This is a genomic window from Paenibacillus sp. JZ16, assembly GCF_015326965.1.
Taxonomy (GTDB): domain Bacteria; phylum Bacillota; class Bacilli; order Paenibacillales; family Paenibacillaceae; genus Paenibacillus_AQ.
In genome coordinates this window covers 6036713-6094383 of the sequence record NZ_CP017659.1, presented here as the reverse complement: position 1 = coordinate 6094383, position 57671 = coordinate 6036713, and the positions used below count along the sequence as shown (strand labels likewise).

The following is a 57671-nucleotide window of genomic DNA, read 5'->3' as shown; positions in this document are numbered from 1 at the left end:
CCTCGGCAGCCTGGGCTGCCTGCTCCTCGCTGGCTGCTGCAATATCCATCACTTTGCCCGCCGATTCATTCACCATGCTTGTAATGTAGGCAAAAGCTTCCCCGGCTTTTTCCGTGTGGATGACGCCTTGATTCACCGCCTCCACGCTATCGGCCGTATTCTTCTGCATGCCCTTGATGATATCGGCAATCTGCTTCGTGGCCCCTCCACTGCGTTCGGCCAGCTTACGCACTTCATCCGCCACCACGGCGAAGCCTCTTCCTTGATCGCCGGCCCGAGCAGCCTCGATCGTCGCATTAAGGGCAAGCAGGTTGGTCTGCTTGGCGATATCGTCGATGACCTCGATGATCTCACCGATCCGCTGGGAGTCCGCTTCGAGTTTGGCAACCTGATCCCGTACCCGATTCATGCCTTCCACCGATTGCTGGACGATGCCGCTGCCTTCCGTTGCAATACCGGAGGTCTGATTTACAAGCTCGGATGCTGCCGAGGCGTCGCTTGCAACCGAATTGATGGCATTCGACCATTCATGGAACAACTCACTGACGGTCTGCACGGATTCAGCCTGACTGCTGCTCCCAACAGCCAGTTCCTCGGCACCAGCTGACAGCTGCTGTGAAGCGGCGGCTACCGATGATGCGTTCATGTTCACTCTGCCGATCATCTCCCGCATGCTCTCCAGCAGCTGCGCAAATACACGGGACAATGTGCCGATTTCGTCGGCTCTGCGAAGATAAGCCGCAGGAACCTCCTGCGTGAAGTCTCCCTTCGACATGAACTCGCCGATAGAAACGGAAACGCCCAACGGCTTCACGATGGATCTCGTTAACAGGACTACGACAGCTGCCATAGCTACCAAGGTGGCTGCACCAGCAACGATAATGGAGATGATCAGTGCATCCGACTTCGCCGTAATCTCATCCATCGGGATAATGATAGCGGCAGACCATGGCGTTTCCGTCAATCCGGTCTTAATGGGCGTATACAGCTTGTACAGCTCGGCATCTTCTTCGGTATAGACATCCCCTTCCCGAATCGCATCCAGTATAAGAGGAACCGTCTTGCCAGGATATGCCTTCTCAAGCGTCTGCCCCATCAATCCGTCCTCCGGGGACGTTACGATCACGCCGGTATTCGAATAGATATGAGCATAACCCGTATCGAACAATCGGAACTGCTCCATTATGCTTTGCAAATGCGCCAGGGAAATATCGACGCCAACCACGCCGACGGTCTTGCCGTTATCGATAATCGGAACAACGAGCGATGTCATCATGACATCTTCGTTGCCTACTTTGAAGACGTACGGATCCATAATGATTTCCTTGCCGCTGTTCTTCGCCAGGAGATAGAAGTCACCTTCCCCTTCGTGCTCGTAATCCTCGATGACGGAACGTTCCAGGCCGGATTCCGTTCTTGCCCAGTAAGACATCATTCGCCCCGTATGGTCACTGCCCTGTTTGTTTCTGTATTCGTTATCCTGGCCATCAAAGGCATCCGGCTCCCATAAGGTCCAGATCCCTTTCCAGGAAGGATTGTCTTCCAGATTTCGTCTCAATATTTCATTAACGGCTGAGCGATTCGTGGTGTCGCTCTCCTTCATTCCAACAAAGCTTACAGCCAATGTACGTGCGGAGTTCATCACATCGTCGAGCTCTGCTTGTACCAGAGCGCCAATCTTCTCACTCGTTGTCACCGCGAGCGTCTTGGCCGAATCCAGAGCCTCCTCCGTTGTAGTCATGCTGATATAAGTCATCATGACAGCTAGAAAAATCGTGATCGACCCCAAAATGACAAGCAGCATACGACTCTGGAGTTTCATTGCAAACAGAGATTTCAAAGACTTCAATCGTTTCATTATGAGTCACCCTCGCTTCTTCCGGCTGTTAAATTCATTCCATTCTTCTTCAAGCTGCGCCAAAACCTCTTCAATCTCTTCCGGTGACAAGAGGTCATCGACACCATATTCAAATAGGTCCTTTGTCATGCCGCAAGTAACCACCCTTCCTACTAACAGACTATATCCATCCAGTAACATAAGCATATACACTTACATACCGTTCGTAACCGAAATTCTCTTGCGTGAGCACGCAAGAATTTTGCGGGCCGCCCTGCGATTGTTGTCGAATGATTGCGAATTCACCTAAAATCATATCGAAGGATGCATTGCTTCATGATCTGAAACGAAAAAAAGAGTAAACCTTCTATCAGCTTATCTGGACAAAATCCGAATCCGAGAGGATTCCCATTTGCTTTGCCTTCAGGGCAGCTTCTATACGTGACTTCACATTCAACTTTTGAAAGAGATTGGTTAAGCAGTACTCGAGTGAACGCTGGCTCATGATCACCGTCCCCGCAATCTCTTTGTTGCTCTTTCCGCGAGCGATTTCCTTGAGAATACTATATTCTTTATCGGTTATAGACTGGGCTGCCGGCGCGCCTGCTGTCCGTTCCGGACCATTTGCGGTAACGCGGCGGAGCTGCTTCACGAGTGTCAACGGCAGAACGACCTCTCCTCGCAGCGCACACCGAACAGCCGTTACCAGCTGCTCTTTGCCCGACGTTTTCGAGACAAATCCAGCCAGTCCGGCCTCCATAATCAAATTAAAATGATTGCTGACTTCAAAGCCCGTATAAATCAGCATTACCGCGTCCGGAGCAATCCGGAGGATCTGCTTGGCCAAATCAATTCCGTTCATGCCCGGCATATGCATATCAATCAGCATCACGTCAAAATGCAGCGCGCTCACCAGCTCCAGTGCCCGCTCCGGCGTATTGGCAAGCTTCACGAACATATCCTTTTCCTGCTCAAGCAGAACCTTGGTTCCCTCCATCACCGAGGGATGGTCATCCACCAATAAAATTTCGATCATCGTCACTCATGACTCCTTCAGCCTGGTATCTTGCTTGCTTCACTGACGGCGAATTACCTTGCCGTAATGGATATATAGACAGCCAACCCGCCGCTATCCGACGAGTCGAACTGGATTTTGCCGTTCATGCTCCTGACTCGCTCTTTCATGCCGCCAATCCCCATGCTGTTGAATTGGTCCGATTGCTGACTGGGGTCGATCCCAATCCCGTTGTCTTCATAACTCAGGTTGACTTCATCCGACTGGGTGGACAAACGGAGCCTTACCTCCGTTGCGTTGGAATGCTTCGTTGCATTGGCCAGCAGCTCCTGGACAATCCTGTACAGTCCGATCAAATGGTCGTCACTGATATCATCATCGAAGTTTGAGCAGTCGAATTGTATGGAATAATTGGTGCGGAGCTGAGTAAATTCAAACAATGCCTCAAGCGAGCGTTCCAACCCCTCCTCCTTCAGCAGCGGGGGACGAAGCTCGTTGCACGTAATTCGAATCTGATAAATGACATCCAGAAGCCCCTGCTCAATCTCCTCCAGCTGCGGGCGCAGATCCTCAGGCAGCTCATGATCCGAAGTAATCTGATTCAATTTCCTGTACCATATAATCTGTTCCTGAAGCGCGGCATCGTGAAGGTCCTGGGACAATCGCTTCCGCTCATTTTCGGATAAATGAAGCATGAGTCGCAGCAGCCATAGGGGCATGATCTGCTGGGATGAACCCAGCTTCTCCAGTTCCCTCGTCAAATCCTCAATGACGCGGAAGTTATCGTACAGAACACTTGCATAACGCGTAATGGTCTCCAGCCATATTTTTTGGGCCTGAATCAGGAGCAAGGGAACCTCGCCGCCAATACAGACAATGCTGCTATCCCCGTTCATTTCTCCAATCTTGACAAAATATCCGTCACACATCTCAAACAGTTTACAGAACGGAATATGCTCTGGACCGCATGTATGGATCGCACGAATCACCCCTTGTGGCGGCTCTTTATGGCCCCCTTGGATTTTGATATGCAGACTGTTGTGGTTTATCTGGATGAGGCTCACCCGATCCGTCCCCAGCACCTTCTTGATTTCCCGTACGATCCGGGCATTCAATTCACTGATCTTCACCATCCCGAAAAGATCGGAGGAGAATTGATCCAGGCTCATCTGCAGCCTGAAATACAGATCCTCGCTCTCCCGGACAAGCCTTTCTGCCGCAATCCGCTCCCGTTCGGCCTGCTTCTGCTGCGTAACATCCCGAATAATGGTAAGCGCCGTATGATGGCCTATATAAGGGATAGGCGTCGTTATGGCCTCTATATCAATGATCGTCCCATCCAGCCGAATTAGTTTGTTGCCGGCGAGCTCCGAGGTATTTCCGCTTGCGTACACATGTTCAACCTCAGACGTCACAAACTCGAGCTGGTCGGAAGGAATCACGTCCTGGAAGGAGGTGCCGTCCAATTGCGCGATGTCCGTAATTCCCAATAAGGATAAGCCCGCAGGATTCGCATAAATATAAGAAAAATCGGAATGCAGGAACATCGCAACCGGAGCGATATCCAGAATATGGCGGTTGATCCGGTCACTCTCCATAAGGGCCCTTTCCGCTGATTTACGGGCGGTTATATCCTCGAAAAAAACTTCAATCGTGTCCGATTGCGCATCATAAAGGGCCGTCGCCACGACATCGACCCGCTCTCCGTCAACCCGCCTTATGGATAGTTCTTCGGCAACAACTTCCCCTGTCCGAATCAGCTGCGCGAACCGTTTGCGGGCCCACTCCTCATAGGGATCAAGCGCCCAGTCCCAAGGATCGGTACCGAGGATGTTCTCGGGACCCGCCGCCCCAAGGATCCGAAGTCCGGCGGGATTCACGTACATGAGCTTGCGGTCCTTGCAGACTGCAATGGCAATCGGCGATAACTCCACCAGCCTGCGATACCGGTTCATGCTTTCCTTGAGCGCCTGTTCCATCTTCTTGCATTCTGTAATATCATACAGCGCCTCTTCCATGCGGAAGCGGGTGGTAATATCAACGGCTATGCCATCCGTGCGGATCATTTGACCGGCGTCATTCAACGTCGGAATCATCTTTACCTGAACCCAGCGAACATCACCATCCGCATGGATGATTCGGTATTCGGTATGAACGGCGTCGCCTTGTCGAAGTTTGTCAACCAAGGATCGGAACAGCGCCATATCCTCCGGATGGATCAGCGTTTCCCAGGAAAGGCCGCCTGCGAAATCATGATGTGAATAACCTGTGATTTTATAAAAAGCCAAAGAAGTATTTTGGATACTCCTTGTGCCGAAATCGTATGACCAAATACCCACATCAAGCGTAAGCAGCATATCATCAAGCAAGCGGAATCTGCCTTCGGCCATGTCCAAAGCCTGATGGCTTAACTTCCGCTGATATGCGCTTTTGAACATTAAAATCCAGAATGTAATGGTGAGGACGACTAATACCAGGATGGTTGCCCCCAAGAAGTAAGTACACATGATGTTTGATGATCTCCTTATGAAGCATACACGCAGTCATGTCAGATGCCTTGCGGTATACCGAATGCGAGCTGCGGAATGAATCAAATGGCAGCCATATCATTTATCGGCAAATCCTTCACAAATGCGAAGATCAAGAATAGAGAAATTTTACGTAACGATTCAAAGTGTCATATCCGCGCAATAAACGGAAAGTAAAATAAAGCCCGAAGCGGCGTTTACGCTTCGAGCTTTTCTCATGAGATTTGTCCACGCCGCTCATGCCAAATCCCACTCGGAGTGAATCTTGGGCACATCGGAAATCAACTGCTGGGTATAAGGATGCTGCGGATTCAAGATAACCTCTTCCGCTGGTCCCCGCTCCACGACTTTCCCTTGTTCCATAATATACAGCGTATCGCTTACATAATAAGCAAGCCCTACGTCATGGGTAATGAAAATAATCGTCATGTTATTCTCATCTCGCAGCTTCAAGAGCATATCCAGTATCGTGGACCGCGAGCATGCATCGACCATGGAGGTCGGTTCATCCGCAATCAGCAGCTTCGGATGGAGCATGAAAATCCGGGCGATCATCAGGCGCTGCATTTGTCCGCCGGACAGTTCGAACGGGTATTTATTGTGCAGCTCCTCGAATTTCAGATTGACGAAGGAGCACGCTTCCTTCATTTTGCGGAATTGCTCCTCCTTCGTCAGTTTATCCCCCTGCAGCTTGATGCAATCGAGCAGCAGCTTCTCGACTTTATAGAAGAGATTGAACGAAGAGAACGGGTCCTGAAAGATCGCCTGGATATTTTTCCAATAGCGCTTGCGATCTCTGTGCCGCTTCAGCTGCCTTGGCTTGCCCATATACTCTATCGTACCGCTGCTCTCCTTCAGCAGGCCCATGATCATTTTCGCCAGTGTCGTTTTGCCGCTTCCGCTCTCGCCGACAATCGATATGATTTCGCCTTCATGAAAGGTAAAGCTGACATCCTCCACGGCGGTGGTCTTCTGCTTACCGTAACCGAACACCTTGGTGAGATGCTCTCCCCGAATCAGGACATCATTCCTCTTCATTTGCATACCACTCCTTAAGCACACCCGGTTCCACGATGCAGCGATACATGCGATCCTCCACGGTCCGGCTCGTTATCTTTCCCTTACGGCAGGCATCTTGCACATAGGAACAGCGATCTGCAAACCGGCAGCCCTCCGGTACGTTTTTCAGATTAGGCGGGGTGCCCGGGATAGCGGCCAGTTTGTGGCCTTTCATGCCTTCCTCCGGCACAATGATGGAACCCATCAGCTTTTTCGTATAAGGATGGATCGGGTCAAAAATCATTTGCTCTGCGGTTCCGCGCTCCACGATCTCCCCTGCATACATGACGATGATGTCATCCGTTACGTGATAAAGCAGCGGCAGCTCGTGGGTGATAAATACCAGAGACTGAATATAGCCCCGATCCAGCAGACTTTTCAGCAGCTTGATCACCGCTTTCTGCGAGGTTACGTCCAGCGCCGAGGTCGGTTCGTCCGCAATCAGCACTTTGGGGTTCAGAATGGTGGAAATAGCGATCACCGTCCGCTGCTTCATGCCGCCTGACAGCTCGTTCGGATAGGAGTTCAACACCTTGGTTGACAAATTCAAGGTTTCGAACCGTTCCGCCGCCATATCCCACACCTGCTTCTTGTTCAGCTCAGGGCGATGCTCCTTCATAATATCCTCGACGAAATGAATGATTTTGAGCGTAGGATTCAGGGCATTCATAGCTGCTTGCGGGATATACGATATCTCTCTTCCCGACACCTGGGAACGGAGCTGTTCCTTGCCAAGCTTCATGATATCCGTGCCGTTTACGACAATCGAGCCGCTGCCATAATGCAGCGGTGGAAAATAGAAACCCATCAGGCTGAGCGCAAGGGTCGATTTGCCGCAGCCAGATTCACCGGCAATGCCAAGCGTCTTCCCCTTTTCGAGCGAGAAGCTCACCCCGTCTACGGCATAGACATGCTCCTTCAACCGGGTACGGTAATAGGTCTTCAATTCGTTCACTTCCAGTATATTTGTGCTCACAACACCCATCAGCTCCTAATCTTCGGATTGAATATCTCATCCATGCCGGTGTTCATCATGTACAAGGAGAAGGTGATGATGGCGATGGAGATCGCCGCCGGGATGAAGGCCCACCAAGCACCGGCAACCGGTGCTTCAAATACGAGCGCCCAGTTCATGATGATGCCAAGGGAAATCGTGTTGTACGGTCCCAGCCCCAGCATCGAGATGGAAGCCTCGGACAGAATACCTGATGCCGTCTGCAGCACAAACGCCATGACAACATAGGAAGCGATGTACGGCAATATCTCCGAGATGATAATGCGCGGCGTGCTGTACCCGGATATTTTCGCGATATTTACGTGATCCCGGTTTCGCAGCGAGGATGTCTGCGCACGTACGGCCCTGGCCGTCCAGGGCCAGCTGGTAATGCCAATGATAACCGCCGTAACAAACGAGCTGCGCGAATCGATGCTGACCGAGATCAGAATGAGGATGACAAAGGAAGGTATCACGATGAAAATGTTGGTGATGGCGGTCAGCAGATTGTCAATCATGCCTCCGATATAACCTGAGGCTAAACCGATCACAAGACCAATCACTGTAGCAAATACGCCGGCAATCAGCCCAACCTGCAGGGAGGTCCGAATGCCATAGATCAATTCCAGGAATAAATCCCTGCCGAAGTTATCCGACCCCAGCAGCAGCTTCGAATCCGGCGGCTGGTACGCCAGGGCGATCATCTCCAGCGGATCGTTGCGGTTAAAGAGCGGATAGATCAGCACCATCCCGATCATAGCCAGCAGCATGCAGGCTCCGAACATAAACTTTGGCGATTTGATCAATATGCGAAAGGAACTGTTCATTTTATTGATCCTCCATCTGAGCGGCCTTGATTCTTGGATCGATCCAGCCGTAGATTAGGTCAATCGTAAAGTTGGCCAGCAGCACGGCCAGGGCGATCAAGAGGGTGCAGCCCGAAATTAACGGATAATCCAGCTGACGGATCGCCGTGAACATCCAGGTTCCGATTCCCGGATAACTGAATACGATTTCACAGATCAGCGAACCGCCCACCATCGTACCGATGGATAACGCCAATCCCGTGATCTGGGGCAGCATCGCATTTCGGAATACATACCTCGCGATCTTGGAGTCCCGTATCCCGAGAAGTTTGCTGTACAGTACATAATCCGAATTCAGCTCATAGATGGACATCTCCCGCATGCCAATGGCTTGGCCGCCAATCGTAACCAGCACGATCGATAGAAATGGAAGCGTATGATGCCGAAGTACGGAAGCGAAGAATTCAAAGCTGAGTGACGGCACCATCTGGTAATCGTAGCCCCCGTGCAGCGGAAACCAGTTCAGGGACAGGGCGAATACATACAGCATAATAATGGCTAGGGTAAAGAAAGGAATGGAATTCACAAACAAGGCCACCGGGAATATCACTTTATCGAATACACCTTTGCGGTAAGCCGCAACGGCGCCCAGCACGTTCCCGATCAGCCAGCCAACCAGAATGGCCGGAAGCTGAAGCCCGATCGTCCATGGAACCGCCGAGGCCAGAATCTCCGTTACCGGTTTTGGATATAGGCCGAATGAAGTGCCCAGATTGCCTGTCGCCAAATTTTTCAGATAGATGAAGAACTGCTCCCATAAAGGCTTGTCGATTCCAAACTCGACGAGAAACGTCTCATAGACCCGTTTGATCGTATCGCTGTCGGTCATCCCCTGCGTCATCTCAGACACAATCATGCTCACCGGATTCCCTTCAATCATCCGGGGCAGCAGGAAATTCAGCGTGACCGCAATCACCAGCGTCAGAAAGTACCAGAAGAACTTCTTGACGATATATTTTCCGTAAACGCTCAAGCAGCTCACCCCCATGGATCACACCCTGAAATTGGTGGAAAAGAGACCTGTATCAGGGGTGCAAATCCGCCAATATAGGTCTTGGTTCAATGAGTTATATCCATCAGTTATGAATCTGATACAGCGATTTGATACCGGCTCCATCCATCGAAATTTGAGGCGGTATGTTGCTGCCGTCCCCTTCCGTCGGGAAGCCCTTCCATACGGATTCATTGACCGTATCGAATACCCAAGGACGATACATGAGCGGAATCGATGGGATATCCTTTAACCAGATTTGGGTCAATTCAGTGTAGAGCGCTTTCAATTCAGCTTCGTCCGTAATGGTTGGAATCTTCTCGATGATGGTATCGGCTTGCTCGTTCTTATACCGGCCCCAGTTGTAGAATGCCATCTCGCCCATTGGCGCAACGCCCTTGGAGTACATGATGGTCATGGCGCGGTTCCACGGCTGGCTTGGGCTGACCCCGCCGGCAGGCGTATTCATGATGATATCGAACTTGCCTGTCTGTAGATCATTGGTCCATACCGGCGCTTCCGGGAATTTGGTGCGAATCTCGATACCGATTGCCTTCGCATTCTGGGCAACAATCTCAAGCGCCGCATTCCAATCCGACCAGCCGTATGGACACTCGATTTCAAACGGGCCGAGGCGGGTTCCGTTCAGGACGCGGATGCCGTCTTTCCCCTTCGCGGCGCCGATGGAATCGAGCAGCGCATTGGCCGCATCCACATCCGTTGTCCATTGGAGCGGTTTGATAGCCGCCTGGTCTACATATTTTGCTTCGGCCTCCGTATTCAGCGTCAACGACGGCTCCATTGGGGCCGAGTAGCCGCTGATGGCCAGCTCCGAAATTTTGCCGTAATCAATCGCCATTGCGATCGCTTTTCTGACATCCGCATTGTTGAGTCCTTCCTTCGTCATGTTGAAGAAGATCGATGGCATGGAGCCGGGCACATAATAGGGAGCGTCTTTGATATAGGTTTTAACCGGAGCCCCGCCCTCCCACATTTTCCATACCTGCGGAATAAACTGCTGCGATACGTCTACTTGACCGCTTTTGAATGCCAGGTCACCCGCTGCATTGTCTTTATAGATGACATGGGTGATATATTTGGGAGCCGGCAGCTTGCCAAAGAGTGCCTGCCCCCAATAGTTATCGTCCCGTACGATCGTGATCTTCTGATCATTATAAAAATACATTTTGTAAGGTCCCGTTCCGATCGGGTCCTCGTTGACTTCTTTACGAATGGTGGCAAGGTCGTTATTGGCTTTCTTCTCGACCTCTTCCCATACATGTTTAGGCAGCATCGGCATGATCTCGATGCTGTCGAGCACCGTCAATTTGTTCGGATTGTCTTTATTCAGCTTGATGTTCACCGTTTGCGGCCCGTCTGCCGTTACGTCCTCGATGTAGGTCCAGAAGCTGCTCCAGTTAATGTCATATTTTTTGCCGAGCTGGTAAGTATAGACGACATCATCGGAGGTGAACGGCTTGCCGTCGCTCCATTTGGCATCCTTGTTCAATTCGATCTTCAGGGTCAGATCGTCGGTCCATTCATATTTGGTACCCAGCAGCGGCTCCAGCTCGCCTGTCAGCTGATTGACCATGAACAAGGTTTCATAGACGAGTTCTCTGGAGTTTCCGTAGTTAATCGGAAACGCCGGGTTTCCGCTGAGCAAGTTAAAATTCGTAGGTGCCCCCCATTGCAAACCATTCACGTATAACGTTTCATTTCTCGGCGTCGCTTTCGCATCGCCCTGCGGTGCCGGCTCATCGCTGCCTCCGGGTGTGTTTACCTCTTCTTTGGGCGGCGGCGGATCTGATGCGGTCGGCGGCGTTACACTCTGGCATCCGGCAGCAAAAAAAGACGCGGCCAACAAAAGAATGAACATGGGTCTCAGAACGGTCTTCAGCTTCACTTGTGAACCCTCCATTCATGGAAATGTGTTCTCACTTAAGTGCTGAGTTTCCGGGACAAACATATGTTATCTGCAAGCGCTTTCTTGATGGATTTATATGTTCCTTCACTCCATCTGAGTACGAATAAATTTTGTTATTTTTATTCAAGCCTCAAGGATTTTTCCAATTGACGTCGAACTTGAATGGACAAGGTAATCTAGCGGACGATTCGATACTTTTCAAAGGGGTGGGCCTACTGCCTGTGATTAAAGATGTTTTGCTGCAGTTGTTGTTTGCATTGATGCCTTTTGTCGCATACAACATCTATTACAGAAAACTGACAGTCAACTATTCCCGTAATTTCATCATTGTCATTTGTTCGCTGTGCATGCTGCTGTCCATGACCTTTGCTTCGTCCGTTCAAAGCGGGCTGATCTTTGACGTGCGGTATGTCATTATGTTTTTCGGCATGCTGTTCGGAGGGTTCCTAACTGGGGCAATCCTGCTCGTGGAATTTCTAATCTACAGGTTGTACATTGGCGGATCCGGCATGATCGATGCCATTATTATCTTGATCTTTACGTTCCCGCTGTCCGTTCTATTGTCGTTCATGTACCATCGAACCAAACACAAATTTTGGATCGTTTTTATAGCGGGCATCAGCTTCTCTGTCCTCCCGCTGCTGCTACTCTATATAACCAAACCCGACTACATCATGAATTACTTTCTTTTTAATATTTTAGCCATGCCTGTACATAATTCGCTCGGAATATGGCTTCTCGTAACCCTGTTTAACAAATCCGTATCCGACAAAGAGCTTTATCTGCGGTATATCCAGAATGAGAAAGCCGAAGCCGTCAATCATGTCGCCGCATCCCTTGCCCATGAGGTCCGCAATCCGCTGACCACCGTGCTTGGGTTCCTGCAGTTGATTAAGAGCGGTACGTTCCCTCAGGAAAAAACCGAACGTTTTCTGGAAATCAGCATGGAGGAAATTCGCCGGACCGAGCAAATCTTGTCCGAATATCTCTCGATCAGCAAACCACACTTGCCGTATCAGCAAAGAATCGAGCTCTCGGCCCAGATCAAGTCTGTCGTCGAGCTCATGATTTCATACGCTAATATGAGCAACGTGACCCTCAGCGCTGATTACCCTCAGCTCCCCATTTACATTTTAGGCAGTCCGGCGGAGCTCAAGCAGCTGTTGGTCAACTTTATTAAGAATGCGATTGAGGCCAGCAAAGACGTTGACAGAGGCACGGTCCACATCACCATCTATGAAGAAGCAGAGCAGGTGTCCATCGAAATCAAGGATAACGGGATCGGCATGACGCCCGAGCAATTGAGCCGTCTCGGTTCAATCTACTATTCCACTAAAATGAGCGGCACCGGACTTGGACTCACCTTCTCCTATCAAGCCATCCGTGCCATGAATGGAAGTGTCTCGGTTCGGAGCTCGCCACGATCAGGAACGGTGTTTCTTATCACGCTCCCGCACGCCAATATAAATCCATAGCATAGGTAATTTCCGCACACAACCCGTTAACGATAAAGAGAGACGCCGCTGTAGTTACTAGAGCGTCTCTCTTTTATGGATCCAGTAATAATATTTCTTTTGCTGCAAAATTTCTGTTGTTTTTGCTTAAAGTGGTATCAGCCTTATTGGTATTTAGGGAGCCAGTCTCCATGCGCCTCAATCAGGTCGTCGCAAAGGCTCTTGATATTATCGATGGACAGCTCGGCAGCCGTATGCGGGTCGAGCATCGCCGCATGATAGATATGCTCCTTCTTGCCGGTTGCGGCCGCTTCCAGCGTCAGCAGCTGGGTATTGATATTGGTGCGGTTCAGCGCGGCACATTGCGGAGGCAGATCGCCGACATAGGTCGGGGTTACGCCGCTGGCATCGACCAGACACGGAACCTCAACGCAAGCTTCCTTCGGAAGGTTCGTGATCAGTCCCGTGTTCATCACATTACCGCCGATTTTGAACGGAACATTAGTCTCGACTGCTTCCAAAATGTAAGAAGCATATTCATGGGAGCGGTTGTGCTTCAGATCCTGGTTGTTGACCAAATCCTCGCGCATCGCCTTCCATCCCTCGATTTGGTTCACACAGCGACGTGGATATTCATCCAGCGGGATATTGAAGCGCTCAATTAGCTCCGGATAGTTACGCTTAATGAAATATGGATGGTACTCGGCGTTATGCTCGGACGACTCCGTAATGTAGTAACCGAAGTTCAGCATCATCTCGAGACGAACCATATCATGATGCTTCTCCTTCTGCTTCTCGGCCGCGCGCTTCTTAATTTCCGGATACAGGTCCACGCCATCCTTCGTTACCTCAAGCAGCCATGCCATATGGTTAATGCCGGCGATTTTGGCCTGCACGCCTTCCTTGTCCATCCCCAGATTATCGAACAGATGCGGAATGCAAGCCTGTACGCTGTGGCACAGACCTACCGTTTGCACGCCGCCCAGCGTGTTCATCGCATTGGTCAGCACCGCCATCGGGTTCGTATAGTTCAAGAACAGCGCCTGTGGACAAACTTCCCGCATATCGGCCGCAAAATCCAGCATGACCGGGATGGTGCGGAGATTACGGAAAATCCCGCCGATTCCCACAGTATCCGCAATCGTCTGTCTGAGTCCATACTTCTTCGGAATTTCAAAGTCCGTAATCGTACACGGATCGTATCCTCCGACCTGGATAGCATTGATGACATATTTTGCTCCGCGAAGAGCTTCCTTGCGGTCACTGTATGATTTGACGACACAGGTGCTGCCGCTGGTCTTCTTTATATTATTCAGCATGTTCTCCGAATCTTTCAAACGGATCGGGTCAATATCATACAAAGCTAGTTCAAATCCCTGCAAGGCCGGGGTCTGCATGCAATCCCCCAGGACATTCTTGGCAAATACGGTACTTCCTGCTCCGATAAATGTAATCTTAGACATCAATTAATTCCCTCCCTAAACTCCATGAATTAATACGCTTTCACAAGACTAACTATATGATAATCGGTCTTTTTTGAATATGGAGCAAAACAAGAGCGATATGGACATTTGTTGTTTCATTAGGTAAGCTAACCCTAACTCAACATCCACGATATCGATTGATCTCGCACACGTTTAAGGGGGATAGCGCATGTCTATTTTGCCAGACCATACGCTCTACACGATTGGTATGAATCCTTCACCAGGCGGTCACGACCTGAACATTCTGTTCAGCGGTGAGGGAACTCCCATACCACGCCACAAAATCGGTCCGATCATTCATGATTACTGCCTCATTCATACCGTCTTGACAGGCCAAGGCATCTTCGAGTGTGCGGGCATCGTACATCATTGCCAGGCAGGCGATACCTTTGTGATCCTTCCCGGCGTTCTGTTCAGTTATGAAGCCGATGATCGGAACCCTTGGCACTATAACTGGGTTGCATTACAAGAAAAAGGCACCAAAATGCTGCTGGCCGACATGGGTGTTACGCCGGTTAAACCGATTATCCACTGCACCGATGAAGCTGAGCTAAGGTCGCTGATCGACATGTACCGTCATCTCCGTCTGGGCTTTAACCAATCGGATCACCCCTGGCTTGAGGATCTCCAGGCTTCCGGGTGGCTCCGATTGCTGCTCCATAAGCTGGCGATGTTAAACCGTGAGCATCTTCCGTCAAACTCCAATGACGTGCCGGATATCGAGCGAGGCGTAAGGCAGACCGAGAGATGGATCTCGACCCAGTATCATCAACAGCTCTCCATTGATCAAATGGCCAAAACGCTTGGCTATCATCGGGCACATCTGTCCAAAATGTTCAAACAGCATACAGGCATGTCCCCCATGCAATATCTCATGAAGGTACGTATTGAGAAAGCCAAGTCGCTCATGAAATCGTCCTTCTCCATTCATGAGATTGCTTCCTCTGTCGGTTTCAATGATGCACTCTATTTCTCCAAGCAGTTTCGCAAATGGACAGGCATGACCCCAAGCGAGTATAAATACAGCCTGGAGAAAGGCTCTAATAAAGCATGATCTATAGACAGGCAAGATATCTAATGCGGGCCCAAACAAGAGGAAACGAAAAAGCCGCCGGCATTCCTGCCGGCAGCTCCTTTTTGAAAAGATTTAACTTAAGCCCGCTCCTCATACAACTGCACGATTTCAATAATCGTTTGAACGGCCAATACCATATTGTCGGCGGATACATACTCATACCGCCCGTGGTAGTTCTCCCCGCCCGTAAAAATATTGGGTGTTGGCAGGCCCATGTACGACAGTTGAGAACCGTCGGTGCCACCGCGGATCGGTTCGATGATCGGCTTGATTCCCAGCTTCTCCATGGCTGTCTGGGCGATGTCGACCACTACTTTGACCGGCTCGATTTTTTCACGCATATTGTAATACTGATCTTTCATCTGAAGGATGATCCGCTCGGCTCCATACTTGTTTTGAAGCTCCTCTACGATGGAGGCCAGCTTGGCCTTTCTTCCTTCGAAAAGCTCCCGGTCATGATCGCGGATAATATAACGAAGCTCGGTCAGCTCCACGTCACCCTCGATGGAAGTAAGATGATAGAAGCCTTCATAACCTTCGGTATGTTCAGGCGCTTCTTCCGCGGGGAGCATGCTATTCAGCTCCATGGCGATTTTCGCCGCGTTGACCATTTTGTTTTTGGCCGTTCCGGGATGGACATTCTTCCCTTTGCAAGTGACCAGCGCCGCTGCCGCATTAAAACTTTCGTATTGAAGCTCCCCGAGCGGTCCGCCATCCATCGTATATGCGTATTTAGCCCCAAAGGCTTCCACATCGAACTTGTGCGGTCCTCTCCCGATTTCCTCGTCCGGCGTAAAAGCAACCCGGATTTTACCGTGCTTCAGTTCCGGATGTTGGATCAAATAAGCCATCGCCGTCATAATCTCGGCAATTCCCGCTTTATCATCAGCTCCAAGCAAGGTGGTGCCATCCGTTGTAACGAGGGTATGTCCCTTGTAGCCATTCAGCTCCGGAAAATCCCGCGGGGAGAGCACCACATTCTGCGCTCTGTTCAGAATGATGTCTTGTCCGTCATATTGTTCGACGATCTGCGGCTTGACACCGGCGCCCGTAAAATCGGTAGCCGTATCGATATGTGCCAAAAAGCCGATGGTCGGGATCTGTTTATCCGAGTTTGCCGGAAGCGTGGCCATCACATAGCCATTCTCATCCATCGTTACGTCCTGCATGCCGATTTCCTTCAGCTCGTCCACCAGCAGCTGACCCAGCGTCAGCTGTCCCGGTGTCGAAGGGCAGGTATTACTGTTCTCGTCTGACTGCGTATCCACTTGTGCATAGGTAATGAGTCTGTCGATTACTTCTTTTTTCATAAATTCTCAACTCCAATACGTATGGGTATGTAAGGTGCACCTCTCAAATCCATGAAGAGTATACCATATTTGGCCGCACTCAAAAAAATAACCGTCCCCCGAAAACCTCGGAAAACGGTTATTATGAACCATAAAATACGCGCTTTATTCAAAAGCCGGCAGCGCAATCTCAGAGTAGTTATCCTCGAAGAACTTTTTCACTTCCGGGCTGGTCATCGCCTTGGCAAGCTTCTGGATCGGCTCGGAATCCACATTATCTTTACGGGCCACCAGCGTAATGGTGAAGTCAGAATCGTTGCCTTCGGTTACGAGAGCATCCTTCTTAGGGGTAAGTCCCAGCGGTTTCGCGTATGCCGGCGTCATGGCAACCATATCGACGTCGTCGAGCGTACGGGCCAGCATGAGCAGATCCACCTCGGTGAACTTGTATTTATGCGGATTCTCCACGATATCCGCCTGCGTCGCTTGAATGCCGACGCCTTCCTTCAGCTTAATCAGGCCGTTCTTCTCGAACATCACCAGGGATCGGCCGATGTTGGAAGGGTCGTTAGGAATCGCGATGCTTGCACCGTCCGGAAGCTCTTCGATGGTCTTATATTTTTTGGAGTACGCTCCAAAAACGGCATTATAGATCGGGGTGACCGGAACCAATTCCGAGCCGTTGTTCGCATTGTACTCTTCCATGTACGGCACATGCTGGAAGAAGTTCGCATCTACCTCTTTATGGGCCAGCGCATTGTTCGGCTGCACATTATCGGACAAGATCTGGATTTCAAGGTTGATGCCTTCTTCCTTCAGCATCGGCTTCACCAGATCAAGCACCTCGGTCATTGGCGGAATGAGCGTTGCGACTTTTAATGTAACTTCTTCCGCGGCATCGGGTGCAGCACTCTCCGGAGCCTTGTCCTTGGCAGGTTGCTGCCCGCAGCCTGCCAGCACCAGCAAGAGGGTCAGCATCAGCAGCATTAATTTCTTATTCATCGTTTGGTTACCTCCAGTTAAAATATAATCGGTGTACATGCGTTCAAAAAATAGAATTAAACTTTTCTCTTATCGAGCAGTCTGGATGCCAGGTTCCCTCCAAACTGGATGGACTGTACCAGAATGATCATAATGATGATTGTAAATGACATAAGCTCTCCCTCAAATCGCTGGTACCCGTAACGGATCGCGAAGTCTCCGACGCCACCCCCACCCACGATCCCCATCACCGTAGAGTACGAGATAAAACTGATCGTGGATGTTGTCAGCCCAAGTACAAGGCCCGAGCGGGCCTCTACATACAGGAATTTGTATATCATTTGGAGTGTGGATGCCCCCATGGAAGCGGCCGCCTCCATCACTTCCTTCGGCACCTCCAGCAAGGATTGCTCTACCAGCCTAGAATAGTAAGCCACCGCAACGACGGATAAAGGAACCGCAGCGGCCAGCGTCCCCAGGGAAGTACCGACGATCCATCTCGTAACCGGTATCATAATGACAACCAGAAGCAGAAACGGGAATGACCGTATGACGTTAACCAAGGCATTCAAAATGGAGAATAGAAGGCGATTCTCATACTGCTGGCCTTTTCGACACAAAAATAGCAGTGTTCCGACCGGAAGACCCAGTATTATAGCGGCAGCAATCGATATGCCCACCATGATGAACGTCTCGCCAATCGCCCGCCAGATTTCATTCTGATACTGCAGGACATAGGCAAAATAATCACTTAAATATGGAATGATGTCATTCATGGAACTAACAATCCCCCACTTTCCCTGCACCGTCCATTGAAGATCCGAAATCCCGAGGAGTCTCTCCATCGCTTAGCTGATTGCGGTACGTTCTGCTCAGACGTCCGTTCTCCATAACGGACACCTGGTCGCAAATGTCGTTCACCACGTCCATCTCGTGGGAAACGATTACGATGGTTACCCCCAGCGTTCGGTTGATATGCCGGAGCACCTCCAGAATATCCGCGGTTGTCTGGGGATCCAAGGAAGAGGTCGGCTCATCGCACAACAAGACGGTCGGCGAATTGGCTAACGCTCTGGCAATCGCTACCCGCTGCTTCTGCCCGCCGCTTAGCTGAGCCGGATACGACTTCGCTTTATCCTCAAGTCCGACAAAACGTAAAACCTCCTGGACACGATTCGCCCGTTCGATCTTCGGTACCTTTGCGAGCTCAAGCGGCATCGAAACATTGCCCCATACCGTGCGGTTGCTGACCAGCTGGAACAGCTGAAAGATCATGCCAATCGATCTTCTTGCCTCCCGAAGCTCCCTGCCGCCAAGGGAGGTCAGCTCCTGACCATTCACCACGACTCGGCCGGAATCCGGTCTCTCCAGTACATTCATGATGCGCAGCAGCGTCGATTTCCCAGCTCCGCTCGTGCCGATGATTCCGTGTATGCTTCCCTCCTCAATATGAAGAGAGACAGCGTCTATCGCCTGATAACGGCCACTGCCGCTGCCAAAGCTTTTACTGACCTCTTGCAGTGAGATCATGATAATCCCCCTCCTTGCACATGAAGAAAGCCCGCTTGGCTATGCAGCCTGCGAGCATGTTATGCTGCAACAACTATTGAATCATACCATAATTTCAGACAAAATGTGACACCACTTCTTGGCGGACTCTAACTTCTTCGTGATCAACGCATCCCTACATGAGCACCGGACTTACAGGGTGAATGCAGGATTCGATGATTTTGCTGGTTAAGAGCGGCATTCAGGACAAATAAAGCTGATGTCCATACATGCCCGTTAACCGTTCTACCGCTTTGTTCAGCAAGCTCTCTTCAAAGCCCTCCAAGCCTTCGATGGCTTGGATTTTATCCGCCGGCGGCATCTCCTTCTGAAGATGCAAGCTCCAGTTCACGATGGCCTGTATGGCATCTTCATGCTCGAACTGGCCGTAAAAAATATGTGCTTTGTACAAATAGCTGTCGGCATGCTCGGGAACCAGCCTCAGTACCTCGTCAAAAGCAGCTAATGCCGCATCCTCGTCCTGATCCTTGTAATAAATCTGTCCCAGTCTGAAATAAGCGCCCGGATGACCCGGCGAAAGCTCCAGCACTTGCAGCGTATCTTCCTTCGCCCGCACATAATCCGCCATCGAATAATAGATTCCGCTTCGCAGGCTGTAGAGGCTGCCTTGCCCCGGGTTCAAACTGAGCCCTTGAGCACAGTCCGCTAATCCCCGTTCCAGCTGTCCGGTCTCCACAAAGCAAACGGCACGAAACTCGTAAAATCTCGGGTTCGACGGATGCGCCTGGATTGCCTGGGAATAAGCATCGATGGCCAGATCCCACATGCCCATCTCCTTATAGATATGGCCGCTGGCCGCCAAATACGTCGGATGCTCGGAGAAGGACTCCTCCTGCTTAACCGCTTCCTGCAGTTCAAGCAGCGCTTCCTCATTGCGTCCCTGAAGATAGAGCACATAACTCAGCTTGTTGCGGATTTCAGTCCCGTCCTGAAGCGCGGCTGCTTCCTTCAGAGCCTGCTCCGCTGATGGCAGATCATTCATCTCCATGTAAATATCGGCGCGCTGCACATAATTCGGTGCATCATCATTCTCAAGCTTAAGCAGCTTGTCATTGATCGCCAGCGCCTCCTCCTGACGACCCAGCCGGTAATAGCAGTCGGCCATCCAATAGCAGGCCAGCGGGGAGTCCGGCTGTCTTGCATACAACTTCGAAATCAGCTCGTAGGCCTGATCCTCCAGACCATCCTCGCGATAAATCCGGGCCATGTCGAAATACGCGCGGTAATCGTCCGGCGCCGCTTCAATCGCCCATGCCAAATCCGCTTTGGCTGCATTTTTGTTACCGGAACGATTGAAGACCTCCGCTCTCTTTAAGTAAAGCTCGTATGAATCCGGATACCGCTCAATGGCCTCCGATAGAAAGTGCTCGGCCTGTCCCATGTCCCCAAGCTGCACGTACAGGTCCGCCATAGATTTCCGAAAGGAATACGCCTCCCGCACTTGCCGCTGAAACGTCTGAAATGCACCGTAGCTGTAGTTGGTGCTGCCTGCAAACAGCGCATATCCGCCATCCGCTTCCGCTTCATACCGATCGGCCAGCTGGATACCCTCCTGTAGAACTCCCACGGCTTCCTGCACATGATCCATCAGATCCAGGGATACGGACAGCATGTAATAATACATCGGGATGGCGCGTTCCGGCTCCTGGATGCTTAGTCGAAAATAGTGCGCCGCTTCCGCCGGATTGCCGCTCTCGTAAAAGGTCATGCCCAGCTCATAATAAGTTGAAATAACCGTGCTCCTGTCCTCTCTTTTAATGCTTTCCTTCAGATCGCGGATCGCCTCTTCATATTGATTCAAATCCTTGTGGGCAATCCCCCGGGTATACCAATTCATATAATTGTCGGCATTCAACCGAATCGCTTCATTTAGATCCTCAATGGCCTCGCGCTCCCGGTTCAGCTCACGCAAAATATGAGCGCGCCGCTCATAAGCGCGATGGCTTCCGCTCGTATCGATCACGCGCCCCAAATAAGTTATGGCCTCTTCCGAATGGCCGCTGTTGTGCAGCAGCTCCGCATAGTGCAGCTTATCATTGAAACTGGTAATGGCACTTTCGCCTTTTCTCATATATTTAAGGGCTTGTTCAAAATCCCGCTTCTTTCTGTAATGGTTACCGATACGGAACCAGATCCGCTTCATCAACTTCATGGTGGCTCATCCTTTATATGTAGATGTTATTCTTGGGCTCGTATGATCAGAGCAGAGGTTTCCTTCCTCTATCTCTATATTATACTTCCTCTATGTCCATTTGCACCCAAATTAAAAAGGAACCGTGCAGGCTCCTCTTTAGGTGTGTATCCTATTATATTGTACAAGGTTACCAAAAATGTCCAACGAAAGAAATACATGCGTTATTTAGTGAAACGATTTTGATTTATTCTGCTTACGAACTTTTCCCCCATAGTATGCTGCTGTACCCAGTGAAATTCCCCAGATCAGGAAGAGTGCGTACCAGAAGTATCCCCACACCGCCATGGGGCTTGCATCTTGATCGGCATACATGGGGGCCGACTGAACGCGGCCGACCGCTAACAAATACTGCATTACGAAGTAAGTAAATCCCCATAATGACAACAAAACAGAACCGATGGCAGCTGGTATAGTTAGCAACCATTTCGGTAAGCGCAGCCCCCACGGCCTGGCAAAAGCAAGCGCGAAAACGGCTGCCAATAAGGCCAGGGTACCCATTCCCCAGTAACCGATCACGTGCGTCCAAAATTCATCAGGCGCTTCCTGGAAATCCCCTGGGAATGCAAACCCGATGCCAAGTCCCCACCAGAAATGGGGGAGGGCATACATAACAGCGGCAATGCAAGCCGTATACCCGGCTTTTTTCATTCTTGAATGATTCATATCAATCACCTCAAGCTCATCATACTTAACGAAAAGAGCATTCAGATGACTTGAAGTTTAAGTTTAGTTTAAATATGCGGTGGAGCCCGCTCTTGACTCTGTTCAGTACACCTTATGAATCACATCTTCGAAATCGGGATCTTCCATATCGATATCATCCAGCTCGCCCCAGCGGCCCAGCTCTTTAAAAATATCAAGCGTATTCATCTCGCGGCGGTTCACCTCAATGGTGACGGTGTTATCCAGCGTGCTTGTCACCCGAATCGGGACGGTAAAAGCCTCTTCACCTAAAAATTCCTCGGGAATTACAAAAGGACCGCGGAAAGTGACGGTGATCACGGTAGGCAGCCCGATGGTGTCTCGTAATGACTTTACCGTCCCATCATAAGACAGCTCGCCGTTGTTAATGACCATCACGCGATTGCACAGCTGTTCGATATCATCCATGTCATGCGTCGTGAGCAGTATGGTCTTGCCGAATTGCTCGTTGATCAGCTTGAGAAAACGGCGGATGTTCCGCTTGGCGTTTACGTCCAGACCGATCGTCGGCTCATCCAGGAACAGCACGTCCGGATCATGCAGCATCGCGGCGGCGAGGTCGGCGCGCATGCGCTGGCCGAGCGACAGCTTGCGTACAGGCGTTTCCCAGAACGCCTGTAAATCCAGCAATTCGGCAAACTGTCCGAGTCTGCGCTCCTTGTCCGCCTGATCCACGCTGTACATTTTAGCCAAAATATCGTAAGAATCCTTCACCGGCAGGTCCCACCACAGCTGGCTCCGCTGACCGAATACGACGCCCAGGTTGTTCACGACGCTGCGCCGCTCCTTGTGCGGATTCAAGCCTCCGATCGATACGTGACCCGAGGTCGGGTGGAGAATGCCGGTCAGCATTTTGATGGTGGTGGATTTGCCGGCCCCGTTCGGTCCGATGTATCCGACGAATTCCCCCTGCTCCACTTGAAAGCTGATTCCCTTCACGGCTTCCTTCGTCCGGTATTCTCTCGTAAACAGGGTTCGCAGCCCGGAGAAGCGCCCCTCCTTCACAACCGGCGTTTTGAACTCCTTGCGTATGTCGTGGACTTCAATCATTGACGCGTTCCTCCTTTAGCTCCCTGTACTTTGATATTTGGTCAAACCAAACTGCCAGAATTTCAGACTTAAGAAGAGACATACCAGAGCCGCTCCAGCCAATGCGGGCAGCACCCAAACGCCGAGCTCGCCCCGCAGTATGTATAATGACGGGATGTAATTGACTAAACCGACCGGGACCACGATCAGCAGGATCGACGACATCCATTTGGGATACAGCGTGAGCGGATACTGGGCTGCCGTCCGGGCCGCGTCCTCCGTAATATTTTGAAGCTCGGTGATCCGGGTCGTCCAAAAACCGAACGTGGCGGTCGCAAGTCCGATCGAGAACAGGATGACGGCTCCCGTGACGATAATATAGAGCGATTGCGGCACCGCGCTCCATCCGACTTGCCCTGCCGCCATCATGCCATGCAGCGACCACCAGAGCAGAAAACCGCCCTGCAGCACTTCGCCCAACATAATCCGGAATTTCTGCGGCATGAGCGCCAGCAGCACCGGCATGGGACGGGTCAGCAGTTGGTCAAGCTCCCCGTTGACCAGATAGTGTTCAAGATGGTGCACTTCATCCGCAAACGTCCGGTAGAGCGTCTTCGATAAGGTCATAACGGCAAACAAATACCCGATTTCATGCATGGACCACCCCTGAATGGCCCCAAATTTGTAGAGCACGATAGCAACCATAAGAAATTCAGAAATTTGGATCAGCGCCGCCAGAAACGAAGCCAGGATAAAATTGAATTTGTATTGCATGCGGCTTTTGATGCTGGTGCGGATCAGCAGCGCGTACAGAGATAGCCAGGATCTCGTGGTCATCCTCCTTGCACCTCCACTTTCCGTCTTAGGAAGCCTGTTGCCAGCAGGCTGGCCATCGTGAGCAGCACGCACCACAAGAGCGTCCCCCATAGATAGGAAACGTCATCAAAACCCAGATAGATCCGGGTCGGCACATAGAGCAGATACGGATACGGCGACCACCAGGCCAACGTCTGAAGCCAGCCCGGCAGCCATTCAATCGGAATAAAAAAGCCTGCAAGAAGATTGATCATCGCATGGTTGCCCCAATACAACCAAGACGATTCCGTTGTCCATAATGCGGATGCGCCGATGAGATAGTTGATGCAGATCGATAAATAGGCGGCTCCTGCAAGCGCAATGGCTACATAGAGGAAGGTAGATGCTTTTCCGGGTAAATGCAGCGAGAAAGCAAAATAATACACCAGGTAGATCGGGATTGATTTGTAAACGAATTGGTAGGCGATTTGCCCCCATTCCTTGGCCATCAAATGACTGAACAAGTGAACGGGTCGCATCAAATCCAGAGAGATATGGCCGGTTCGCACGGCTTGGGGAATGCCGAGGCCATTCGTGACGAAACTGGAAACCCAGAGCGCAGCTTGCGTAAAGGCGATATAACCGACCATTCCCTGTGTTCCGTAATCTCCGAGTGCGTAGTCTGCACCGAGACCGATCCAGATACAGGCATACATGAAGCCGAACATCGCGCTGGCGATATTGTGCACCATGTGTGCGCCGCGGTACTGCAAATTGCGGGCATAGGCTTTGGAAGCCAATGTGAAATAAAGCATGAAGCACCTCCGATAAGCATTTTAGATGGCGGACCCATCCACTTCAGACAAGGCGAAAATGAGAGAAGGACAATAGCATACCAGAACGTTCCAGATCAGGCAAGGCTTTTTTCAGAAGGAAAATATACGGACGATCCGGGATACAAAAAGAAGCCTTCTTCTCCGAGGGGTGGTTTTAAAAGAAACCACCAAGGGAGTTTGAAGACTTCGGAGTCGTCATATAAATGATCAGGCGTCATCATCTTATACTGCTTGCAATAACAGACCGCAAGCATAAGGTGTCACTGGCCCTCTCGCCCATTTTCCGTATCGGGTTCAGGACCACGGCTAGAGACAGACTCTGGATCCGGACTCGTTTTGTACAGATACTGAAGCTGCTGGAAGGGCTGCGGCTGGAAAAATGGCGATTGCTGATGTGCCTGCTGCGAATAGGTTACCGGTTGTGCATAGGGTGCCGGTTGCGCATAGGGTGGCGAGAAGGAAGCTTGCGGCGGATACGATGGCGGCTGTGAATAAGGGGAATACGATGGGGAAACGCCATACTGCTGCATCCTCGCTTGTTGATAATTGTATGGATACGATGGATAGGATGGTGGCGATGGTGCATATCCATAATAGCTAGGCGGCGAAGGTTGCTGTACGTTCAACGGAAATGGCTGGTCAAACGGCTGCCGCTGAATCGATTCAACGTAGGGGGCATGGTCGTCCCGCTTGCCGCAGCCCGGCAGTGGCCCCAATATGACCGTTTCCTTCAGCGGAGCAACCGCTTTGGCGTAATCCTCCTCATTCACGCAGTATGCGATATGCAAGATCTCCTTGGGAATATGCCTGAGGAAGTCCGATCCATATACGATATCCGGCGTCGGCTTATCAAATATGGTCAGAATATGGGCTTTGTCGCTCAGCGTCAGAATCCAGTGGAACCAGCCTTTTGGTAACATCGATACCTGTCCCGGTTTTAGCTTGTAGGTCATCAGCTTCTGGGTGAAGGGATTAAATACGGAAGTCAGCACTTCGCCGCTGATGACAAACACCAGCTCATCGACATTCGTATGCCAATGGGGCTGGATGATAATTCCTTTGGTCATATGAACGTTGAAGAATCCTGTGGCAATGGCCGGCATCTGATTTTCAAACACCTGGGTTATGTAATTTCCCGCATCGCGTTTATAGTTCAAAGTGTCGTTCGAGTCCGCAAACAGCTTCAAATTCGGAGATGTCAGTACTGGATCCAGCATCGTATTCCTCCCTTGAAAGTTCTTGATCTATCTGTATGCGTAGAAGGCCCGGCCTATGTAGAAGGGGATCGCCGGGACAGGAAATAAGACGTGATCTATCAGATCACGTCCCTATGCATCATCGGCTCCTGAAACTCGCCGAAATAGTCTACCAGGAATGACTGGAATTCTCTTGCGGCCTTGGACAAATATCGCTGCTCCAGCCACGCTAGAGTGAAGGTCCTGTAGCAGGAAGGTTTCTCGATACGCACCATCTCGTACGGCGGCTCTTCATCCCCTTTGCACCCGGGTACAAATGCGGCTCCAAGCCCGGCGGCCACCAGACTTCCCAAAGCGGCAGGTTCATCCACTTCACAGACGACATCCCGGCTGATCCCGGCCAATCGGCAGAACTCCTCATTCATTTTACGGAACGGGTGGCCTTCCTTGTATTCGATGAAGGCTTCCCCCGCAACGTCCTGAAGGGAAATGCTCTTCCTGCCCGCCAATCGATGACCGTGGGGTACCGCCAAGAACACCTCGGCATGGAGCACCGGGATTTCCCGAAACTTGTCATCATCCAATGCCGCAGCCGCAAAGCATAAATCAACTTCACCATTCTCCAGCATCTGCACCATCTCCATCATCGAGTCAGGCGGAATCTGGATAATGCGGAAATTCACATCAGGATATCGCGCACGGAAAGCTCCCAATGCTTTGGACAGCCGAGGCAGTGCCGTCGTTGCAATGCGGATGCTGCCCCGCTCCATACCTGCCAAATCCGACACCTCTCTCTTCCCTTCCTCAAGCGCTGACAATGCCGTATCTACGCTTTTCAGAAAAGCCTTCCCGAATGAATTGAGCTTGATTTGCCGATTCTGCCGATCAAATAGCTGTACACCCAAATCTTCCTCTAACCTGGCAATCGTCTTGCTGAGCGCTGGCTGGGCAATTCGGAGTTCCTTCGCAGCCTTGGTCATATGCTCCATTCTGGCCACCGTCTGAAAATAATGCAGCTGAAGCAGTTCCACGATGTTCTTCCTCCTTTATTGATACCCTTGAGTATATGAATGCATGTCATAATATATATTTTTATTTATTAACTATCGATTGTAGAATAAATCGTAACCAAAGGAAAGGGGGAAATCACATGAACGAACATCAGCAACAACCACCATCTGCTGAAAAATTAATACGCATTCTGGCCTTTACGATGATTCTCTCATCAATGAGCGCAACGATGTTTAATATCGTGCTTCCGGAAATCAGCAAGCAATTCCAGCTTTCCTTTGCCCAGGTCAGCTGGGTATCGTCGATTTACATGCTGATTTATGCCATAGGCTCTGTCCTATATGGAAAATTGGCCGACACCTATAAACTCAAAAATCTGCTCACTTTCGGTTTGCTTCTCTTCCTAGTCGGTTCTATTGTAGGTTTGGCGGCACAAGCCTACTGGATGGTGCTGCTGGGGCGGATCCTCCAGGCTGCGGGGGCAGCCGTCATTCCGGCAACCGCCATGATCATTCCCGTTCGCTATTTCCCTGCGGAAAGCCGGGGCCGCGCGCTCGGCATAACCGCCACCGGACTCGCTATCGGAAGTGCGATTGGGCCGGTTGTCTCGGCTCTGATCGTCAGCGTGTTCCACTGGAGATGGCTCTTCTGCATCCCGCTGTTGATCCTTGTTACCTTGCCGCTGTACCGCAAATATTTGGGCAATGAACAAGGTCAGGGTGGACGAATCGATTGGCTCGGCGGCGGTCTTCTCGCCGGAACGGTTGCGCTGCTGCTCCTTGCGGTGACGCAGAGTGGATGGATATTCGGCGTAGGCAGCTTCATGCTGTTCCTGTTGTTCCTCCTGCGCATTCGATCGGCTAAAGAGCCTTTTGTCCAGCCCCGTTTATTCAGCAACAAAAGCTATTCGGTGGGTCTGGTCCTCGGCATATTCATCATGAGTGTCGGTTACGCCCTGCCTTTTCTTACTCCGCAGCTGCTGGCGGATATTAACGGTTTGGCTCCGGGATGGATCGGATTTGTTATGGTGCCGGGAGCCGTCGCTGCGGCCATACTCGGCGGAAGAGGCGGCAAGCTCGCGGACACCAAGGGAACGCGTTATCTGTTCTATACAGCGTCCACCCTGCTTCTGCTCTGTTTCGCCCTGTTGTCCACCTTCGCGGGCGTATCGCCATACCTCATTGCGCTGATTCTGGTCTTTGGCAATGTAGGTCAAATATTTATGCAAATCTCGCTCTCCAAGACCATCTCATTGTCGCTGCCCAAAGAGCAAGCCGGTGTCGGGATGGGATTGTTCTCGCTGCTTAACTTCCTGTCCGGCGCGATCGCCACGGGGGTGTACGGCAAAGCCGTCGATCTTGGCGCCGGCAGCTCCTGGAATCCGCTGAACCTGTTCCAGGGCGCCTCCACCTACAGCAACATCTATATCGTCCTGGTTGCCTTGCAAGCTGGAGTTCTTCTGCTATTCATGCTGCAATTTGGTAAAGCCGCGGGGCAGCGTAAACTGCAGCTTCAAACTACGAGCTCTAAATAAGACGAGGACAAGAGATATTTACCAAGCTTAAAAGGAAAAACCACCGGAGTAATCGGCTTCTTTAAGCCTCTCCGGTGGTTTTAATTCTATTTTACATAGCCGCCCGTTTCAGCTGGCCGTAATACAGGTCGCTGTAGAATCCTCCCTGCTTCAGCAGCTCATCATGGGAGCCCTGCTCTAATAAGCGTCCATCCTTGAGCACCAGGATGCGGTCCGCCGAGCGGATCGTGTTTAAACGGTGGGCAATGACAAAGCTCGTCCGCCCTTTCATCAATCGCTGCAATCCTTCCTGGATTTTGATTTCCGTTACGGTATCGATGCTGCTTGTCGCTTCATCCAGCACCAGCATGGAAGGGTTGGCCAGAATCGCCCTCGCGATGGCAAGCAGCTGCTTCTGTCCTTGACTGATGCCGCTGCCGTCAGGCTTGAGTTTCTTGTCATAACCATCCTTCATCCGCACGATAAACGAGTGGGCATTGGCCAATTTCGCGGCTTCTTCCACTTCCTCATCGCTGGCATCCAGCCGTCCGAAGCGGATGTTCTCACGGATCGTGCCCTGGAAGAGGAAGGAATCCTGCAGCACAAAAGCCATCTGCGAGCGCAGACTCTCCCTGCGGATCGAAGAAATATCCCGCCCGTCGAGGGTAATCCTTCCACTGTCCGGATCGTAAAACCGGGAGAGCAGCTGAATTAACGTCGTTTTCCCCGCACCGGTCGGACCGACCAGCGCAATCATCTCGCCGGGTTTTGCTTCAAAGCTGATTCCTTCCAGTGTGTCTCCGTCTTTCTCATAAGAAAACGAGACGTTGTCGAACTTCACCGCGCCCTCCACGCTCTTCAGCGTGACAGCAGCTCCTTCGTCCTTCGCTTCAACCTCTTCATCCAGCACCTCGAATACGCGTTCCGCCCCCGCAATGGCAGACAGCAGCGTATTCCATTGGTTTGCGAGATCGTTCAGCGGTCTCGTAAACTGCCTTGCATAACTCTCAAATATAATGATGACGCCGATCGTAATATGCCCCTGAATCGCCATGATGCCGCCGATGCCTGCTACGATCGCAAAGCTCAAGTTGTTGAGCCCGTTCATCAGCTTCGGAATGAAGCCTGATATGCTCTGCGCCCAGAAGCCCGACAGACGAATCCGTTGATTGCGCTCATCGAATTCGCGGACAACCCGTTCTTCCTGGGAAAAAGCCTTAATAATCCGCTGCCCCGACAGCGTTTCTTCAATATACCCGTTCAGATCCCCCAGGTTGCGTTGACGCTCCTTAAACAAGGGACCGGTCCGCCGGGTAATCCAGCGCATCCCCATCATCATCAGAGGCACGACCAGGAATGTCAGCAGCGTAAGGAGCGGACTAAGCCATAACATGACGGTTAATGTGCCGATTAAGGTCAACACGCTCGAGAAAATTTGAATCGCTGAGCTGTTGAGCGTTGAGCTCACGTTCTCGATATCATTCGTTAGGCGGCTCATGATCTCACCCTGCTGGCGTTTGCCGTAGAACGGGATCGGAAGCCGGTGCAGATGCGTGAACAGATCCATCCGCATCCGGTACACCGTCTCTTGGGCGATTCCGATCATCCAGACGTTGTGCAGCCAAGTGGTTAAAGCCTGAAGAACATAGACGGCGGCCAAGCCAACGAGAAAATACAACCAGGCCGCGTCGATGGAGCTGTCCGGATTACGCACATCATCCAGAAATCTATCCACGCCGACGCCAAGCAGATAGGGACCTAGCAATGCAAGGCCCGAGCTGATCAACACCATCAGCAGCACGAGTGCGAGCTTGCCTTTGCGGCGGGCGAGATAAGCCCATATTCTGGAGAGGGTGCCCGACCAGTTTTTGGCCTTGGCCTTTGGCTTGCCCCCCTGGCCGCCATCCTTATTCTTGCCAAGATCAATCTTCGGTCTCGGATGACGAAACGGTTCAGTGAATGCCTTGAGCATGCTGCTGCGCCTCCTCTCCGTATTGGGATTCATAGATGCGTCGATATAGAGAGGAACTTTCCATCAAATCTTCGTGGTTCCCTTTTCCAATCAAACGCCCATCGTCCAGCAGCAGAATCAAATCAGCCGAAGTGGTCGAGCTGATCTTCTGCGTGATCAAAAACGTCGTACAGGACAAATCCTTCAGGGCATCCAGCAGAGCACCTTCCGTTCGGACGTCAAGGGCGCTGGTGCTGTCGTCCAGAATAAGGATGGCGGGCTTTCGCACAAGCGCCCGCGCAATGGACAGGCGCTGCTTCTGTCCCCCGGACAAGTTGACCCCGCGCTGGCCCAGCATCGTGTCATAACCGTTAGGGAGACGCTCAATGGTATCGTGGATTTGCGCTCTGCGCGCCGCTTCTTTAATTTCCTCCATGGAAGCCTCCTCGCGTCCCCAGGCAATATTCTCCCGCACCGTACCGGAGAAGAGCAGCACTTCCTGCGGCACATAACCGATGCTGCTGCGCAGATTTACCTCATCGATCGATCCGGCGTCCATTCCGTCTACGCGTACTGTTCCCTTCTCTTCCTCGTAAAGCCGTGGAATCAGCTGTACTAATGAAGACTTGCCGGAACCAGTTGCTCCCATAATCGCGATCCGCTCTCCGGGCCTCGCTTCAAAGGAAATATCCGTCAGCACGTCGATGTCGCTGCCCGGATAGCTAAAACTCACTTGCTCGAACTTCACGCCGCCTTGAATTTGAACCTTTTTATTCTTATCCTTGGCCGCGCTTGCTGCATCCTCTTCCGTATTTAACACCTCTTGCGTCCGCTGTGCGGAAGCGCGTCCCCGGGAGAAGGCAACGACAACCCAGGACAGGGCGGACATGGCACCAATACAACGCAGGGAATAATTGACTACGGCAACCACTTCGCCGACGCTGGCACTGCCGGACGCGATGTCTTTGCGGCCGAACCACAGGACCGCCATAATCCCTGCATTCATTATGAGAAGAATAAACGGCATCGTTGTCTCCGTTAATCGCAAGGTCGAGACCGTGGTGCTCATCAGCTTGCCAGAGGTACGGGCAAAGCGTTCAATTTCGTGTCCCATCCTTACGAATACGCGTATCAACCGAATCCCGGTCAGATTCTCCTGAATGACGCCGTTCACCGCATCCAGTCGCTGCTGTACATGGCGGAACGCATCCGCTGCCCGCTTCATAATCCAAGCGATAAAAATAAACAATAATGGCACGGTAAGGACAAGCAGCAAGCCCAGCTTCACATTCACCACCAATGCCATGATGATGCTTCCCAGCACAACGAGCGGAACGCGCGTCATAAACCGCAAGCCCATGAACACCGTATCCTGAATCTGGGTGACGTCCCCTGTAAGTCTGGTAATCAAAGATGAGGTAGCAAACCGGTTAAATATCGAATAAGAGAAAGACTGCACCTTTTCATACAGCTGATCACGCAGATCATAGCCGAGTCCCTGACTCGTATGCGCCGCAAAAAAAGAGCTGGATATTCCCGCTATAAAGGCAATAATAGCGCTTCCAGTTAAAACGGCTCCCCACATCCAGACAACGGACAAATCCTGTTTCTGTATGCCGTCGTCAATGATTTTAGAGATGAGCAGCGGCTGAATCAGCTCAACGGTGAGCTCAATCAGCATCATGACCAGTGCCGCAATCGCTGCGACGCGGTACTTTTTCAAGATCGAGAAAACCATTCCCATAAGCATTCCTCCGAGGCTGAAGACCTTTATCATGTTCATACATCAATTACCCACTGGTCTTCATGTAGTAGCAATATTAGTTCGTACAAGAGCTCGATATGTCTATTATAATATATTTTCTCCTAGAACTTACCGACTGATTAAAAAATCACAGTAATTCACATTCCAAATCGCAACTCCTGGCTTGTGTAGGAAGCATTGCAAAGGAGATGAAAAAAAGAGCCTATTCTTCAGGATTGTCTCCTCTCGAATAGGGCTCTCTTGTTGAAACATATAGCTATTCCACCGATTTCAGCGCTTCAATCATATCAATCCGCTTTAGCTTGTAATGCATGGAGGCCATCACAATGGCCGAGAACAACAGCGTCAGCAGTGCCGCATAGCCGTAACTGATTCCATGGATCGCGGGACTGAACATCATCGCATCCACTTCTGCGGTTAGTAGCACGAACCGGTGCAGGAACACGCCACCCAGACTGCCCGCTATAATCCCCAGCGCGGTCAGAATCATATTTTCGCGATAGATGTACATGGTTACTTCCTTATCATAGAAGCCAAGCACCTTGATCGTTGACAGCTCCCGTATCCGCTCGGATACGTTAATATTCGTCAGATTGTACAGCACGACAAACGCAAGTGCCGCAGCAGATACAATCAGGACAACCACCACGACGTTCATGCTGTCCATCGTATCACTGAAAGCGTCGCTTACCCCGCTCGTGAAGCTGACCATTGCCACCCGCTGGCTTGCGGTTAACGATTCTCCAAGCTGGTCTTCCCACTCCGGATTGTGATCGTGGTTGTCATACGTCAGCAATTGACTGTTCACTTCCGGCCCTGCATCAAAAATCTCTTCGTAATACAGCGGCGTCATATAGACGTAGTGCATGGCATAGTTCTCCGTTATCCCGGCTACACGTATTTCAAAGGGATCGTTGTCGCTGTTCTGTACGGTGAAGGTACTGCCAATCTTGAGATCAAACAGTTTGGCGAGCTTCTCGGTAATGATCGCACCGTCATCCGTCAGGGACAGCGTCTGCTCCTGCCCACGGGATTTCAGGATGATAAACGAATCGATCTCATCTGGCGATTGCGGCACGAACAAACTCACATCCTGAGTATTCACCCCGGGGGCGGCCGCAGTCATCGCCTCTTGCGTCACATTTAAAATCCCCGTAATCTCCGGCGTTTCCGCAATGCGCTTGTTATAATCCTCCAGCATGCCGTTATCGCCGTTATCGTCTTGGAATACAACGGTCGCCTGATGCTGCATAATCTTTCCGTATTGCAGCGGCGCGATATCCCCGATGGAATCCTTGAGACCGAAACCGGTCAGTATCAGGGCCGTGCAGCCGGCAACGCCGCAAACGGTCATAAACATCCGCTGCTTGTAGCGGAACAAATTACGGGCGGTGACTTTTCCAATAAAGCCGAGCCGGTTCCACACCCAAGGAACTCGCTCCAGCCATATGCGGGATCCGTTCTTTGGGGCTCTGGGGCGCATCAGGACCGAAGCGTTGCTTCGAAGTTCCACCCGCGTCGCCACATAAGCGGTCATGGTCGTACAGAGCACGGCCACGATGATCGAGATGATGCTGTAGCTGAGATAAAATCGCGTTCTCACATCCGGCAGGTTGTATAAAGCGCCGTAAGCATCATAGATAATAGCGGGAAACAAGGTGAAGCCGATACCCAGTCCGGCTGCTGAGGCCGCAACACTTGCCAGCGTCGAATACACCAGGAATTTTTTCATCACATCCCGATTGCTGTATCCAAGTGCTTTCAAGGTCCCAATCTGCAGCCGCTGCTCCTCAACCATACGAGTCATCGTTGTCAGGCTGACGAGGGCGGCGATCAGGAAAAAGAATACCGGGAATGCCGTTGCAATGGAAGATAAGCGGTCCGCATTATCGCTGTACTCGGTATAGCCCGGATTGACGCTGCGGTCCATGACGTAGACTTTGGGCAGCTCAAGCTGTTCCAGCTCCTTCTGTCCCTCCGCCACTTCCTTCTCGCCATCGGCGATTTCTCGCTCAGCCTTTGCTTTTTCTTCATTAAATTTCTTTAAACCCTCCTGGTATTTCTCCTGTCCTTGGCTAAGCTCCGCTTTCGCATCTGCGAGTTTGGCTTCCCCTGCCTGCTTAGCAGCAGCAAGCTCCTCCGTTCCTTGCTTCAACGAAGCTTCACCCTGCACGAGCTGACGCTCGGCTTCCCGAAGCTTGGCCTCACCTTCTTTTAGTTGTGCCCGGCTTGCATCCAGCTTCTGCTGAGCGTGATCCATCTGTTGCGAAGCTGCGTTTAAACCGCTCTGGAACGCAGAAGCAGCCTTTTGCAAAGCAGCTCCATCCAATGCTCCCTCCATGTAACCCGCAGTGGCTGCTCCCAGCTTCGGATCTGCTGCCTGAGCCGCTGAAAGCAGCTCTTGCCTCTGTTCTTCCGGTATGTCTTTCGGATCTAAACCGGAGATTTGCTGCAGCGCCTTCGCCAATTGCTGCCCTTGTGCCAGCTTTGGCGCAAGCTCCAACTTTTGTTGATCCAGTTGACTTTGACCTGTCTTAAGCTGGGACTGTCCCTGTTCCAACTGCTGATGATTCCGCTTCAGCTCCGCTCTGCCCTGGGCAAGCTTTCTTGCCGTGGCATCCAGCTTGGCTTGTCCCTGTGCCAGCTCGGTTTGAAGTTTATTCACGCCATCGCGGTAGGATTGCTCTCCTTCATTCAGCTTGATTTTCGCTCCCTTTAACTCCTGCTCCGCATCGGTCAGCTGCTTCTTGGCATCCTTGATTTTGTCCAATGCCTCATTCAGCTTCTTCTGCCCCTCGGCACGAATCTCTGCCAGCCGCTCCCGGGGCATGGTCTTCAGTGCCAGTTCTACCGCTTCTTTGTGCCGTTTGATCTTCTCGTCATACTCAGGCGTATAGGGAGCTGATTCAGCGGTGTCCTGGAAGGTCAGGTAGGCTTCCGTATATACAGGTAGTTTAAAGTCCTGCTCCGGTATAACGGCGAACACATCCGCAGTCCCCTTGCCGATGCCGCTCGTTCCCCGGCTCATGCTGCTGATGAACAGCGGACTCTTCGCCCTTCCCACGACCGTATAAGTGAGGTGGTCAAACGTTTTCTTGAGATTGACTTCCTCATCCGGATTGGTAAAGGTAATCTGATCCCCCAGTTTAAATTCGTTCCCCCGATCTCCCGCGTCGATGACGATCTCTCCAGCGGCCTCCGGCATTCGACCTTCTGTAAGCACGTATTGATTCAGATTATTTCCTGGGTCATAGGAGAGGACCTTCGCGATCCGCCCGCTGTCACCGAGAAATACGTCTGCACTATAGCCAGGTTGAACCTCATCCACTCCGGCAATCAACTTCAGCTTCTCGATATCGCTTTGTTCGAGACCCAAGGTGGACTGAACCTTAAGATCCATCAGCTTTAAATCGCTATAGTAGTGATCCGCTGTGTCCAGCATATCCGGACCCGTGGCTTTTATCCCCGCAAAAAAACCGACGCCGAGCATAATAATGGCAAAAATGGACAGAAACCGAGCTTTTGTCCGCGTTATTTCCCGGAAAATATCAGTCCACAACGCTCTTTTCTTCATAATATATGTCTCCCTACCACTCGATGTTGTCTACAGAAACGGGGTTCGGATTCAAAACCATGTTTCGGACCTTGGCATTGTTGATCTCGATGACCCGATCCGCCATCGGCGTCAGGGCAGAATTATGCGTAATGACGATAACCGTCGTTCCGGTATGGCGGCAAGTGTCTTGGAGCAGCTTAAGCACCTGCTTCCCCGTATGATAATCAAGCGCACCAGTGGGTTCATCGCAGAGAAGCAGCTTCGGCTGCTTGGCGAGTGCCCTGGCAATCGCTACCCGCTGCTGTTCTCCGCCGGACAGCTGTGCCGGAAAATTGTTCAGACGATTACCCAGGCCGACATCCCGCAATACTTGCTCTGCGTCCAGGGCCCGAGGAGAAATCTGCGAAGCCAGCTCCACATTTTCTTTTGTCGTCAGATTGGGAACCAGGTTATAAAATTGAAACACAAATCCGACGTCATTTCGCCGATAGCCGGTCAACTCCTTGCTGTTAAACCTTGAAATATCCGTTCCATCCACGAGTACTTGTCCCTCATCCGCCGTATCCATGCCGCCCAATATATTCAGCACCGTGGATTTGCCTGCACCGCTGGGACCGACAATGATCGCAAACTCGCCTTTTTCAATCTCCAGGTTGATTCCATCATTGGCTACAATCGTGGTCTCTCCCATTCGGTAGCGCTTATATTCATCCTTCATGCTCACAAAAGCCATGTGTACCCCACTCCCAACTCATGGTTGCAATATCGGCTAAAATCGTTATGTAAACTAATGTAACCCAAAAGAGGACTTATCCGGTGCTTAAGCCAGAGCGCCGTTCACCGTGATTGGATACGAACTTCGGCATCTGTCGTGACTGTGCTAAACCTCTTGTTTGTGTCTTTACCGTTGTTAGACTCCTTGTTTTCTGACGTTCATTCAATGAAATGATCCTTTAAAATCAGTGTAGCACAAACAAATCGGCCAAAGAAAACGCAGCCACCCCCGCGGGTGGCAATGTCACAGAATGTTCCAAATTCGAAATAGCCCTAGCAGCACAAAAAAACGCTTCTTCGCCTAGGAAGAAGCGCTTCTCTGATAGATTTATTGTCAATCGATATGCCCAGTCAGTGTTGCCTCCTGAAGATCCTTGCCTTCGACCCAATCCCTGAACGAAAAATCAAGCACGCGCCCCTGAGCAAGCGATGTCATGACCCTTCCTTCTTCGAAGGCGTACGAAAAGGTATGCAGCGTTCCGAACAAATCGTCGTAATCCGTAAAAAATAACGGGGACTTTCGGTCCTTAAACAAACCGAAAACCTCGGTTTGGGTTAACTGTTCAGCATCCAAGCTATCGATATAACGTTTACGCCGAAGGGAATGCTCGATGGATGGCCTGTTTTTGCCCGTCAAAGCCTCATAATGGTTAACGCAGGCGATCACCGCCGCCTCACCCGCACGGGTAATCACTTGATCCGGACTTGCTTCCACAACGGCAATGTTCCCTCGTGCATCCCCTATTGAAAAGTTATAACACGCCGCATGGGGAATATGGCGCAGCATATAAGACGCTTCTTCTACAGTACTGCATGACTCCAAAATCATCCGAACGCCGACCCAAGGCGACACACCCGCCTGGTATCCGTCAAAGCTGACAAAATGAAGCCCGGCGGCAAGCCCTTGCTCATTCACCCCGTCATGCCTGCCTATTGCCTGCAAATTATAGCCTGCACTCGCTAAGCCTTGATCGGCTTGAGCCACTGTAAAATAACCATCGTAAAACGCAGGCGTAAAATCGTAATTTCTTACGTAATACGTAGCCGTGATCATCGCCGAGCATCCCATGGCCGCGACTTTCGGGACGTCATATCCGCCGAGAATCGCCGCGGCTTTGGAAAACGGCATTTCCAAGCCTTCCGCCAGCCCTTCAAGCTCCGACAACAGCTGCGGGGCAAATTCGTTATAAATGCTCTTCAGTTGTTCCGTGTCGATCTCCGGCTTGGTGACCGCTTCGAACGCTTTTAATATCGGTTGATTTCGCAGACTGCGACCCAGCTTAAGCCCGTTATGATAGTTATCTTCTCTAAGCTGCAAGATGTGTACCGTGTAATCCGGCATTTTAACCCCTCCACCCAAGCGGTTTCCATATGGGAATATATCCCTAACCCGATTATAGATGCAATTCATCCATCTTCCAACAAAAAAGCTCCGACCCGGATGTTTACATGCTGGGTCGGAGCAGATTGTTATGCACGCGGCAATTGTTTAAATACTTGAACGTATTGCTCGTATTTTTCGGACCAGGCGTCTTTGCGCGATTTAAGCGTCCTGCCCTCCAGCAGTGCTTCAATGACGTCCAGACATACGTCCCAACCGGCAATATCCTTCGGTGTATGATCCGTAATTTTCGTTATCGTCTCGATCAATACCAGACGACAGCCTTCGGACTCTGGATGCAGCTCAAAACGCACACGGTCCTCTCCCCACGTATACTCCAGTACCGAAAACTCCCGATAGTCCGTAATTTCAAATTCTTCGAACGTTCCATCCTGCATGTCAAATGTAATTCTTCCGCCTTGACGCAAATCTTCCACCTTCAGCTCCGAAAACCACTGTGTGAGCTTGTCATTATCCGTCAGATAGGACCACACCTTCTCAACCGAATGCTTCAGGCGGCGTTCAAATCGGACAGTCGTTCCGAACTCGTCTTGCTGTACTACTGCCAGCATTTTTCATCCTCCTCAGGAATGTTTTTATTCAAAAATGGATCTTCCAATCAAACTACATCAGGATGTTTAAGGAGATTCATCCTCATCCAGCAGCCTCTCCAGATCATTCAGCTTATTCGTCCAGAACTGACGGTAAGGCTCCAGCCAGTGGTGGATTTCCTCCAGGGGCTTGGCATTCAGACTGTACACATGCCTTTGTGCCTCTTTCCGCAGCGAGACAAGACCGGCTTCCCGCAAAATGCGCAAATGCTTGGACACGCCTGGTTGGCTGAGCTGCATGAGATCTACAATCTCGCCTACCGTGCACTCTTTCACGCGCAGATAGTCCAATATCGTCCTGCGGTTCGGTTCTGCCAATACTTCAAAAAGGTTATCGTTCAACATGTTTATTATATTACTTTATAGTTATATTTCTGTAAAGTTATATACAAATACGGACGCAATCTTTGAACAAACATAACGCCTTCCTTATAATGAATCTATTGATGTTTGAAGGAAGGACTGACGGTAATGCCCGATATCATTTTTTTGCGTGATCCTGACCTGCCGTTTCTTGAAATTAAAGAATGCGATACTATAGACAATCTTTCTTATAAGAAGCATTTTCACGAAGAAATTTCCATTGGCCTCATTGAAAAGGGAGCCACCCGCGTATGGTCGGCCGGGAAACGGTTTGAGGCTGCCCAGGGGCATATTGTGCATTTTCCGCCGCTGCTCCCTCATGCCTGTCATCCCGAGAATCCTGCAAACTGGAAGTACACGATGATTTTTGTCCATCCCCGGTGGCTCGGTCAAACCTCTTCGGACTATGATTCCAAATACCATCAACCCCATATGCCCATCCTGCATCCGAAATATCAAAACGAACGATCCCGTTATCTGATCCGTTCCTGCAGGACCCTGTTTCAGCAAAATGCCACTCCCCTCGAAGTGGAGTCCGTGCTTATGACATTAATGCGGGAGACGGGTCTCCTTCAAGAGGAAGCCGCTATGGCGTCTAGCGGCAGCGCTCATCAATCCCCGGCTATTCTGCGAGTGAAGCAGTATCTGGATCATCATTACAAAGATCGCATTACACTTGATATTCTGCAAGGCATCTCCGGAGTCAGCAAATTCCACCTGATTCGGATGTTTGCAGAATCCTATCATCTTGCTCCCCACGCTTATCAGAATTTACTGCGCATCAATTATGCGAAAGAACAGCTACTGCAAGGAAAAACCATAGCCGATGTTGCTGCGGAGACCGGGTTTTACGATCAGAGCCATTTCACGAGAGCTTTTGCCGGTTGCGTAGGGACAACGCCACTTCGGTATGCAAAAGCAGCGACATCTTAAACAAACCGCAATTTTATACAAGACCCTCTCGCCTATACGTTGATAGAATCACAGGAGATCTTAATCAAACGAGGTGTTTAACTTGAACGATTCATTAACGGAACTGGCTTTTGCCGACGCTTTGAAGTCAGTCGCCCGTAACCTGCAACTTAAACAGTACGTCCAGCAATCCGCCGAATGGTATCCGATCCTGCTGCGTGCAGCAGAGCGTTTTGTCACGGGCGATGTGCTGGAACAAGGTTTGTCATGTCGGGATGCTCTGGACGCCAAAGGTTATCGCACTTCGCTGGAGTATATCGGGGAGAATACGCTGACTGAAGCGGAATGCACGCACGCTTTCCTGGAGTTTACTAAGTTAATTGAAGCTTGTGCGGAACAGAGGACAGGAACCCGCATTTCACTCGACCTGTCCCATATCGGATTATCGGTAGGCGAGGATTTGGCATACCGGCATCTTCTCGGACTGGCTGGCCAAGCCGAGGAAGCTGGATTGGAGCTGGTCATCAGCATGGAGGAATCCGCCAAAACGGATGCCATCCTTAAACTGTACAGAAAAGCTTCGGCCCAATTCACGAATGTCGGTATTACTTTGCAAGCGCAGCTCCCGCGAAACTTGGAAGATCTCGAAAGAATTCTTGCCGACGGCTCCGGCACGATCCGTATTGTGAAAGGTGCTTATCAGGAACAAGAGGGGCACTATATTCCCCGTTCCGAGATGCTGACTTCGAGATATGTACAAATGGTGGATTTATGCATTCAAGCAGGCAGGCCCGTATCGGTCGCCACCCATGATGAAAGGATCCTGCGGCATATCACCAGCAACGAAATGTATCGCGACTCAGCCGTCGAGCTTGAAATGCTGTATGGCATACGTCCGGACCTGTCCAGACAAATGAAAGATGACGGCTTCCCTATTCGGATTTATCTGACTTACGGTGAGGAATGGTTCCTGTACCTGTGCCACCGCATCGCCGAGTACCCGCCGAATATATACGATGCAGTGACTCGGTCGATCCTGGGCGGCACCGATACAATTAAACAATATTGATCAACATCAGCAGGGAAGAAACGGCAGAAACACGCTGTTTCTTTCTTTTTTATGACCAGGTACTAAAAAATATTTTCGGATTGCCGATGTTATAGTTGAAACTTTATTCTAGGCCAATGCGTCATATTGTAGAGGAAAATAATAACAAAGCTAAATTTCAGGAGGTTGAGTGTGTGAAAAGAATATGGACTGCCTTGCTAGCAGCTATACTGTTAATCCCCATGACATTCCAATCGCAAGTACAGGCGGCAGTGAACATCAGCGTCTTGATTGACGGCGTCAAGCTGTATACGCCTCAAGCGCCTGTCATGATCCAAGGACGCGTCATGCTTCCGATGAGATCCATCTTCGAAGCCTTGGATGCATCGGTCAAATGGAATCAAAAAACGAAAACCGTCACAGCGACCAAGGATGGCACAACCGTCATTCTAAAAATCAACTCCAAGACGGCCACCATCAATAACAAGACGGTAGCGCTGGATGTTCCGGCGAAAAACTTAAAAGGCAACACCATGGTGCCGGTACGCTTCGTAAGTGAAGCCCTCGGCCAAAAAATCGGCTGGAATTCCAAAACGAAAACGGTCACCGTCAAAACAACGAACAATTCAGGCGGCGGAAATAATACCGGTATCGTGCCTGTGAATTATGTGACTCTTCGGGACATTGGTAATACCGGCGACGGCCGCGATCTGCAGGTGAGCTTCTCCAAATCATCCACCGAGTCTTTAATTTCGCATTATCGGGTGATGATTGTAAAGCAGTCCAAGACGTTAAACCAATCTGAGGCACAGCGCGTGTCCTCGGCAGCTTACACAACGGTGTACCCATCCGGCTCGGATCCGACGCTGACCCTCACGTCGGGCTCAAGGGATGTGGATAATGATCTTATCCGCGATAACCAGGCTTATAAAGCCTACGTATTGGCAGTCAGCAAAACAGGCGGCACATATGCCCTTTCCTCGGCTTCGCCGTCGTTGACGCTGACCAACACCAATTCAGTAAACGGGGCAACCAACGTGAAAGCAAGCGATGTGAGCGACTATGGCGATGGCCGTGATCTGCAGGTCAGCTTCACGCGGGCCCAGAATGAGAGCAATGTAACCAACTATCGCGTGTTTGCGGTAAAAACGAAGGATGCTGCCAAGTTTAATCTGGCGGCTGCCAAATCCGTTCAAAGCCAAAATTACACGACGGTAAGTAAAACCAGCACGACGAATACAACGCTGTCCACGACGCTGAGTTCTTCCGCTCGTGATACGTCAGGGGAGCTTATCCGCAGCGGAGTCGCTTACACCGTGTTCGTCCAGTCTGTGAGCAGCAATGAGAACGTGCTTGCAAGCAACCTGTCCTCAGGTTCGTCTTCCATCACCCTCAGCACAGGCAATGCAACGGTTCCATCCATTACGCAGGTGACGGATATCAGCGATTATGGTGATGGCCGCGATCTTCGCGTAAGCTTCAACAAGGTATCCAACGAATCCAACATTCACTCTTATCGCGTGTTTGTCGTAAAGGACAGCAATTACAACAGCTTCAACTTAAGCAAAGCCAATGGTGTATCCAGCTACAACTACACCCAAGTCAACAAAACCGGGAATAACATCAACAACTTGACGCTGGCATCGGGGGCTAGAGACGTAGACGGAGCAACGATTCGCAGCGGCGTGTACTATCGCGTATTCGTCATGGCCGTGAACAATAATAACTCCAATAATAACGTGCTGTCTGCGCCATCTAACTCCATCATCTTGAGTTCCAGCTCCAATGTGGGCGCGGTTACCAGCCTGTCTGTCACCGACGTGAACAACTACAATGACGGACGCGACCTGCAGGTATCATTCACCCAGCCGTCCGATCGTTCGAACATCAACTATTACCAGGTATTCGTTGTAAAATCATCCGATAGCTATTTCGATCTGTATAGAGCCAATAACTTAAACAACAGCTATTATTACACTCAAATCAATAAGAACAACAGCAGCAACTACATTACTCAAACCCTGAATTCCAACAGCCGTGATATCGATGGAGAGCTCATTCGCAATGGTATCAGCTATCGCGTATATGTCCTGTCCGTAGGTTATTCAAATAACAATGCACTATCCAATTACTCATCGATTACGCTTGGAAACAACAATCAGGGCAATGTAAACCCTGTTTCCACGCCAACCTTGTCCATTATCGGCAATAATGGTAACGGAAGCGATCTGAGAGTCGCCTTCAGTCCCGCTTATGGCGAAAGCTACATCGATCATTACCGGATTCTCGTTGTGAAGTCAAACCAAAGCCTGAACGTGTCGCAAGCTTATGACAACAATTATTTCACCACAGTTTACAAAACCGGCGGAACCATCACTCGGGATTTGACTAGCACGACGAAGGATTCCGACGGGGATCTCATTCAAAGAGGTTCAAGCTACCGTGTGTATGTCTTGTCGGTAGGCTACTCGAATTACGGCAGAGCACTTTCATCGGTTTCTCGTGACGTAACGATACAAGGCTTGACGGAAGTTGGTAAGGCTGCGAATATTACGGCAGCGGATGAGGGCAATGAAGGCAACGGAAGCGATCTGAAAGTAACTTTCTCCCCTGCTAATGGAGAGAACAATATCGATCATTATCGCATTTTTGTAGTCAAATCATCCAAGGATCTGTCATTATCCCAAGCACAATCAAACAGTTATCACACTAAAGTGTCAAAAGCGAACAGTTACAGTCAAAATTTAGGAGCTAATGCCCAAGACACAGACGGTGAGCTGATTCGGAATGATCAAGGCTATCGCGTGTATGTCTTATCGGTAAGCAACAATTCCTCCAGATACAGCGATGCTCTATCCGCTCCATCAGGCGAAATCAAACTGCAGGGAGTAAGTCAGGTAGGAGCAGCAATTAATGTTCGAGTGATTGATGATGGTGATAAAGGTAACGCTAGTGACCTGAAAGTATCCTTCACTAAAGCTGCAAACGAACAAAATATTAGTGAATACCGAATCATCGTTGTAAATGGATCCGATTTGAACAAATTCAATCTAGATGTTGCTAATGGACTCCCAGCAGAAAGCTATGTTACCGTCTTTCCCGGCACTAACCATAATGGCAATCTCGTAGAAGGCACCCGAGACGCATTCGGAAACGAGATTGCTAACCAACAAAAATACCGTGTGTATGTTCTATCAGTCAGCAACAGTAAGAATATTAGAAACACGCTCTCAGAAGCTTCCAATTTAGTACCATTGGAAAACCAAACAGCTCTGGAGGTTCCCTCCACTGTGAAAGCAGAAATTGCAAGTGGAAGTAGTAATGGTACTGCCAGTGATGTCACTGTCAAGTTCACGGGAACAACTAAAGGGATTACGGAATATCGAATCCTAGTTGTTTCTTCAGATAAAGACTTGAACTTAGAAAAGGCTGAAGCAATAAAGGCTAGCAATCAATACACTGTAGTTAAGCCTAAAGCAGGCGAAATAGAGCAAAAATTAACCAACTCGAACGACGTGAACGATGTTGCCATTTCGGAGGGTAAGGAGTATAAAGCTTACATTCTAGTCGTTGCGGATGGAAAAACGCAAAAATCGAACGCCTTATCTCCAGCATCTGAGAACTTCACCATACCCGCCCCATTCCAAGCTTCGGCCGTTAAAGCCAGTTTGAATAAGGACGGGAAGCTTCAAGTTGAATTCACGAAAGCGATCAATGAGGCAAGCATGGATAGTTATCGGCTGTTGTTTGTGGCAAAAACAGATATCAAAGATTTCAATCTTCAAAAAGCAACAGCAGCCGTTGCCAAAGAGGAAACAAATGTTGCAATTAAACCAAGTGGCGTTAATATTTCAAAACTAATCGATATCCCAACGGTAGATGCATTAAACCAGACTATTAAGACTGATACGGAGTACGCCGTCTATGTTTTTTCAAAGCTAAAAGATCAAATAAATGTGCAGACAGCTACTCTGCTCTCTAAACCATCTAATACCTTGAAATTGCCGACAGCTACAGCAACTCCGTAAAAATTCGGTTAGCGGTATAGAAGTTTCCCATCAAACTTCCAAACGCTTCAGTCCCAAAAGAGCTGACCCTCATGTCAAACTTGACCATGAGGGTCAGCTTTTTTTATCCCTTTCCACCCATCAAGCCCTCTCCAAAACTACCTGCATCTTATAACTAATTTTCACATGATTTTATGAGGAATTATCCGGGTACTTCCAAATGGGAAAATATGATAATTTATAAACTAGAAAGCGCTTTCAAAATACACTTGGAGGTGAATGTCTGCTCTAAATCCTTTCGTGACAACTAGAACCTCAACACCCGACAGATACCTCACACGAAGTCACTCTATTTAAAAACACCGATTTACAACTTCATTACAAAAGGAGATGCTAATGATAAACCTGAATAAGAAATCCCTATGTTCCTTAGCACTTATCGCTGTTCTAGTCCTTTCACTATTCCCATCTTTCGCATCCGCTGCGAAAAACGAACATTCAAGATCTCCAAAGAAAAATCCCCAAGCCTACGTCAACGATATGCAGCCCGGCTGGAACCTTGGCAATTCGCTGGATGCCGTGGGGGCTGACGAAACAGCATGGGGAAATCCGCGCATCACCAAAGCCTTGATCAACCAAATCGCGGCACAGGGATATAAGAGTATCCGCATTCCGGTAACCTGGAACAACCATATCGGCAGCGGGCCGAACTATACTATCGACACTGCTTACATGGACCGGGTACAGGAGGTTGTCGATTGGGCGCTTAAAGCCGATCTGTATGTCATGATCAATGTCCATCACGATTCTTGGCTATGGATCAGCCATATGGAGAACAATCGCAATGAGGTCGTTGCCAAGTACAACGCCGTGTGGACTCAAGTTGCCCATCGCTTCCGGAACCATTCCAACAAACTGATGTTTGAAAGCGTCAATGAACCTCGTTTCTCGGATGGAGGGACCACCGACGAAACGAAAGCATTTCAGATGCTGGATGAACTTCAAACGTCATTCCATCAGATCGTCCGCGGCTCTGGAGCACGCAACGCAACCCGGCCGCTTGTGCTATCTACCCTGGAGGCCTCTCCAACCCAGGAGAGAATGAGCGAACTATATAACACCATGACGAAGCTGAATGACTCCAATCTGATTGCGACGGTCCATTATTATGGATTTTGGCCGTTCAGTGTGAACATCGCGGGTTATACCCGTTTTGAGACGGATACCCGGAACGATATCGATCAAACATTCAACAATGTGTATAACACCTTTATCGCCAGAGGGATTCCCGTCATCCTGGGTGAATATGGACTGCTTGGCTTCGACCAGAGCACAGGAGTTATTGAGCAGGGGGAGAAACTGAAGTTCTTCGAGTATCTAACCTATTATCTCAAAGAGAAGAACATTACCCATATGCTATGGGACAATGGCCAGCACTTTAAGCGAACCGCTTTTACCTGGTCCGATCCGGAGCTGTACAACATCATGAAGGCGGGTTGGAGCGGTCGTTCTTCCACGGCTGACACCGATCTGGTCTTCGTAAAAAAAGGAGCGGCCATCCAGAATAAGAGCATACCTTTGAACTTAAACGGCCACACGTTAACCGAAGTCCGCACAAACGGACAACTGCTAGTTGCCGGGCAGGATTATACGCTTAATGGGAATGCGATCACGTTTACGTCCAGCCTGCTGTCCAGACTGACTTCATCCGGCCAATTCGGCGTGAATGCTGTATTGACGGCCAAATTCAACCGCGGTGCGGACTGGAATTTCAGGGTCATCTTCCATGATAAGCCCGAGCTTCGCAACACGCAGGGTACAACCGATTCGTTCAGCATTCCAACGACGTTCAACGGAGATCAGCTAGCCACGATGGAGGCGGTATACGCGACGGGAGGCAATGCAGGACCGCAGGACTGGACCTCCTTCAAAGAGTTTGAATATACGTTCTCCCCATCCTACTCGACGGATGAAATCAAGCTCAAGCCTACCTTTTTTAATGAGGTCAAAGACGGAGAAGTGATTCTTAAATTCCATTTCTGGAGCGGCGAGGTCATCACCTATAAACTTACGAAAAGCGGAAGCAGCGTAACCGGTAACGCTTCTTAGGACATCCTTTATAACTTTAACGGCCTGTCGGGATTCTTCCCGCAGGCCGTTTTTTCATTCACTATGACTGCAACTCCCATACACGCGACGGCAGATTAGCAGCTGCATACTGCATGCGAATTCGTTCCTATAATTAGAATGAATAAAAGCTCAAGCGACATCACTTGAGCTTTCATCTGTTTAGGCTTGAGACATATCTCGCTCAGCCAGAAACTTATCAATAATGCCCGAGATAACATTCATGCTGACAGGCTTGCTTACATACTCATCCATGCCCATCCCTAAATATTTCTCGCGATCGCCCTTGATCGCATGGGCCGTAACGGCCACGATAAAGGGCTGTTTTTCGGATGATACCGATTCTTTAATGAGCCGGACCGCTTCCGTTCCATCCATGAAGGGCATCGAAATGTCCATGAACACGATGTCATACGGATAACGCTCGAAGGCTTCAACCGCCTCGAGTCCATTCTGGACGGTGGTCGAATGGTATCCCAGCTTCTCAATCATTTTCTTGAGGACTAACTGATTCACCTCATTATCCTCGGCAATCAAAATTTTCAGATCGTTTCCTGAGGAGTGATTCTCGTGAACGGCCCCATTCTCCTGTTGATTGACATCATTCGGCTTAAACGAAAAATCAACCGTAAACGTAAAGACAGACCCCTGCTGGTTCTGATTCTTCTCATACCAGATATCTCCGCCCATCAACTGAACGAGTTTTTTGCAGATCGCCAGACCCAGCCCCGTTCCTTCCACCTGGCGGGTCATATAGTGGTCCACTTGATAAAAGGGTTCAAATAACTGCGCAACCTTCTCACTCGGCACGCCAATGCCCGTATCCATAACGGAGAATTGGATAAGGGCCGAGTTCCCCTGGTCCTCGACACACTGCACAGCGATGGAGACGGCGCCATTAGGCGTAAATTTAATCGCATTACTAAGCAGGTTCATTAAGATCTGCCTTAGCTTTGTCACATCCCCATACACTTGATTCGGCACGTCAGAAGCTACAGAGGTGGTCACCTCAATATTTTTCTCCAGCGCCTTCGGAAGAATCAGGTTCAATGTCTCGGACAAAGCCGTTCTTAGATTAAATGTTTCCTCCACCAGCTCCGTTCTGCCCGATTCGATTTTTGAAAAGTCCAAAATATCATTGATGATGTTCAGAAGGGTTGTCCCGCTTTTCTTAATGATCTGTACATACTCCCGCTGCTCCTCATCAAGCTCTGTTTCAAGTATCAAGTCCGTCATCCCGATCACACCATTCATCGGCGTGCGGATCTCATGGCTCATCATCGCCAGAAACTCGCTCTTGGCGTTATTTGTTTTCTCGGCTGCTTCCTTCTCGATGATGAGTCTCTTCTGCTCTGTCATATCCTTGGCAATAATGTAAAAACCCACATTCTTGTTATGAATGACAATCGGTGCAAGCGTAGCTAGCACTTCAACCGTGTGTCCGTTTTTGTGATGGATAACGTTTATAGCTTTCTCGACAGCAACATAATCCGCTAAAGGAGAAAGTATACGAGCAAGATGACGTTCACCGATCAAATTGGAAATCCGGGTTCCAATTAATTCGGGAATTTTAAAACCAGTCAGCTGCTCTGCCATCTGGTTCCCGTTAATGATCCTTCCCTCCAGATTGAAGGAAATGATCGCATCATGGTTATACTTCTTCAGCGAGGTATAGCGTTCAATGCTCTCCTGGAGCCTTTGCTCGGCAACCTTGCTGTTGGTAATATCAACAATTTGCGAAATGAAAAACAAAGGAGTTTGATCCTTTTCGTCACGAACCAGAGAAACATGCATCGATGCCCAGATGCCACGGCCGTCTCTATGTACGAATTGTTTTTCCACCGCAATGGTTGAGGACGTCTCATCCAAAGATTGAAACAGCTTATCTTTATTGTTAATGCAATCAGAATAAATATAATCGGTTGCCGGCTGTGCCATCAATTCTTCTTCCGTCAAGCCAAACATTTTGCAAGCCGCAGGATTTACGCTGATCCAATTTCCATCTATCGTAACCAGGGCAATGCCAATTGGAGCACTTTTGTAGACATGTTCAAACAAAGCCTGATGGCCAAAAATGTTGATATCACTCATACTCTGCACCTCCTGATACCGATTATTATACATCAGCATCTTCGAAATGGGTCTTTTTCAGAGTATTTTTATATTGCTAATCATTAGCAGCGTCATCCATCGGTAAACCAAACAATAGATGTCATCCCTTGCATAGCGAAAATTCCCGCCACATCACCAAGCGATTCGCTGCCGCTCACGGAAATACTCCCCGCTAGGCCCATCATCCTCCATCGTCGCCAGCCAAACAGCCGTATCAGCCCCTTCGGCAACGGTTAACGGAGCATCCGCACCGCCCATATCGGTCTGAACCCGGCCCGGGCAAACCGCGTTTACCTTTATGCCGGCACCGGCTACCTCCTGCGAGACGAGGCAGGTTAACGCATTCAGCATCGTTTTGGAGATACGGTAAGCCGAGGACGACCCTTTTAAACCGTAACCATCCTGCATGATTTCGAAAGCACCAAGACCGGAAGAGATGTTTACAATACGCCCATAATGATGCTTCTTCATCAGAGGGATCGCCGCCTGCGTCATACGAAAAGCACCAAAAAAATTCGTCTCCAGCGTTTGCCGCACGACCGACTCCTCTACATCCAGCACAGAAACCCCTCGGTCCAAAATAACCCCGGCATTGTTCACCAGCACGTCAAGACGGCCGTAGTCTGATTGTATTCGCTCCATCATCCGTGCCACATCGTTGATTTCGTGGACATCCGCCACCTGCAGCTTTACATCGAGCCGGGCCGCAAGCAATTCCTGGACAGCTAACCTCCCCTTCCCTTCGTCCCGGGACGTAATGATCACCTGAAGTCCTTTGGCAGCAAGCTGCCTTGCAATCTCTTTTCCAATTCCGCGGTTGCCCCCCGTCACGACAGCAACTCGCTTCACAACCAGCCCGTCAACCTTGTTCATTACGCCGATCCCCCTTGTCCAAAATAGCTTCCCATGCCTTAATGTTCTTCTGCAAATGAATTTCCGCCTGCTTCAGCAGCTCGATCTGCAGCTGGATATCATCCAGCTTCCGCTTACCTACCTCAATCGCATTCGGAAGACATTCGATTCTGGGCTGCTCATCAAATGCACATTGGAAAAAACTCATAATCTCCTTCACCGTCAATCCCAGGCTAAAATACATCTGGATCAGCCGAACCCGCTCGATATCCGTCTCCCTATATTCACGGTAGCCATTATTCTGACGGTCCGGAGACAATAGTTCCTTCTCCTCGTAATAACGCAAGGAACGCAAACTTACGCCCGTTTTACGTGACAACTCACTAATATGCACACGCAGCAGCTCCTTTTTCATTCGGTTAACCGCATTGTAAACCATCACATGATGTGAAGGTCAATCCGGAATTTCACAAGCATCATGCAATCCACGATCTCAAGTAGTCCATGGCATAAACATAATCTTTTGCCCATTCGGAAAAAGCAAGCTGCGGATCCCAAGTAACTGCACCAATCGCTTTGGCGCATCCCCAATCCAATATACGCTGATGGAGCATATGCACTCTAAATCGATCAACAAAGCCTTCCTTATTGGCAGAACCCTGCAAGTACATCTGTACAAAATGTCGAGCTGCTTCCTGTTCCTCGAAATCCCAATACATAATCACCATCTTGGGCAAATCCGCTGCTCCATCCCCAAAATATCCGGTCGTAAAATCAAAAATGCCGCTGATTCGCCACGCCTGACGAACCGTATCATACGCTACCAGCATATTCTCTGCCTTGAAATCCCCCATAACAAAAGTGGGGGAGCAATGCTTATCGAACTCATCCGCCGAGGCACGCAGCACCTCTTCAACCCATTCCGTATCGGCTCGGGTGATCTGGGAATATTGCTTGGCATCCTGTAACCAAAACCGAATCCGGTTGTAGAGCCACTCTTTATAAGATCCCTCAAACGGGCGGATCTTTAGTGTTTGCGGGTCGAGCTCGCCATACTGATTCACTGTCCAGCCGTGCATTTCATTTAAAATGTTGGCTGCTGAAGAGGCAATATCCATTCGATCCGCTGCGCCAAGACTTGCTCTACATTGTGGATCATACATATGTACGCCATGAAGACGGGGCATGATCGCGTAACTCCAGCCGAAAATATCGCCGGACTCATCCAGCAGATACGGAGCCGATAAAGGCAGTGATGTATATTCGTGCAAATAGTCCGTATAAAATTTCTCTTCAGCGAACTGCCCTGCATAAAGGGGATTTCCCTTCAATACATAGCTTCCTTTGCTCGAGTTAATGAACAACGTCTGATTTCCTACTCCCTTAGACGTTTTCTCAGCTGAAATGAGGTTCCCTAGATTGTGTCTGTCCAGCATGGTCTGGAGCTGCTCATTCGTTACCTGACCGATGGGGTTAGTTGAGAAAAAGATCTCTGTTGTCAGTTAAAACGCCTCCTTAAAATTCCCCCTGCCTTGGCAGGCATATATTTATCCGCACACAAATTTAATCCTTCATCAGATGATCCCAAACAGCATAAATCCGATGGTGTTAATGGCAAGATTGGCAAACATATGGACCATCCAAGATGCGTAAATATTGCCGCTACGCTCATTCAACCAGTTAAACAGTAGGCCCGCGACAACCAGACCGGCGATTAATAAGAGGAATAGCCCTACCGAGAACCAGCTGGACATCATCGCAATATGGTACACGGCAAAGGCCCCGGCACTGAATAGATAAGCAAACCGTCGTCCGACCTGCTCCTTCAGCGTAAAAAAAGCAAAACCCCGGAAAAAGAACTCCTCCAGCAGTGAATTCGCAATCGATATGTAAAGGGCTACAAACACAAAATTGCCTGCGTTTACCCCCAAGTTTTCCTGTAAGGCTCCTGTTACGTTGGTGAAATCAAATAAAGGACTCAACAAAAAATATCCGCCGAGTATGATCGTGAATACGCCGAATCCCAGCAGCAAGGACATCAGGAGGCCTTTTCTCTCGAAGGTGAACAACCTCCGAAACGATACCCCGCCGGCGATCACGGCGTAACCAATCGGTAATGTCAGAAACAGGATGATCTTGATGGCGGATTTTACGGCATAATCCGGACGGATCACCGCGTCTACCAAGCTCATGGCAAGACAGCTTAGTACGATGATAGTCAGAAGAGATATGATTTTCCTTCTTGATCTCATGAAAGTATCTCCTTCGGCAGCGAATTACGGTTGCTATATAAGAATTCGATACACGGCGTATAATGCCCTCTTCCTCAATAGAAAACGCCTCTGTGTCATCAAACAACAGAGGCGTTTTCGCTCAATCAATCTATATTCGATTCTATGAGACATAACGGCCTAGCGCCGCTTGGTACACACTCTTAGGTCGAAGTCCAATCAGTTTGTCTGCCGGTTCTCCGTTATGAAACACGATCACCGTCGGCATGGACATAATACCGAATTGAGCGGCAAGCTCCGGGGATTCGTCACAATCCACCTGATAGACATCCAGGCGACCCGCTTCTTCCTGACTCAGCTCTTCCAGAATGGGTAGCAGCACCTTGCACGGCGGGCACCATGTGGCTCCAAATTCAACCAGAGTGACTCCATTCTGTTTAATCGCGTCTTGAAAGCTGGCTGCATCTATTCGTGGTAAACTCATTTGCATTCCTCCGCTTCTTCCGATTCTCGTTCCTCCAGAATCGATTGCATGCGTTCCTCCAGATTCATCTTGATATGGTTCAGCTGGTGGATTTGCGCATCGATCTCTGCAATTTTTTGACGAAAAATCGGAAACACTTCCGCGCAAAACGCCTCTTTATTTTTCAAGACGCAATGCAGGAAACCCGCGATCTGCTCGGTGGACAATCCCAGATTCAAATATAACTGGATGGTACGCACCTGTTCTTCTGCGAGAATCGAATACTCCCGGTACCCGTTCTCGTTGCGAACCGGCATAAGCAATCCTTGCTGTTCGTAGTATCGAAGCGAACGGATGCTGACGCCTGTACGGGCTGCAAGTTCTCCGATTTTCATGCTTTTTCGCCTCCTGGATGAACGATTCGATTTCATTGTAAACCCTGACACTAGTGTCAGGGTCAAGCGAATTCTGCGAACATTTTATAAATGATCGTATTAGAAACGACGGATATCCCCGTTATTATTCTCTTTTTTTGGATTTCCCTTTAGAGCTTGCAGTTAATTTGGGCCAACGGTTCGAAGGCACATGCTGGAGCATCGTATGGAATACAGTCCCCCACTGCTCTTCGTTCAGCCTCCCGATGGGGAGCTCCCGATCCACCCCCAGCATTCGGACCAGCTTCGTAATCTGAGGAGGCGTGAACACACCCGCCAGAGACGCGAATAACGGCAGCCTCGGGTCCCGCAATCCGTAGGCTGCCAGCGCTCTAAACTTCGGTTGATGCTGCGTGGCAATGAGCGGCTTTTTCCTCCGGTTGATGGCTAGAATAGCGGAATCCACTTTGGGAGGCGGCGCAAAATGTTGAGGCGATACGGTCCGCACGAGCCGTATGTCATAATGCATCCTCCAGCTTAAGATACGCGGATCTTGAACCGGAACTGCCGTAAAACGTTTGGCTGCCCCCTTCTCCACAAGCAGCACGGCTCGCTGCAGCGGCACGCCGGGATGATCCAGCAGCTTCGCCATGATCGCTGTGGTGATCGAATACGGAATATTCGCCACGACGGCAAACGGACTTTTCGGAAGATGAACCTCCAGGAAATCAGACGGGTTAACGCGAATGTTGCTGCCATCTTTTATCTTGCTGAACAGTTTATCAATAAACGCCGGATCTGTCTCGATCGCGAGCACGTGTGCCGCCTTCTCTGCCAGCGGAAAGGTTAATGCCCCTGTGCCCGCCCCGATATCGAGAACGGTATCGGTGGATTGGATCCGGGCCAAATCGATCATCTCATGAATCAGCCGTTTGCTGATTAATAAATGCTGAGCGGAAAAGTTAGACGGTTTCTTCGGCTTTTTCCGACTATTTTTATTATGTTTAAACACAAAAAAGCACCTCATTCATTCGTATAGTAATGAAAAAGGCACAGCACAAATAATCCTTCGCATTTTTACATGAAAATGGATGGATCTAGATGTTCTGTACCATCATTAACGAATACGTATGAATGCGATGCAACACATGTAAGGACAATCCTCCCTTAGATGAAGCGAATCAAATAACAACCTCAGTATAGCATAGGCATCCCGTTGCCTCACGGGTACATTCTTTTAAAAAGATTTTTTACCGCCGATCCACTCGAAAGCTATGATATCTTGAGAAGGATAGGAATAAACCGATTTCGTATCCTACACATACCACAGATCTGGCATACCAGAAGGAGCAAACCTTATGCAAATTTATTTTACTAATGAAACTGCAGAATCAAACAGCGCCGACATAAATTACGTAAGGAACCAAATGATTAAGTATAATCTCAAGCATTTCCCAGACGACTTAAAGGGCCGTTATGAGGAAGTAAACCTATTGTTGAGGAATGCGGACGGTCAGATTTTGGGCGGAATTGTGGGGGAAATATGCTGGAACTGGCTGGAGATCCACTACTTGTTCGTGGATGAAGCTTTCCGTAAATCGGCGTACGGCGCCAAGCTGTTAAACGAGGCGGAAAAAATAGCGAAAGAGAAACAATGCGAGTTTGTTAAATTGGATACATTGAGCTTCCAAGCCTTGGATTTTTACATCAAGCAGGGGTATGAGGTATATGGCCAGATCGAGAATGCCGGACGGCATACGCATTACTATATGAAAAAGGATATTTAAAAGAAGGCAGCAAAACACCGCCTTCTATAGGTCTTCCATCAAATCCGCCGATTAAAAACATGGTTTAACATCTCACATACTTGCGTTTAAAACCTAGTTTCCCTCTCTCGACTTCTTTCCTAATATTTTCGGAAGCGTTCAGGAACTTGCTCTTATTGTCCCGCTTCATTTCTACCGGTCCTACGGCCTTTGCGGTCTCAACCGCCTTATCATGAAGCGGCAAATAGGAGATGGCTGCAGTGTACATGAAATTATTCATTGCGGATTTCGTTCGGTCCGGAGACTCGTGAATGGTCTTTTCCACCAGTTCGAGCATGGCCGAGATTTTGCTCTCCGGGAACTCACGATCCGGTCTGCTGCCGAGCAGCCAGCAGTAACAGCTCCACCCCGCCGACATTCTGAGCTCTTCGCCGCTTGCGATCCATTGATCGGCAACGTCTTGCGCAATATCTGCCTCTGCCAACGTTACGGCAACCACATAATCGGACAGCATATAAAAATAGGCCGCATCCATCCAGCGATTATAATCCGCTGCCGTCATCGCTTTAGGGTCTGCAATGATGCCGGCAAAGTACATGGCGTCGTAGTTCCCGGTGGCATAAAGCTGCTCAGCCAGTTGCTGATTGATTTTAATTTTCTTGGCCATCGGCTTCATGGCACCTGTCGCCACGCCAAAGAGCGGTTCACGCGCCCCATTGGACAGATACATTTTCTTGAGCCGTTCCTTGCCTAGCGCTTCAAGCTCCGCCATAACGGATTCTGCATTCATGGTTCGACACTTCCTTCATTGGCTTAGTATGCAGCTGCCGAATAAGCGACAGACCGCAGTTCACATGACTTGAGTGTACAATAATAATGACGGACAAGCCTAGTCTCACTTGATGGAAAGTTCCGGATTCTGATCAAATTTTACGCAAAAAACCGGCGATCGCTTCCCGATGGAGTATCGGGAAGTAATCGCCGGCAGCAGAAATTACATAGCCTCCGGTTGCTCCGACTGGACTTTCGGTGTCACCACCGACACGAGCAGTTCGTTTGCCGAAGAGATCAGCACGACCCCGTCGGGCAGTTTAAGATCCCCGACGTGTAAGGAATTCCCGATATCCAGTTCGCTGATATCAACTGGAATGATGGCAGGAATACGGTCAGGGAAAGACTCAATCTCGATGAACGTGCTTTGAATTTGGACGACGCCTCCAAGTTTGGCTCCCTTGGCGGCGCCGATGTAATCGAGATTTACTCTCGTCCGAACAACTTCATTTATATTGATGCGCAAAAAGTCGACATGAATGTATTCACGAGTAATTGGATCACGCTGAACGGACTCCAGCAAAACCGGAAGCGGCTCCCGATCGTCAAAATGGAGCTCAAGGATTCCTCCCTTGCCGTTCCTTGCCCATTTGCCGAATTCTTTGGTGGACAGTTGAATCATCATATTGTTTTCCCCTGTGCCAAATACAACCGCCGGAATTCGTCCCGAAAGACGAAGCTGCTTAAGTCCAGTTTTGTTCATCGCGGCGCGCGTTTCTGCTCGTAAATTTACTCTCATCTCAACAACACTCCTCAGATTATCGTTATTTGGGTGCACTCTCCATCGATCGTCCATAATGAACTACGGATTTCTCCCCCCGTAGCGGGGAAATCAGGAGCACCATTGCATCACCTCCAGATAGACATTTAATGTAAAACGGCTATAAATATGCGAGAAGGCACCTCGTCCCAAGGGAACGAAATGCCTAATTACTTGCTACCATATCATAGAAAATGAGTGTTGTCGACCGAAGCGGACTGGAATTGGTCAATATTCACTACAAACGGTCTTGTTCCATAATCTTGTAATGTGATGTCTCAAGTGTCCTGCTATAACAATGAAAAAAGAGGGGCTCTTTCGCCCCTCTTTGCAATATCTCCGCTTTAATTGTCTTTCCTGATCAACAGCGTTACCGCCTCCACATGGCTTGTCTGCGGGAACATGTCGACCGGCTGCACCCAATCGAGCTCATAACCGCCGTCAAGCAGCACCTTGCAATCTTTCGCCAAGGTCGAGGGATTGCAGGATACGTATACAAACCGCTTCGGCTTGGTGCGGAGCACCGTCTCCAGGAAGCGCGAGTCCAGGCCGGTACGCGGCGGGTCGGCAATGATGACGTCCGGCTTCAAACCCTCCTTGATCCAGCGCGGCAGCAGTTCCTCTGCCTGACCGACGTGAAAGCTCGCATTAGCCCGTCCGTTTCGCTGCGCATTGGCCTTGGCATCCTCGACGGCTTCGGGGATCGTCTCGATCCCGCGCACCTCCTGGGCATAAGGCGCAAGCCACAGGCCGATCGTGCCCGTTCCGCAGTAGGCGTCGATGACGGTTTCCTTCCCCGTCAATCCGGCTGCCCCCCGGACCGACTCATACAGCTTGACCGTCTGCTGCGGATTCAGCTGGAAGAACGCTCTGGGCGACAGCGAGAATTGCAGGTCACTCAGCGATTCCTGCATGCTCTCGGCTCCCCAGAGCGAGATTGTCCGGTCTCCGAAGATGAGTGAGGTTTTCTTGGGGTTAATATTGAGTGAAATCCCGCTCACCTCCGGAATGGTAAGGCGCAGCATGCGAACGAGATCCTCCTGCCTTGGCAGCTTGCTTCCGGCCGTCACCAGCGTCACCTGAAGCTCCCCGGATTGGAAGCCGTGACGAACCACAATCGTCCGAACGCCGTCCTTGTTTCCATTCTCCTTGTGCAGCGGAATCCGCAACTCTTCGAGGACGGATTTGACCTTCTCCACCGCTTCATTCACCTTCGGATGCTGAATCGGGCAGCCGCTAATGTCCACAATCGTATGGCTGTCCGCTTCATAGAGCCCTGCGATCACTTCGTGGCCCTTCCGTTTCAGCTGAAGCTGCGCTTTGTTCCGGTAATTCCATGGGTGCTCCATGCCGAGGATCGGCTTAAACTTCACATCGTCCCGTCCTGCATACCGGCTGAACGCCTCACGCACAATATCCGTCTTAGCCTGCAGCTGTCCCTC

The 57671-nt window shown here is 50.1% G+C and carries 47 protein-coding genes (2 of these 47 running past the window's edge); 8 read left to right on the top strand and 39 right to left on the bottom strand.

Annotation, left to right across the window (positions count from 1 at the left end; translation table 11 throughout):
• The 9 genes from BJP58_RS27150 to BJP58_RS27115 all read right to left on the bottom strand — a co-directional run.
• A protein-coding gene (locus BJP58_RS27150) for a methyl-accepting chemotaxis protein (RefSeq protein ID WP_194541370.1) crosses the window boundary here: on the bottom strand, positions 1-1858 show its 5' portion. It extends 140 nt beyond the left edge of the window; 1858 of the gene's 1998 nt are visible here — the first part of the coding sequence; it begins with the start codon at positions 1856-1858; its stop codon lies beyond the left edge, outside the window.
• A 6-nt stretch (positions 1859-1864) separates the two neighbouring features.
• On the bottom strand, positions 1865-1987 hold the full coding sequence (locus BJP58_RS33990) for a hypothetical protein (protein ID WP_256720554.1): 123 nt from the start codon (positions 1985-1987) through the stop codon (positions 1865-1867).
• A 220-nt stretch (positions 1988-2207) separates the two neighbouring features.
• Positions 2208-2873, bottom strand: coding sequence for a response regulator (locus BJP58_RS27145; RefSeq protein WP_194541369.1), 666 nt, complete (start codon positions 2871-2873; stop codon positions 2208-2210).
• A gap of 53 nt (positions 2874-2926) precedes the next feature.
• The gene (locus BJP58_RS27140) at positions 2927-5359 is read right to left on the bottom strand and encodes a sensor histidine kinase (RefSeq protein ID WP_194541368.1); all 2433 of its coding nucleotides are present in this window, start codon (positions 5357-5359) and stop codon (positions 2927-2929) included.
• Positions 5360-5617: 258 nt separating this feature from the next.
• On the bottom strand, positions 5618-6418 hold the full coding sequence (locus BJP58_RS27135; protein WP_100540692.1) for an ABC transporter ATP-binding protein: 801 nt from the start codon (positions 6416-6418) through the stop codon (positions 5618-5620).
• Positions 6405-7415 carry an oligopeptide/dipeptide ABC transporter ATP-binding protein gene (locus BJP58_RS27130; protein WP_194541367.1) on the bottom strand — a complete coding sequence of 337 codons (1011 nt, stop codon included), beginning with the start codon at positions 7413-7415 and terminating at the stop codon, positions 6405-6407. Before BJP58_RS27130 ends, BJP58_RS27135 begins: the two co-directional genes overlap by 14 nt.
• A gap of 8 nt (positions 7416-7423) precedes the next feature.
• A complete protein-coding gene (locus tag BJP58_RS27125) occupies positions 7424-8260 on the bottom strand; it encodes an ABC transporter permease (protein WP_071223543.1) in 837 nt (278 codons plus the stop codon).
• Position 8261: 1 nt separating this feature from the next.
• Positions 8262-9272, bottom strand: a complete 1011-nt coding sequence (locus BJP58_RS27120) for an ABC transporter permease (RefSeq protein ID WP_113056503.1) — start codon at positions 9270-9272, stop codon at positions 8262-8264.
• 103 nt (positions 9273-9375) lie between these two features.
• Complete coding sequence (locus BJP58_RS27115; protein ID WP_194541366.1) at positions 9376-11196, bottom strand: ABC transporter substrate-binding protein; 1821 nt, start codon at positions 11194-11196, stop codon at positions 9376-9378.
• 242 nt (positions 11197-11438) lie between these two features.
• Between BJP58_RS27115 and BJP58_RS27110 the strand changes: the two genes are divergently transcribed.
• Positions 11439-12692, top strand: coding sequence for a sensor histidine kinase (locus BJP58_RS27110; protein WP_233354782.1), 1254 nt, complete (start codon positions 11439-11441; stop codon positions 12690-12692).
• A gap of 143 nt (positions 12693-12835) precedes the next feature.
• Here the strand turns inward: BJP58_RS27110 and BJP58_RS27105 are convergent, their stop codons facing one another.
• A complete protein-coding gene (locus tag BJP58_RS27105) occupies positions 12836-14134 on the bottom strand; it encodes an alpha-glucosidase/alpha-galactosidase (protein WP_194541365.1) in 1299 nt (432 codons plus the stop codon).
• A gap of 190 nt (positions 14135-14324) precedes the next feature.
• On the opposite strand from BJP58_RS27105, the gene BJP58_RS27100 reads away from it, so the two are divergent.
• Entirely contained in the window at positions 14325-15209 is an 885-nt protein-coding gene (locus BJP58_RS27100) for a helix-turn-helix transcriptional regulator (RefSeq protein ID WP_194541364.1), read from the top strand.
• 98 nt (positions 15210-15307) lie between these two features.
• Here the strand turns inward: BJP58_RS27100 and pepT are convergent, their stop codons facing one another.
• From pepT to BJP58_RS27045, 11 genes are all read right to left on the bottom strand, one after another.
• Positions 15308-16540 carry a peptidase T gene (gene pepT / locus BJP58_RS27095; protein ID WP_194541363.1) on the bottom strand — a complete coding sequence of 411 codons (1233 nt, stop codon included), beginning with the start codon at positions 16538-16540 and terminating at the stop codon, positions 15308-15310.
• A gap of 144 nt (positions 16541-16684) precedes the next feature.
• Positions 16685-17521, bottom strand: a complete 837-nt coding sequence (locus BJP58_RS27090) for a MetQ/NlpA family ABC transporter substrate-binding protein (RefSeq protein ID WP_194541362.1) — start codon at positions 17519-17521, stop codon at positions 16685-16687.
• A 56-nt stretch (positions 17522-17577) separates the two neighbouring features.
• Positions 17578-18276, bottom strand: coding sequence for a methionine ABC transporter permease (locus BJP58_RS27085; protein WP_071223550.1), 699 nt, complete (start codon positions 18274-18276; stop codon positions 17578-17580).
• Positions 18277-18280: 4 nt separating this feature from the next.
• The gene (locus BJP58_RS27080) at positions 18281-19030 is read right to left on the bottom strand and encodes a methionine ABC transporter ATP-binding protein (RefSeq protein WP_194541361.1); all 750 of its coding nucleotides are present in this window, start codon (positions 19028-19030) and stop codon (positions 18281-18283) included.
• 220 nt (positions 19031-19250) lie between these two features.
• Entirely contained in the window at positions 19251-21221 is a 1971-nt protein-coding gene (locus BJP58_RS27075; protein WP_194541360.1) for a tetratricopeptide repeat protein, read from the bottom strand.
• Between the two features lie 207 nt (positions 21222-21428).
• On the bottom strand, positions 21429-21926 hold the full coding sequence (locus BJP58_RS27070; protein WP_194541359.1) for a DUF3995 domain-containing protein: 498 nt from the start codon (positions 21924-21926) through the stop codon (positions 21429-21431).
• 102 nt (positions 21927-22028) lie between these two features.
• Positions 22029-23015 (bottom strand): ABC transporter ATP-binding protein, encoded by a 987-nt coding sequence (locus BJP58_RS27065; protein WP_194541358.1) that lies wholly within the window; start codon positions 23013-23015, stop codon positions 22029-22031.
• A 15-nt stretch (positions 23016-23030) separates the two neighbouring features.
• A complete protein-coding gene (locus BJP58_RS27060; protein WP_071223555.1) occupies positions 23031-23831 on the bottom strand; it encodes an ABC transporter permease in 801 nt (266 codons plus the stop codon).
• Positions 23828-24604, bottom strand: a complete 777-nt coding sequence (locus tag BJP58_RS27055) for an ABC transporter permease (RefSeq protein WP_194541357.1) — start codon at positions 24602-24604, stop codon at positions 23828-23830. Before BJP58_RS27055 ends, BJP58_RS27060 begins: the two co-directional genes overlap by 4 nt.
• A gap of 281 nt (positions 24605-24885) precedes the next feature.
• Positions 24886-25842, bottom strand: a complete 957-nt coding sequence (locus BJP58_RS34165; RefSeq protein ID WP_194541356.1) for a cupin domain-containing protein — start codon at positions 25840-25842, stop codon at positions 24886-24888.
• A 98-nt stretch (positions 25843-25940) separates the two neighbouring features.
• Complete coding sequence (locus tag BJP58_RS27045; RefSeq protein WP_194541355.1) at positions 25941-26852, bottom strand: LysR family transcriptional regulator; 912 nt, start codon at positions 26850-26852, stop codon at positions 25941-25943.
• Between the two features lie 119 nt (positions 26853-26971).
• Here BJP58_RS27045 and BJP58_RS27040 point away from each other — a divergent pair, with 119 nt between their 5' ends.
• Positions 26972-28366, top strand: a complete 1395-nt coding sequence (locus BJP58_RS27040) for an MFS transporter (RefSeq protein ID WP_194541354.1) — start codon at positions 26972-26974, stop codon at positions 28364-28366.
• A gap of 91 nt (positions 28367-28457) precedes the next feature.
• Here the strand turns inward: BJP58_RS27040 and BJP58_RS27035 are convergent, their stop codons facing one another.
• The 7 genes from BJP58_RS27035 to BJP58_RS27005 form a co-directional block, all read right to left on the bottom strand.
• Positions 28458-30317, bottom strand: coding sequence for an ABC transporter ATP-binding protein (locus BJP58_RS27035; RefSeq protein ID WP_194541353.1), 1860 nt, complete (start codon positions 30315-30317; stop codon positions 28458-28460).
• Positions 30298-32040 carry an ABC transporter ATP-binding protein gene (locus tag BJP58_RS27030; RefSeq protein ID WP_194541352.1) on the bottom strand — a complete coding sequence of 581 codons (1743 nt, stop codon included), beginning with the start codon at positions 32038-32040 and terminating at the stop codon, positions 30298-30300. Before BJP58_RS27030 ends, BJP58_RS27035 begins: the two co-directional genes overlap by 20 nt.
• 277 nt (positions 32041-32317) lie before the next feature.
• On the bottom strand, positions 32318-35635 hold the full coding sequence (locus BJP58_RS27025; RefSeq protein WP_233354781.1) for an ABC transporter permease: 3318 nt from the start codon (positions 35633-35635) through the stop codon (positions 32318-32320).
• Between the two features lie 13 nt (positions 35636-35648).
• The gene (locus BJP58_RS27020; RefSeq protein ID WP_194541351.1) at positions 35649-36350 is read right to left on the bottom strand and encodes an ABC transporter ATP-binding protein; all 702 of its coding nucleotides are present in this window, start codon (positions 36348-36350) and stop codon (positions 35649-35651) included.
• A gap of 375 nt (positions 36351-36725) precedes the next feature.
• Positions 36726-37733 (bottom strand): C45 family autoproteolytic acyltransferase/hydrolase, encoded by a 1008-nt coding sequence (locus BJP58_RS27015; protein ID WP_194541350.1) that lies wholly within the window; start codon positions 37731-37733, stop codon positions 36726-36728.
• 128 nt (positions 37734-37861) lie between these two features.
• On the bottom strand, positions 37862-38344 hold the full coding sequence (locus BJP58_RS27010; RefSeq protein WP_194541349.1) for an SRPBCC family protein: 483 nt from the start codon (positions 38342-38344) through the stop codon (positions 37862-37864).
• A gap of 66 nt (positions 38345-38410) precedes the next feature.
• Positions 38411-38728 carry an ArsR/SmtB family transcription factor gene (locus tag BJP58_RS27005; RefSeq protein WP_194541348.1) on the bottom strand — a complete coding sequence of 106 codons (318 nt, stop codon included), beginning with the start codon at positions 38726-38728 and terminating at the stop codon, positions 38411-38413.
• 144 nt (positions 38729-38872) lie between these two features.
• Here BJP58_RS27005 and BJP58_RS27000 point away from each other — a divergent pair, with 144 nt between their 5' ends.
• From BJP58_RS27000 to BJP58_RS26985, 4 genes are all read left to right on the top strand, one after another.
• Positions 38873-39679, top strand: a complete 807-nt coding sequence (locus BJP58_RS27000; RefSeq protein WP_233354780.1) for an AraC family transcriptional regulator — start codon at positions 38873-38875, stop codon at positions 39677-39679.
• Positions 39680-39761: 82 nt separating this feature from the next.
• The gene (locus BJP58_RS26995; RefSeq protein WP_194541346.1) at positions 39762-40727 is read left to right on the top strand and encodes a proline dehydrogenase family protein; all 966 of its coding nucleotides are present in this window, start codon (positions 39762-39764) and stop codon (positions 40725-40727) included.
• A 173-nt stretch (positions 40728-40900) separates the two neighbouring features.
• The gene (locus tag BJP58_RS26990) at positions 40901-44734 is read left to right on the top strand and encodes a copper amine oxidase N-terminal domain-containing protein (protein WP_194541345.1); all 3834 of its coding nucleotides are present in this window, start codon (positions 40901-40903) and stop codon (positions 44732-44734) included.
• A gap of 375 nt (positions 44735-45109) precedes the next feature.
• Positions 45110-46822 carry a cellulase family glycosylhydrolase gene (locus tag BJP58_RS26985; protein WP_194541344.1) on the top strand — a complete coding sequence of 571 codons (1713 nt, stop codon included), beginning with the start codon at positions 45110-45112 and terminating at the stop codon, positions 46820-46822.
• A gap of 180 nt (positions 46823-47002) precedes the next feature.
• Here BJP58_RS26985 and BJP58_RS26980 read toward each other — a convergent pair whose 3' ends face one another.
• The 8 genes from BJP58_RS26980 to erm form a co-directional block, all read right to left on the bottom strand.
• A complete protein-coding gene (locus tag BJP58_RS26980) occupies positions 47003-48931 on the bottom strand; it encodes a PAS domain S-box protein (RefSeq protein ID WP_194541343.1) in 1929 nt (642 codons plus the stop codon).
• 153 nt (positions 48932-49084) lie between these two features.
• Complete coding sequence (locus BJP58_RS26975) at positions 49085-49825, bottom strand: SDR family oxidoreductase (RefSeq protein ID WP_194541342.1); 741 nt, start codon at positions 49823-49825, stop codon at positions 49085-49087.
• Positions 49812-50219, bottom strand: coding sequence for a MerR family transcriptional regulator (locus BJP58_RS26970; protein WP_194541341.1), 408 nt, complete (start codon positions 50217-50219; stop codon positions 49812-49814). Before BJP58_RS26970 ends, BJP58_RS26975 begins: the two co-directional genes overlap by 14 nt.
• 61 nt (positions 50220-50280) lie before the next feature.
• The gene (locus tag BJP58_RS26965) at positions 50281-51273 is read right to left on the bottom strand and encodes a phosphotransferase family protein (RefSeq protein WP_336245472.1); all 993 of its coding nucleotides are present in this window, start codon (positions 51271-51273) and stop codon (positions 50281-50283) included.
• A gap of 105 nt (positions 51274-51378) precedes the next feature.
• Entirely contained in the window at positions 51379-52056 is a 678-nt protein-coding gene (locus BJP58_RS26960; protein WP_194541340.1) for a CPBP family intramembrane glutamic endopeptidase, read from the bottom strand.
• 142 nt (positions 52057-52198) lie between these two features.
• Positions 52199-52519 carry a thioredoxin family protein gene (locus tag BJP58_RS26955; RefSeq protein ID WP_113058574.1) on the bottom strand — a complete coding sequence of 107 codons (321 nt, stop codon included), beginning with the start codon at positions 52517-52519 and terminating at the stop codon, positions 52199-52201.
• On the bottom strand, positions 52516-52893 hold the full coding sequence (locus BJP58_RS26950) for a MerR family transcriptional regulator (protein ID WP_071223574.1): 378 nt from the start codon (positions 52891-52893) through the stop codon (positions 52516-52518). Before BJP58_RS26950 ends, BJP58_RS26955 begins: the two co-directional genes overlap by 4 nt.
• A gap of 124 nt (positions 52894-53017) precedes the next feature.
• The gene (gene erm / locus BJP58_RS26945; RefSeq protein WP_194541339.1) at positions 53018-53884 is read right to left on the bottom strand and encodes a 23S ribosomal RNA methyltransferase Erm; all 867 of its coding nucleotides are present in this window, start codon (positions 53882-53884) and stop codon (positions 53018-53020) included.
• 346 nt (positions 53885-54230) lie between these two features.
• Between erm and BJP58_RS26940 the strand changes: the two genes are divergently transcribed.
• Positions 54231-54659 carry a GNAT family N-acetyltransferase gene (locus BJP58_RS26940; RefSeq protein WP_194541338.1) on the top strand — a complete coding sequence of 143 codons (429 nt, stop codon included), beginning with the start codon at positions 54231-54233 and terminating at the stop codon, positions 54657-54659.
• 64 nt (positions 54660-54723) lie between these two features.
• Here the strand turns inward: BJP58_RS26940 and BJP58_RS26935 are convergent, their stop codons facing one another.
• The 3 genes from BJP58_RS26935 to rlmD form a co-directional block, all read right to left on the bottom strand.
• Positions 54724-55428 carry a DNA alkylation repair protein gene (locus BJP58_RS26935; protein WP_194541337.1) on the bottom strand — a complete coding sequence of 235 codons (705 nt, stop codon included), beginning with the start codon at positions 55426-55428 and terminating at the stop codon, positions 54724-54726.
• A 204-nt stretch (positions 55429-55632) separates the two neighbouring features.
• Positions 55633-56208: a 50S ribosomal protein L25 gene (locus tag BJP58_RS26930; RefSeq protein ID WP_194541336.1), complete on the bottom strand. Its 576-nt coding sequence runs from the start codon at positions 56206-56208 to the stop codon at positions 55633-55635.
• 365 nt (positions 56209-56573) lie between these two features.
• A protein-coding gene (rlmD, locus tag BJP58_RS26925; protein WP_194541335.1) for a 23S rRNA (uracil(1939)-C(5))-methyltransferase RlmD crosses the window boundary here: on the bottom strand, positions 56574-57671 show its 3' portion. The gene runs 504 nt beyond the window's last position; only the last 1098 of its 1602 coding nucleotides appear in the window; the start codon falls outside the window, past its right edge; the stop codon is at positions 56574-56576.

Coding starts and splice junctions, on each gene's coding strand:
- BJP58_RS26935 (WP_194541337.1), bottom strand. CDS start 55,428: ATGAATGCAGAATCCGTTATGGCGGAGCTTGAAGCGCTAGGCAAGGAA.
- BJP58_RS27055 (WP_194541357.1), bottom strand. CDS start 24,604: ATGCTTTATTTCACATTGGCTTCCAAAGCCTATGCCCGCAATTTGCAG.
- BJP58_RS27005 (WP_194541348.1), bottom strand. CDS start 38,728: ATGTTGAACGATAACCTTTTTGAAGTATTGGCAGAACCGAACCGCAGG.
- BJP58_RS27065 (WP_194541358.1), bottom strand. CDS start 23,015: ATGATTGAAGTCCACGACATACGCAAGGAGTTCAAAACGCCGGTTGTG.
- BJP58_RS27090 (WP_194541362.1), bottom strand. CDS start 17,521: ATGAATAAGAAATTAATGCTGCTGATGCTGACCCTCTTGCTGGTGCTG.
- BJP58_RS27080 (WP_194541361.1), bottom strand. CDS start 19,030: ATGATCTCACTGCAAGAGGTCAGTAAAAGCTTTGGCAGCGGCAGTGGC.
- BJP58_RS27010 (WP_194541349.1), bottom strand. CDS start 38,344: ATGCTGGCAGTAGTACAGCAAGACGAGTTCGGAACGACTGTCCGATTT.
- BJP58_RS26975 (WP_194541342.1), bottom strand. CDS start 49,825: ATGAACAAGGTTGACGGGCTGGTTGTGAAGCGAGTTGCTGTCGTGACG.
- BJP58_RS26955 (WP_113058574.1), bottom strand. CDS start 52,519: ATGAGTTTACCACGAATAGATGCAGCCAGCTTTCAAGACGCGATTAAA.
- BJP58_RS27140 (WP_194541368.1), bottom strand. CDS start 5,359: ATGTGTACTTACTTCTTGGGGGCAACCATCCTGGTATTAGTCGTCCTC.
- BJP58_RS27125 (WP_071223543.1), bottom strand. CDS start 8,260: ATGAACAGTTCCTTTCGCATATTGATCAAATCGCCAAAGTTTATGTTC.
- BJP58_RS27075 (WP_194541360.1), bottom strand. CDS start 21,221: ATGAAGTTGATGAAGCGGATCTGGTTCCGTATCGGTAACCATTACAGA.
- BJP58_RS27070 (WP_194541359.1), bottom strand. CDS start 21,926: ATGAATCATTCAAGAATGAAAAAAGCCGGGTATACGGCTTGCATTGCC.
- BJP58_RS27040 (WP_194541354.1), top strand. CDS start 26,972: ATGAACGAACATCAGCAACAACCACCATCTGCTGAAAAATTAATACGC.
- BJP58_RS26970 (WP_194541341.1), bottom strand. CDS start 50,219: ATGAAAAAGGAGCTGCTGCGTGTGCATATTAGTGAGTTGTCACGTAAA.
- BJP58_RS27035 (WP_194541353.1), bottom strand. CDS start 30,317: ATGCTCAAGGCATTCACTGAACCGTTTCGTCATCCGAGACCGAAGATT.
- pepT (WP_194541363.1), bottom strand. CDS start 16,540: ATGAAAAAAGAAGTAATCGACAGACTCATTACCTATGCACAAGTGGAT.
- BJP58_RS26985 (WP_194541344.1), top strand. CDS start 45,110: ATGATAAACCTGAATAAGAAATCCCTATGTTCCTTAGCACTTATCGCT.
- BJP58_RS26940 (WP_194541338.1), top strand. CDS start 54,231: ATGCAAATTTATTTTACTAATGAAACTGCAGAATCAAACAGCGCCGAC.
- BJP58_RS26930 (WP_194541336.1), bottom strand. CDS start 56,208: ATGAGAGTAAATTTACGAGCAGAAACGCGCGCCGCGATGAACAAAACT.
- BJP58_RS27145 (WP_194541369.1), bottom strand. CDS start 2,873: ATGATCGAAATTTTATTGGTGGATGACCATCCCTCGGTGATGGAGGGA.
- BJP58_RS27135 (WP_100540692.1), bottom strand. CDS start 6,418: ATGAAGAGGAATGATGTCCTGATTCGGGGAGAGCATCTCACCAAGGTG.
- BJP58_RS27030 (WP_194541352.1), bottom strand. CDS start 32,040: ATGGGAATGGTTTTCTCGATCTTGAAAAAGTACCGCGTCGCAGCGATT.
- BJP58_RS27105 (WP_194541365.1), bottom strand. CDS start 14,134: ATGTCTAAGATTACATTTATCGGAGCAGGAAGTACCGTATTTGCCAAG.
- BJP58_RS27025 (WP_233354781.1), bottom strand. CDS start 35,635: ATGAAGAAAAGAGCGTTGTGGACTGATATTTTCCGGGAAATAACGCGG.
- BJP58_RS27085 (WP_071223550.1), bottom strand. CDS start 18,276: ATGAATGACATCATTCCATATTTAAGTGATTATTTTGCCTATGTCCTG.
- BJP58_RS33990 (WP_256720554.1), bottom strand. CDS start 1,987: ATGACAAAGGACCTATTTGAATATGGTGTCGATGACCTCTTGTCACCG.
- BJP58_RS26980 (WP_194541343.1), bottom strand. CDS start 48,931: ATGAGTGATATCAACATTTTTGGCCATCAGGCTTTGTTTGAACATGTC.
- BJP58_RS27060 (WP_071223555.1), bottom strand. CDS start 23,831: ATGACCACGAGATCCTGGCTATCTCTGTACGCGCTGCTGATCCGCACC.
- BJP58_RS27020 (WP_194541351.1), bottom strand. CDS start 36,350: ATGGCTTTTGTGAGCATGAAGGATGAATATAAGCGCTACCGAATGGGA.
- BJP58_RS27100 (WP_194541364.1), top strand. CDS start 14,325: ATGTCTATTTTGCCAGACCATACGCTCTACACGATTGGTATGAATCCT.
- BJP58_RS34165 (WP_194541356.1), bottom strand. CDS start 25,842: ATGCTGGATCCAGTACTGACATCTCCGAATTTGAAGCTGTTTGCGGAC.
- BJP58_RS26960 (WP_194541340.1), bottom strand. CDS start 52,056: ATGAGATCAAGAAGGAAAATCATATCTCTTCTGACTATCATCGTACTA.
- BJP58_RS27015 (WP_194541350.1), bottom strand. CDS start 37,733: ATGCCGGATTACACGGTACACATCTTGCAGCTTAGAGAAGATAACTAT.
- BJP58_RS26950 (WP_071223574.1), bottom strand. CDS start 52,893: ATGAAAATCGGAGAACTTGCAGCCCGTACAGGCGTCAGCATCCGTTCG.